This window comes from Paenibacillus sp. alder61 (genome assembly GCF_020179875.1).
GTDB classification, from domain to species: Bacteria; Bacillota; Bacilli; order Paenibacillales; family Paenibacillaceae; genus Fontibacillus; species Fontibacillus faecis.
This window is the reverse complement of the sequence record NZ_JAIUDG010000025.1, coordinates 1-57,671: the sequence shown is the minus strand read 5'-3', so window position 1 is coordinate 57,671 and position 57,671 is coordinate 1. Positions and strand designations below refer to the sequence as shown.

Genomic DNA, 57,671 nt, shown 5'->3' with positions numbered 1-57,671 from the left:
TTGGCATAGCCGTATCCGGGAAAATCGACAAAATACAGCTCGTTATTGATCCGGTAATAGTTCAAATGCTGGGTTTTCCCGGGAGTCGAGCTCGTCCGGGCCAGGTTCTTACGGTTGATCATTCGGTTGATCAGCGAGGACTTGCCCACGTTGGAACGCCCTGCCAGAGCGATCTCCGGCAAGGCGTCTTCAGGGTATTGCGCGGGTCCTACAGCGCTGATCACAAACTCTGCACTGGTTATTTTCATCGTTTCAATCCTCTCTAATGCACTTCCGGCTGCTCCACAAGCGCATGTTCCAGCACCTGGTCCATATGGGATACGGGTACGAATACCATGTCTTCCTTTACGCTGTCCGGGATGTCGCGCAAATCGCGCTCATTGTCCTTCGGCAGCAGGACCTTCTTGTACCCGGCGCGATGGGCGGCCAGCGATTTCTCCTTCAAACCGCCGATCGGCAATACGCGTCCGCGCAGCGTAATTTCTCCGGTCATCGCGATATCCTTCGATACATGCCGTCCCGTCAACGCAGAAATCAGCGCGGTTGCGATCGTAATGCCCGCGGACGGACCGTCTTTCGGGATCGCCCCTTCGGGAATGTGAATATGGATATCGTTCTTCTCATGGAAGTCGGGTGCGATCCCCAGCTCCGAAGCTTTGGAGCGCGTATAGCTGAAAGCCGCCTGGGCGGACTCTTTCATCACGTCGCCGAGCTTCCCGGTCAGCGTCAGTTTGCCGCTTCCGGGCACGACGGTCACCTCGATAACCAGCGTCTCGCCGCCAACTTCCGTCCAAGCGAGCCCAGTGACCGTACCGATTTGGTCTTCCAGCTCCGCTACGCCGTATCGGTATTTGGGCACGCCAAGATAGTCTTTAATCTCCTCGGGGCTGATCCGGATCTCCTGAAGCCCTTCGGATACGACTTTTTTCGCGGCTTTCCGGCATAATGCGGCAACCTGCTGCTCCAGATTCCGCACCCCCGATTCCCGGGTGTATTCCCGGATCGTGCGGAGAAGCGCCTCTTCCCCTATCTCCAGCTGTTCCTGCTCCAGACCATGCTCCCGTTTCTGCTTGGGCAGCAGGTAGCGGGTGGCGATCTGCAGCTTCTCCAATTCCGTATAGCCCGGAATATAGAGCATTTCCATCCGGTCCAGAAGCGGGCGCGGGATGTTATGGACCGCATTCGCGGTCGTTACGAACATGACGTTCGACAAATCGAAAGGAACCTCGATGAAATGATCGCTGAACGTGTTGTTCTGTTCGGGATCAAGCACCTCCAGCAGCGCCGACGAGGGATCTCCGCGGAAATCCGAGGCCATCTTGTCGATTTCGTCCAGCAAGAACACCGGATTCAACGTCCCGGCCGTCTTCATCCCCTGGATGATCCGTCCCGGCATCGCGCCCACGTAGGTCCGGCGGTGTCCGCGGATCTCCGCTTCATCGCGCACCCCGCCTAAAGAAATCCGCACGAATTCGCGTCCGAGCGATTTGGCGATCGAGCGGGCGAGCGAAGTCTTGCCCACCCCGGGCGGCCCCACGAGACAAAGGATCGGTCCCTTGAGCTTCTTCACCAGTTTCTGTACCGCCAAATACTCCAGAACGCGTTCTTTCGGTTTATCGAGCCCGTAATGATCTTCGTTCAGCACTTGCTCCGCCTTGGTCAAGTCCAGATCGTCCTCGGTCTTCTCGTTCCAAGGCAAACTCAGCAGCCAGTCCACATAATTGCGGATGACCCCGCCTTCAGCGGAACTGGCCGGCATTTTCTCGAGCCGGTCAATCTCCTTCTGCGTCTTCTCGCGGACTTTCTCCGGCAGGTTCTTCTCTTCGAGCAAAGCCCGCAATTCTTCGACTTCGCCGGCCCGTCCTTCCTTTTCGCCAAGTTCTTTCTGGATCGCCTTCATCTGTTCGCGCAGATAGTATTCCTTTTGGGTTTTCTCCATCTGCTTCTTGACGCGCTGGCTGATTTTGCGCTCCAGCTCCAATACTTCACGCTCGTTATTCAAAATGTCGAGCAATTTCTCCAGACGCTTTCGGACGTCGATCGTCTCCAAAATTTCCTGCTTATCTTTGATTTTGAGGGACAAGTGACTCGTAATGACGTCGGCCAGGCGGCCGGCTTCTTCAATGTCCGAAACCGCCGCAAGCGTCTCGGGGGTAACCTTCTTCGATAAATTGATATAATGTTCGAATTGGGTGAGTACCGTACGCATCAGCGCATCGACTTCCGGATCGGCCGTATCCTCTTCCGGCCGTTCCTTGGCCATCACCTCGTAATACTCTTCGTTATCCAAATATTCCACAATCTCGGCCCGTTCCATGCCTTCGACGAGCACCCGGATGGTGCCGTTCGGCAGTTTCAACATTTGCCGCACTTTCGCGACCGTGCCGATACGAAAAATGTCTTCCTGGGTCGGTTCTTCAATGTTCACTTCGGATTGAGAACAGAGGAGAATCAAATTGTCGTCGACCATCGCCTTCTCCAGCGCCTTCACCGACTTTTCCCGGCCTACGTCCAAATGAAGCACCATACTCGGGTAGACGAGAAGGCCGCGCAAAGGCAGCAAAGGAAAACGACGACCTCTGGATTTATGGGGTCCCATCGTTTTCGCACCTCCAAACGTTCTCGTTAAGATATCATTCCTATTTTAACAAATGTTACATGAAAACACCAATGAAGAGCGGCTGCCGTTTGGGCAGCCGCCAGGGAAACAACCTAGACCACACCGTTGGATGGCGGTGACTCGGCATGCAGAAACGGGGCCGGCGCCGGCAACGGCGCAAAAAGCTCTCCGCCCGACATAAAACCGAAATCCTTCTCCGCTTCGGGGCCGAAGACATGCCGGAACACTTCACCGACCGACTCGACGGGAATGACCCGCAACCCGTCCAGGCCTTCGAACAGAGTTTGCCAGTTATCTTTCGGAATAAGCACCGTGGTCGCCCCGGCCTGAAAAGCGGCCTCCACCTTGGCGACCACGCCGCCGACCGGCTTCACCTTGCCGTGGATGCCGATCTCCCCCGTCATGGCCACCCGGTGATCCACCGGGATCCGCTTGATCGCCGAAGCGATGGCCGTCGCGATCGCAAGCCCGGCGGAAGGCCCGTCAATCGGTGTCCCTCCGGGAAAGTTAATGTGCAAATCAAAGCCGGAAGGATCGATGCCGATCCGCTTCAGCACGGTCAGCACATTTTCGACCGAGCCTTTGGCCATGCTTTTGCGCCGAAGCGTGCGGCTGCCCCCGCCGATTTCTTCTTCGTCCACCACACCGGTGATGTTATAGGTACCTTTGCCGGGTTCAACCGGAACCGCCGTCGCTTCGATTTCCAGCAGCGTTCCCATATTGGCGCCGTAGACGGCAAGTCCGTTGACCACCCCGATTTCCGGCTGGGCCGGAATTTTCCGATCCGGACGCGGCACAAGCTGGCTGCTTGTAGCCACCCATTCCAGATCCGCGGCCAACAGATGATCCCTCTTCTCCGTCAAGGCCAGGCCAGCCGCCAATTGGACCATGTTCACCGCCTCACGGCCGTTGGTGGCGTATTTCTTGATCACCTCCACCGCTTCCGGACAAGGCTGAAACCCGATACGTTTGACGGCGTCGTCGGCGATCTGCGCGATCTCCTCCGGCAGCAGCGGCCGGAAATAGATCTCCATACATCGGGAACGCAGGGCGGGCGGAATCTCCTGAGGCGAACGCGTTGTCGCGCCCACGAGCCTGAAATCGGCCGGCAGGCCGTTTTGAAAAATATCATGAATATACGCGGGCGTCCCGGTATCCTCTGAGTTGTAATAGGCGCTCTCCAGGTAGACCTTACGGTCCTCCAGCACCTTCAGCAGCTTATTCATCTGAATCGAATGGAGTTCACCGATCTCATCGATGAACAGAATCCCTCCATGGGCTTTGGTGACGGCCCCGGGTTTCGGCTGGGGGATCCCGGCAACGCCCATCGCCCCGGCCCCTTGATAGATCGGATCATGCACCGATCCGATCAGCGGATCGGCAATCCCCCGTTCATCGAAGCGAGCAATCGTGGCGTCGATCTCCATAAATTTCGCGTCGGTTTTGAAAGGGGAAACCGGATTCTTCTTCGCCTCCTCCATGACGACGCGCGCCGCCGCGGTCTTGCCTACACCCGGTGGCCCGTAAATGATAACGTGCTGCGGATTAGCGCTGCACAGCGCCGCCTTCAAGGCGCGAAGACCATCCTTCTGGCCGACGATATCGTTCAGCGAGGCCGGACGCGTCCGCTCCGCCAGCGGCTTCGTCAACGAAATCGCCCGCAGCTTGCGCAGCTTTTCCATTTCCTTGCGCGATTCGCGGTCCACCGCCGTCCGGTTTCCCTTTTGACTGCGCAACTGGTTCCAGAAGTACAAGCCGATTACTACAGCAAAAAACATTTGAACGGACATCAGAATGACACTCAAATCCATGTCACAGAGCCTCCCCACTTTAACTGATACTTGGTAGTATAGCCCTTTCGCTCCATCATAAAACGACCATCACGGAAGAATCGTGTCTTTTTCGAAAAAAAAGCCGCGGGCTGTCGGTATGACAGCCCGCGGCTTCATGAAATCCAGACTTATTTCGCGCTAAGCGATCGATGTTCCTTGCGCCCCGGAATTTCACCGGTCGCCTCGTAAACCTCCACGATGTGGTCTATCTCTTTTTTCAGCTCGGACAGCAGATCGGCTTCAGGTACTTTGCGGATCATTTCTCCGTAACGGAACAACAATCCTTCCCCACGCGCGCCGGCGATGCCGATATCCGCCTCCCTGGCTTCGCCGGGACCATTCACCGCACACCCCAGTACCGAGACTTTGATCGGTACTTTCAGGTTCGCAATGTAGTCTTCCACCTCATTTGCGATCGAGAACAGATCGATGTCCAGCCGACCGCAGGTCGGGCAGGATACGAGCGTGGCCGCGTTGGTGATCAAGCCGAATGTTTTCAGCAATTCACGCGCCACCTTGACCTCTTCCACCGGGTCGGCGCTAAGCGAAATCCGCACGGTCGAGCCGATCCCCATCGAGAGCAGCGCCCCGATCCCAGCCGCACTCTTCACGGTACCGGAGAAGAGCGTGCCAGCTTCGGTAATGCCCAGATGGAGCGGATAAGGAATGACTTCCGCCGCCTTGGTATAAGCCGCGATCGCCATCGGCACGTCCGATGCCTTCAGCGAGACGATGATATCGTGAAAGTCCAGCTCTTCGAGAATTCCGATATGGAACAGGGCGCTTTCCACCATCGCTTCCGGCGTCGGGTACCCGTACTTCTCCAGAAGATGGTTCTCCAGAGAGCCTGCGTTTACGCCGATCCGAATCGGAATCCCCTTCTCCTTGCAGGCCTTAACGACGGCTTCGACCTTCTCTCGCCGGCCGATGTTCCCGGGATTGATCCGTACCTTGTCAATCCCGTTCTCGATCGCCAGCAAGGCCAGCTTGTAATTAAAATGGATATCGGCCACAAGCGGGATGTGAATCTGTTTCTTGATTTCCTTGATGGCCGCGGCCGCTTCTTCGTTATTCACCGTCACGCGAACCAGTTGGCAGCCGGCTTCCTCCAAACGGTGGATTTCGGCAACCGTCGCGGCGACGTCCGCCGTTTTGGTCGTACACATACTCTGAATAATGACTTCATTACTTCCGCCGATCGTCAGATTACCCACCTTCACCGGTCGCGTATCTTGTCTTAAGAACATATTCTGGCCTCCCCTCATAAAGCAAATCTCACTGTGCTTTGAATTCGATCACAGCTTTCGAAAAAAGTCCGTTAAAGGCAAAGAAGGCCCCAAAGGGCCATTCCTGCAGTTGTCGAACTACTTATCTATAACGGGCGCGATTTCGGCTAACGCCTTATGCGCTCTCTTCCTGTTTCTTGTTCTTGCTGCCTTCCAGTTCCGGCGAAGTTTTCTCGAGTACGACTTTCTCGGTGATGACGCAGTCGGTAATGTCGTCGCGGGACGGCACTTCATACATCACGTCCAGCATAATGCCTTCGATGATCGCGCGGAGTCCGCGAGCTCCCGTATTCCGCTTGATCGCTTCGCGCGCAATGGCTTCCAGCGCCTTCGGTTCAAACTGAAGGTTGACATTGTCAAGCTCAAGCAGTTTCTGGTATTGCTTCACGAGCGCATTCTTCGGCTCGGCCAGAATGCGGACCAATGTCTTCTCATCCAGCGGCTCTAAGGTCGAAATAACCGGCAAACGTCCTACGAATTCCGGAATCAAACCGAATTTCAAGAGATCCTCCGGCAAGACCATCGAAAGATATTCGCCCGGTTTCAGATCCTTTTGCCCGTCGTTGGCCGTGTTAAAGCCAATGACCTTCTTGCCGATCCGGCGTTTGATCATTTGCTCGAGACCGTCAAAGGCACCGCCGCAAATGAACAAAATGTTCGTCGTATCGATTTGAATGAACTCCTGATGCGGATGTTTACGGCCGCCTTGCGGCGGTACAGAAGCAACGGTGCCCTCAAGAATTTTCAAGAGCGCCTGCTGTACGCCTTCCCCGGAAACGTCGCGCGTAATGGACGGGTTCTCGGATTTGCGCGCCACTTTATCGATTTCGTCGATATAAATAATGCCGCGTTCCGCCTTCTCCACATCATAATCCGCCGCCTGGATCAGTTTAAGCAGAATGTTCTCCACATCCTCGCCCACGTACCCGGCTTCCGTAAGCGAAGTGGCATCGGCAATCGCAAACGGAACGTTAAGGATTTTCGCCATGGTTTGCGCGAGGAGCGTTTTGCCCGAACCGGTCGGCCCCAAGAGAAGGATATTACTCTTCTGCAGCTCGACATCATCGTTCTTGCTCTGCGAATTCACCCGCTTGTAATGGTTGTAAACCGCCACGGAGAGCGACTTCTTCGCCTGCTCTTGACCGATAACGTACTGATCCAAAATATCGCGGATTTCCATCGGTTTCGGAATTTCCTTCAGATCGAGCTCTTCCTCATGTCCGAGCTCTTCCTCCACAATCTCCGTGCACAATTCAATACATTCGTCACATATATAAACGCCCGGTCCGGCAACCAGCTTGCGGACCTGTTCCTGCGATTTGCCGCAGAACGAGCATTTTAGTTGGCCTTTTTCATCGTTGAATTTAAACATGTAAACACCCCTTTATGGTTTAATGGGCTTGTTGATGACCTGGTCGATGATCCCATAGGCCTTAGCCTCTTCCGCGCTCATAAAGAAATCACGGTCCGTGTCGCGCTGGATTTTCTCAAGGGGTTGACCCGTCCGATCCACATAGATTTGGTTCAGCTTCTCCCGTGTCTTGATAATCCATTCGGCATGGATTTTGATATCCGCCGCTTGCCCTTGAACTCCTCCGAGCGGTTGATGAATCATCACTTCGCTGTTCGGAAGCGCAAAGCGCTTGCCCGGAGCGCCTGCCGTCAGCAAAAGCGAGCCCATGCTGGCCGCCATGCCCACGCAGATCGTTGACACATCGGGTTTAATGTACTGCATCGTATCATATATACCCATCCCCGCAGTGACAGAACCACCCGGAGAGTTGATGTACAGATGGATGTCTTTATCGGGATCCTCGGCTGCCAAGAACAACAGTTGGGCTATCACGAGATTGGCTACGTCATCGTCAATCGCGTTGCTTAAGAAAATAATGCGATCCTTGAGCAGTCTAGAGTAAATATCGTAAGACCGTTCTCCCCGGTTTGTTTGTTCCACGACCATAGGTACCAGACTCATGTGACCAACCTCTTTTCTTTATCAAATTTCCTTCGCCCCAGACTATTTTATCACGTTCAAAGGCGCATGTCATTTTTCACCCAATACAGTTTATGTGCTTGAATTTACAATATATAACCGAAAGGGATTTCCTATTCCCCGGGTGGAAATAATTGTCTGGCTAAAAGATGAAAAATTAAGGCACGCATTAAGTTATACGTGCCTTAGCATTTGCCTTGTGGTGTATGATCATGTAGTTCCTTGCGGGCAAGGACTTATTATTCTTCGTTTTGTTCTTCCGCCGCGGAATCATCCGCCTTGGCCGCTTTCTTCGTTGACTTCTTAGCCGGCTTTTCGGCTTCCTCGGATTTCTCCGTTTTTTTCGCAAATTGCTCGGCAGGAACTTCCTTCGCGTTCTCGGTCAGGAACTCGATCGTCTTGCGAAGAAGAACTTCTTCTTTCAAGCCGCCCAGCGAACCGTTCGCAGCAAGGATGTTGCGGATTTCTTCAGGCGTGCGTTTGTAAGCGTCGGCCATATCCTGAAGTTCCTTATTGATTTCCTCTTCCGTCGCTTCGATCTTCTCGGCTTTAGCGATTTGCTCAAGAACCAGGTTGTTGCGAACGCGCTTCTCGGCATCGTTCTTCATTTGTTCTCTCAGATCTTCAACCGTTTGGCCGGAGAAACCGAGGAACATGTCCAAGTTCATGCCTTGCGCGCGAAGACGGTTGTCGAAATCGCGTACCATGTTCTCAACTTCGCTGTCGATCATAGCTTGCGGGATTTCCACTTCAGCATTCTCGCCGACTTGATCAACGAGAATTCTTTCGCGCTCGGCGGAGCCTTCTTTTTCCTTGCGGGATTCCAATTGTTTCTTCAGATCCGCTTTATACTCGTCCAAAGTATCGAATTCACTTACGTCTTTGGCAAACTCGTCGTCCAATTCAGGAAGCTGTTTGCGTTTGATTTCGTGAACTTTCACTTTAAATACCGCTTCTTTACCCGCCAATTCTTCGGCATGGTAAGTTTCAGGGAAGGTAACGGTTACGTCCTTAAAGTCGCCTGTAGCCAGCCCCACAACCTGATCTTCGAAGCCAGGGATGAAGGTATTGCTGCCCAGTTCAAGGGAATAGCGCTCGGCTTTGCCGCCTTCGAACGGAACGCCGTCCACGGAGCCGTCAAAGTCGATGACAACGGTATCACCGTTTTGTGCGGCTTCTTCGTCGATCACGACGAGCTCGGCATGGCGTTCTTGCATGCGGGTAAGCTCTTCATTCAACTCTTCTTCGCTAACTTCGATGTTCGCAGCAGGAACTTCGATACCTTTATATTCGCCAAGCTTCACTTCAGGCTTCACGGTTACTTTAGCTTTAAACTTGAAAGGTTGTCCCTTAGCAAATTGCTCAACGTCCACTTCCGGGCGGTCTACCGGGAAAATCTCCGTTTGATCAACCGCTTCAGTATAAACTTCAGGAAGCAAAATATCGATGGCGTCTTGGTACAAGCTTTCCACACCGAAACGGGCCTCAAAAATCGACCGAGGCACTTTACCTTTACGGAATCCAGGTACGTTTATTTTTTTGACTACTTTTTGAAAAGCTTTATCCAGTGCAGCGGCAACGCGTTCCGCTTCCACTTCGACCTCGAGAACGCCGAGGTTCTTCTCTATTTTTTCCCAAGTTGCTTTCATTTTATGCTTTCCCCTCCAAATTTCACTTATACTGAATACTGAAACCGAATCGCGCGATAAAGCAGCTATCTTGGTTCCAGTATAGCTGTCTTAGTCCACGTTCGAGAATAACCACTATATTATAAACAACAATACAGCTTTTTACAAGAGCCGTTAGTAGTTTCCCCTCACGTTCCCAGGTTTACCGGTATTTAGGCACTGCCTTGTATACATAACTTTTCAAAATAACTTCTTATTTTTGTCCCGCGTTTGCGAACTGTCGCATGGATCGGCAGGCTTGCTCGAAACGCAGCCGCAAACTATCGGTGATGCCGTACAAACTTCGAATTTCCTCTTCATGAATTCCGCCGGGCAAACTGTCCGCGACCATTTGATGGAGGGCGGCGGCCCAAATATCGATCATGCTGTCCTCATCGCTTAATAGCGACCTGTAATCCATCGTCCCGTAGATCGCCATAATAAACTGCGTCCAAAGCTCCTGGGCAAAATAAAACAGCGTCGGATCATGAACCTGGGTCTGATCGCCGACGCGTTCCAGAACCTGCTGAACCGGGGATGGAAATTCCTCCGGTTTGATCGGGACGGCTTCGATTTCGATCTCCACCTTCTCCCCAAAGCGAAAAAACGAAACGACCCCGTGAGTACCGCGGCGTTTTAAGATCTGCATTACCCGGTATTGAAGCAGCGGATGCAGTTCATTCCGGGTCAGCCAGTCGATCAGCGCCTCGTCCACTTCCGGCCGGTCCAGGTAAGCCAGCTGTTCCAGAGCAAGAAACGTCTGCTCCGACATCGGCTTTTCGGTAACGGCCCGCAGCAGCTTGTCGGCATATTCGTGATCCTCGGCCAACTTGGCCTCGACATGCCGTCGGGCAATAATATCCTCGCCCTCCTCCTCATCCTCCGGTAGCCCCGTATGATCCATCGCTTCGTTCTGCAGCATGGGAAACGCGTCCGTGAGCCAATTCAGCAGGTTGCTCCATTCCGCGTATTGCCTGTCGTCCTGGCCCTGGCACTGCAACAAAAAACGCAATAGCTCCGCCGCCTCGCCGTATCGCTCGGTCTCCAGCATTCTAGTCAGTTCAATCTGATAAAAATCCAGGGTTTTGGGAAACAAGACCACGTTGTCCTTCTTGTTGTTCGTGTTGCTGATATGGGCACCTCCTTTCATCCGGTCTAATTTATTGAGATTATAGCATAGAGATGAAAGAAGGCAAAAATCACCCTCCCTTTCGGCAATTTCAAATCACCCTATTGCGCAAACTAAGTCGCCATGATATAATCTTTTTTGCTTCTGTTTTTTATATTACCATGTCCCAGTAGCTCAGCTGGATAGAGCAACGGCCTTCTAAGCCGTCGGTCGGGGGTTCGAATCCCTCCTGGGACGTATAGGAAACCAGTCCATGACATGGACTGGTTTTTTTCGTCCTAAGGGGATGAGAACCCCCATTGGGGTTCGTCGGAGCGAGACGCCACGCGGTTTAGCGGGGATGGGCGAGCGGAGTCTCGCGCCGGAGCGCGAGTACCCCTCCTGGGACGAAAAAAACCAGCCCATATCGGCTGGTTTTTTTCGTCCCAAGGGGATGAGACCCCTTGGTGGGGGTTCGTCGGAGCAAGAACTTCTGCGGTTAGCGGGGATGGGCAGTAAGCCCATTTGGAAGAAATCGACGGCAGGGAATTGAGTAAAATTCATGCTCGTGAGCTTTCCGATCGTTTGGCAAACTGGGTCCGGCAATCGCGGCTTCTCTGACCGCCGGCCAACATAACGGTCATTTGGACCGCTATTTCGGCCTGATTTGGCTCCACGGGCAAAATAAAGGTCAAAAAGGAGCTTATTTACCTTTGCAGCCCCCCAAATCAGGGTTTAAGCTACTGGCGTTGCATTAAACCTAACATGGTGCTGCCGATCCGCAATCTTTCTTGCCGCCTGTTATGATAGCGGCGTTTTGGGCCGTTATTTTGACCCAATTTGCGTTTTCGGGAAAAATAGCGGCCAAAAAGGACCTTATTTCACTGATGCAGGTCCAAAAATCAGGTTTTGGTCCGCTTTTCCATAAAATAGGGCCCCAAATGACCGCTATTTCTCACCGAAGAGACAAATTCGACAAAATAACGCCGAAAATGACCGTTATCCTCTCGCCCGGCTTCAAAGGGAGGCGACTACAGCCATTAGACCCTTCGGGTTAATGCAACGCCAGTGGTGTAAAAGACGCTTATCAACCTCCCCTGTGCCAGGGCGACACGGAAAACACCGTCTTAATCACGCTCCTCGATCACATTCAGCAACTGACCGAGCGAGTTAAGGTTCTGTAACGGCAACTCGGTCAAAACAGCAGCGGAGCCGCCTTCGAGTGACGGGTTCCGCAAACCAACCAATCCTCGTCAACCCGGCTGGACGCATCGCGCCCCCCAAGGGACATCAAGGGCATACCTTGAAAATGAACTGAACATTCGGACGCAGTTCTAGTCCACACTCTTGAGACATGTTCAAACTGTAACGCCTCGCGGAGTAAGGTAGTAGCTCACGGTTACGTTCGCCGCGAGGTGTTCGATTTACCGTTACTCCAATAGGATTGTGACGGAATATCGGACCGAACAATAATATTGTCCGCATTGCCAAACACAAGGGCATGCCGGGCTCCCTGAACATGTCAGTGACCGGTACAGTACGGCTTAGTCGGCCCCCCCTTATCCGATCCCGTGAGTTCCCGTAACCGTTTCTCCGTTACCCGCTAAGGATTGCGGATGCCGATATCGCGAATCAACACGGTCCCCCGGGACGATTGATCGAAAACGAAGGAGATTTTGTTCAGACGTTCCGGTTGAAAATTCGGATTGGCCGCCCTCAAATCCGCCATCCCTATTGAAAAATTTTGAAAAACCGGTTCTTTGGTCGGCACAGCTTTCGCAAACGGCCGTTTAACGATGTTGCTCTCAAACATCGGCAGCAGGGTTCCGCCGCTGCTTAACGGGACGGATGCAACGTTCCCGTACCCGTCTTCAATCTGAACGCTCAGATCGGTTAATCCTGCGGAATCGGAGTCCTTTTTACCATCGTCCGCGTCAGCCATGGAAAAAACAAAGGCGCTGTCGCCATCCGCCGCCGGCCCGTGCTCCGGCAGCACGATCGTATAGGTCGGGACGCCGGATACCTCTGCGCTATCCCACTCAAGACGCAAGGCGCTATTATACAGGTCGGGGGCAAACTTCATTTTCACTTTTTCTTCTCTCCATGTTTTCAGATAAGCTCCGATCGCTTGCCCGCCGGGAAACGTCGTGGAACCGAGATCGAAATCTTCGCCGAAACCGGCAATGATCGTCGTATCGGCGTCCAGATAGTTGGCGATATACATCGTGTCCGGCAGCCAATTCAGGGCATAGCCGAGATCCTGGAATACAGCCCGGTACTCGCTTTTACCGTTCAATGTCGCTTCGAGGAATGCGGAGATCAGCGTTTTTCCGGCCTGAAGCTGTTCTTCTTGCGGCATTAGCTGGGCCGTATTGTACAGTTTGTTGCCGAGTCCCGGAGCGTCCTTTCTTCCCCAAACGGTGTTGAATTGCCCGTGATTGGCCCCGTATATATAAACCGATGCCTTGAAGTAGTCGCCGCTGCCCGTAAAACCGGTCCGGCTGTACTGACTCGCTCCGTCAAATGAGGAGACATCCATGTCGTGGGCTCCCTGCAGTGCCAGATAGTTCGTATCATGCAGACGTGTCGGATGTCCGGCCGGTTTGTACTGTCCATCCGTACCGGCGATTGAAATAACGGACCGGATGCCGAAACGATAGTTGAATTTCATATTTCCGTCTTCCGGATATGCCGGAAGTTTGTTCAACGCCGCAGCGAGGGCGACCGCTTCGCCTCCCCGGGAGTGACCGATCAGGGCGATTCGGCTCATATCCGCCTTGCCGTAAAACGGATTTCCCTTCGTCTTGGTCCACTTGTCCCACACCTTCAGATGCTCCAGCAGCAGCAAGGCTCTGGCCGGATTCTCCTTCTCCGGCGTGCTGAACGCGAACCAATCGTCAAACAGCGAGGTATTCAAAAAATTTTCGTCGACGGAAACGAAAATATAGCCGCGGCTCGCCAGCAATTCGCCCAGATAAGCGTAGCCGGGATCCGAATATTCGGTCGCCGTGTGATTACCGTGGACGGCGATCACGAGCGGAAAAGGCCCTTCCCCCCGCGGATACCATATCGTACCGTTCAGGGGCATCCGCTCGGGCCCGAAGCCGAACGTCTTTGTCCGGGTGGACGACCATTTGTCCACGAAAGCCGAGCCGTCTACCTGTTCGGTTACTAGCGAATCGGGCCGGTTGAACTCCTCGCGGTAGCTATTCTTACTGCCGTAGGTAAGCGTAAGTACAGGGTACGCCCCCTGTTCGGCCGGGTTTTCCATCGTAACAGGGTAGCGGTCCGCCGGCTTTACAACCGACAATCGGTACGGCTTGGCCGCATCCCCGCTCTCTCTCCCGTCATCCAGAAGCCAATACCCGCCGATGCCGACAAAAATCAGCAGCGCAGCCCCCAACCCTGCGACACCCGTTTTGACCGCGAGTCCCGCTTCCCGGTACGCCCCCGCCCTCCACCGAAAAACAAGCGCCCCCACCGCGGAACTAGCGATAGTAATCGTGAGCGCCACGAGTACCATCAATGGCACCGGGCCGATGAACGTCAGGAATATGAGGACGAATGAAACGGAGGCCAGCCAGAAATAGCGCGAAGGCATCCGCTTTGCCAAGTGAAAGACCGCGGCCAGTACGCCGGTCGCGAGCACGACCGCAATAAGAAACAGCAGCGTCCCCAGCAAAAAATCGCCGGGGCCTCGCGAACCCAGCAGAAGATATCCCTGGGTGAAGTATGCGATAACTGCGACTGCCCCTAACAAGAGGGAGGCTCCCTTCCACCCCGGAGAAAGCGGCGCGGCTTTTAACTTTTTCACCGCCCGCCGACGCACCTCTACCTCAGCATCCCGTAATTTTTGTTCCATCTGATAATCCCTTCTCCCTGTTTCATGGTTAAACGCTTTATATATCCACAGGTTAAATTATAAAACCCTTCGCTTTCCCCCCACTTTCCCATTTCTTACATTATCCTTACAACACGGCGGGAGACGAAGGAAATCGGTAAAATGAGACCGAACTACAACAGCTATAGAAGATTCCAGGGAAGGACGGAGGGTCAAAAATGCGTAAAACGATTCTGTTGGTCGATGATGACGAGGATATCGCCGGGTTGCTCCGATTGTTTTTGGAACAGGAGTACGAGATTCTGGAGGCGCATGACGGTCAGGCGGCCACAGAGTTATTCTCCCGGACCGATGTGGACCTGGCCGTTATCGATATCATGATGCCGCGGCTCGACGGCTTTCAGTTGCTGCAGTGGCTTCGCGAACGATCGAAGCTGCCGGTCATCATCCTGTCGGCGAAGAACGAGGATTTCGACAAGATCGCCGGGCTGGGACTTGGGGCCGACGATTTTATCGCCAAACCGTTTAATCCCTTGGAGGTGGTGGCGCGTATCCGCGCTCAGCTGCGCCGAACCTATGAGTTTAACGAAATCCCGGTGACCCCCGAAGAAGTAACGGAAACGCGGGTCGGTGATCTGTCGCTGCATCACGATTCCTGTATGCTCTACAAACGCGGAAAGCCCATCGCGCTCAGTGCGCTCGAATACCGCCTCCTGAAGTTGTTTATGGCAAGCCCGGGCCGCATTTATACGAAAAAGCAAATCTTTGAACGAGCGTGGGCCGATGAGTACATCGCCGACGATAATGCCATTATGGTGCAGATCAGCCGCTTACGGGATAAAATTGAGGATTCTCCGCGCGAACCGGTTTATTTGAAAACGGTGCGGGGGCTCGGCTATCGTTTCGCCAAAAAGGAGGAGCTACATGCGAAGTAAACCGACGATATTCCGTACCCTTGTCCGGAATTATATTTTCTTTTCGCTAACGGTCGGGGCAAGCGTCGCATCCCTGCTGATTTATTTTGTGGAAAGGACGGACCGGTTGGCGGAATCCGGTAGCGGGACGAGCGCGGAAACGCTGGCTCTGTTCTGGAAGACGCTCGCGGAGACGGGATTGCTGTTCCTGGTGCTGTTTGGGATCAACGTTTTTCTTTACAGCCGCCTGACTGCTGTCAAGCTGACGAACCCGCTCGGCGACATCGTCGCGGGGATCCGCAGCATAGCGGGCGGGCATTATCATGAGCGGCTGCGTTTCGAAGCTGAATACGAGTTGGCGCAGATCCAGGAAAGCTTTAATGCGATGGCGGAAAAGCTCGAGAAGGCGGAGAAAGAAAAACGTCTGCTGGAGGAGAGCCGACGGCAGATGCTCGTCGACATATCCCATGATTTGCGGACGCCGATTACGACGATCCAAGGGTATGCCAAAGCGCTTCAGCTCGGCATCATTGCAGATGAGGAGAAGAAGCAACGCACGATCAAGCTGATCTGTGACAAGACGTACTTGGTTGCCAAGCTGATTGAAGACGTGTTCGAGTTATCGAAGCTGGAAGCTCCCGACTATCCGGTAGCGAAGGAGCCGACCGACACCGCCGAATTTCTCCGGGAAATCGCCGTCACCTTTTACGATGCGTTTGAAGAAAAAGGATTTGTGTTTGACACGGAAATTCCCTCCGGCGAAGTCATTGCGGAGTTCAACACCACGCTGCTGTACCGGGCCGTATCCAACCTGCTGGGGAATGCGCTGAAATACAATCCGCCGGGAACCCGTGTCCTCATCGGACTGGAAGATCACGGCGAGACTGTCCATATCGAGGTCGCCGACGACGGCATAGGCATTCCCGGGCCGTTGAGGGACAAGGTGTTCAACACCTTTGTTCGCGGAAACGCGGCCAGAACCAGCGACGGCGGCACGGGCCTGGGTCTGGCCATCGCAAGACAAATCGCGGAAAAGCACGGAGGTTCCATCTCGCTGGACGGAGATCAGGACGCTACACGCTTTGTGCTGGTGATTCCGAAAAAGTAATGGTCAAGGGATCAAGCATGTTCAGCAGCGTTAAACTCCTTGGGGATAGACTCGTCTCTACCCCTTCCCCCGCTTCATATATATGCGCTCGTTAAATCCCGCCAGTTTGGGGAACAGCCGCTGTTTTTTCCGTTTGATCTCGGTGTACCCCAGTTTTTCATACAGTCGATAGGCGCTGGTGTTCGTATCCACCACTTCTAGGATAAACTCGTCATAATCGAGCTCGGCGATCAGGTGGTTGTTGAGCAACGTGGCGATCCCGCGTCCTCTGGCCTCCCGGGCGGTGGCCACCGACTCGAAGTAGCACTGGTGGTCGTTGAAATCGAGCGGTTTGCCCAACTCCCCATGCAGCACCTTGTAGATTAAAGAACCTTTAATCCGGCCGAATTCTTTTTGAAATATTTGTTTATCGAACGAGAACGCCCGGGCCAGGTTCGTGGAATAAGCAAAAATGCCGAGAACCTTGCCGTTTTCCACCGCCGTATAAAACTGATCGCCGACGAAAGCATGCCTGAGCGCTCGGGTCAGCCTGGTCTGGTCTTTGGACATGAACTGTAGCGAACGTAAAAAAGCGTCCGTAAAAATTTCAACCGCCTGGTCCCGTCCGGATGCGTCGAGATCCGCCAACTTTTTAATAGAAAGGGATTCCATTCCTCTCTCTCCTTTTCGCGTGTTCGTCATATCTCCACTATATTTCAAGACATGACGGAGAAGAACAGGCTGGAGCAGGAAGTGCCCTCGTTCCCAAGGCTTAAGGCCGCGTCTTTACTTCCGGCCGGCCAGTCCTTGAATGGCGTTCTTGATGATCGAGCAGGATTCGTTGAATTTATGCTGTTCCTCCGCATTCAGGTTCAGCTCTACGACCTCTTGGATTCCGCCTTCGCCGATGATGGCCGGAACCCCGGCGCATACGCCGGTTTGGCCGTACTCTCCCTCCAAGATGGCGGAGATCGCGATGATTTTATGCTCGTCGTTTAAAATGGAGCGAACGATGTAAGCGAGCGCGTTGCCGATTCCGAACTGCGTGTTGCCTTTCCGGGTAAAAATCTCCCATCCCGCATCCTTCGTTTTTCGCGCGATCTCTTTCAGATCGACCCCTTGAAAACGTTCCTTATGCTGCTCCAAAATTTGCAGAATCGGCTTGCCCCCGATCGTAACATGCGACCAGGCCACGAATTGAGAGTCTCCGTGCTCGCCGAGCGCATAGCCCTGAACGCTGCGCGGGTCGATGGAGAAAACATCGGACAACAGCGTTTTTAACCGCGCGGAATCCAGGGAGGTTCCCGTGCCGATCACTTTATTCCGGGGCAGCCCGGACACTTCCCGTACGATGTGCGTCACCACATCCACCGGATTCGCGGCTACGACAAATATGCCGTCAAAGCCGCTGCCCATAATCCGATTGACGATCCCGGACGTAATTTGCTCCGCCGCCTCCAGAACATCCAGCCTGGATTGGCCCGGTTTCGGATTGGCCCCCGCCGTCAAGACGACGACATCGACATCGCGGCAGTCTTCCAAATCGCCTGCATAAACTTTCGTTCGGGTCGACGTGAAATCCATACAGTGCGATAAATCAAGCGCCTGGGCTACCGCACGGTCATACGTTCTGTCCACCATCATGATCTCATCGCATATCGACTGATTGATCATGGAATAAGCGCAGGCCGCGCCGACAAGCCCGGAACCCACGATGGTAACTTTTCTTGTTTTTCTGGCCATCTCTCCATCTCCATTCCCTGCCAGTTTTGATCTGCCTAAATTATAACCGTAACCTCCATTTGCAATCCAATGATTTACTTTCTGTTTTTTTGCACTTTTACGTCATTGTCGTGAGAATTTTGATTTGTGTCAAAATTGAGATTAGCCTGTGACATCGGTTACTATGGAAGGGACACTATTTCTAAGGGAGGAAACGCATATGAGCTTTACGTTAGCGATTGGTGAAAAAGCCCCGAACTTTCGGCTTCCGGCCACGGACGGCAAGGAATACGCATTGGAGAGCTTCGCAGCTTCCCCTTATTTGGTTGTTTTTTTCACGTGCAACCACTGTCCTTTTGTGATCGGATCCGACGAAGTTACGAGAAAAACCGCCGAAGCCTTCAGGGAAAAAGGGGTTATGTTTGTGGGGATCAATTCCAACAGCGAGCAGACGCATCCGAATGACTCTTTTGAGCATATGGTGCAGCGTATGAACGAGCACCGCTTCCCTTGGGTTTATTTGCGCGATAAGGAACAAACGGCCGCCAAAGCTTACGGGGCCCTCCGGACCCCTCATTTCTACGTATTCGACTCCGAACGCCGGCTCGTCTATACGGGACGGGGCGTGGACAATCCCCGGGAAACGGACAAAATGACCGTCAATGATTTGGAACGGGCCCTTACGGAATTAACGAATCATCAGCCGATTTCGGTACCGTTGACCAACCCGATCGGCTGCAATGTGAAATGGGAAGGACAGGATGCCCACTGGATGCCGGCGGACGCCTGTGATTTGGTGTAATGATGCGCTTATACGATTTCGAAGTAACGACGATCTACGGACGGAAAACCACGCTGGAACCCTATCAAGGACAGGTCCTGCTGATTGTGAACACCGCCAGCGCCTGCGGACTTACGCCCCACTACAAGGGACTTCAAGAGCTTTATTCAAAGTATAGAGATCAGGACTTCAGCGTACTCGGTTTTCCCTGCAATCAGTTTGCCGGACAGGAACCGGGGACCGAAGAGGAGATTAAGAGCTTCTGCGAACTGAACTACCAAGTGACTTTCCCGATGTTCGGCAAAATCGAGGTGAAGGGCGAAGGAGCCCATCCGCTGTACAAGTATCTTGTGCAGCATGTCCCCGAACCTTACCGCACCGGGGAGATCGAATGGAATTTCGTCAAATTCCTGATCGACCGCAGCGGAAATATCGTTAGACAGTACAGCGCCCGAACGGAACCCGCGGAAATGGAGCCGGATATCCGGGGACTGCTCGCCGCTCCGTCGGCAAGCGTTGAACCTTAAGCCATTACTCCGCGGCAGGGTTGATTTCCCCGAAAAAAAGCCGCCGAAGCGATTCGCTTCGGCGGCTTTTGTTTTGTTGCTTCACGCAGCGGGGATTATTTTTTCAGCTTTCTGTTATTGATCCACAGCGGCACGCGGAAAACCAGATTGATTAGGAGCACGACGAACACAAGCACGGCGGCCGACTTATCGGCAATCTGCCGGGCATCCTCCACGATCGCTTCCGATTGGACGTACCATAAGTGAACGGCCAATGTTTCGCCGGGGGAGAACAAATTAAAGTCCCACATCTCCCCCGAGGTGCTCAGCCCCGCCGTCAAAATGATGACGGCCGACTCCCCGAAAGCGCGCCCGGCCACCAGGCAAATACCGGTGATGATCGCCTGCATCGCCACGGGGATGACGACGGTGCGGATCGCCTGGAAATGCGTCGTTCCTAGGGCGTACGCCGCGTTCCGAAGGTCGTTCGGCACCGCCCGGACCGCCTCTTCCGTGACGCGGGCCAGCATCGGCAAATTGAGGAAGGCCAAACTGACAGCGCCGCCGAGAATCGTCAGGCCGACATCGAAATACTCGGCGAAAATCGCCAGGCCGAGCAGGCCGAATACGATCGACGGCACGGAGGACAACGATTCTACGCAAATGCGGAGCACCTCCGTAAACCGGTTGTTCGGCGCGTATTCCGCCATATAGATGCCCGCGCCGACGCCGATCGGAATCGAGATCAGCAATGACAGGGCCAATATGTAAAACGAGTTGAACAGCATGGGGCCGATGCCCCCACCGGCATCGATTTCCTCCGGCAGCTTGATCAGGAAGTCCCAGGATAATTGCGGCAGCCCCTTGCTCAGGATGGTGAACAACAACCAAAAAATCAGCAGCATGATCACCGCGCCCAATCCGTAAAAACAACCGGTTGCGATACGATCCCATATCAGAGAACGGGTGTTTTGACGGGAGATTTTAAATCCGTTCATGACCTAGGCCTCTCCCTTCCTACCGATAAAACGGATAATCAAAATCAGTACGAAGGAGATGAGCAGCAGTAAAAACGCCATCATGTGCAGACTGTAGTTCCACGTTGATTCAAACTCGACATTGGAGATTTGCATCACGATGTTGCTTGTCAGCACCGAAGCGGAAGCAAACAGCGATTTGGCAAGCTGCGGCGTATTTCCGATCACCATGACCACAGCCATGGTCTCGCCGATGGCCCGGGTCATGCCCAATATAACGGCCGCGACGATGCCGCGGCTGGCCGACGGCAATACAACCTTGAAGATGGTTTGCAGCCGGGTGGAACCCAGCGCGTATGATCCGTCACGGTACTTTTTCGGGACGGACGTGATGGCGTCGTCGCTGATGCGGCTTATCGTCGGCAAAATCATGACCGTCAGTACCAGCGCCGCGGCCAACAAGCCATCTCCCAATCCTTCACCGCTCCATTCCCGCAGCAGCGGAAGCAGTACCGTCAGACCGAGATACCCGTAAACGATAGACGGAATTCCGACCAGCAGGTCCAGCAGCGGGCGAATGATTTTTTTCAGCCAAGCAGACGCAATTTCCGCGATCAAGATGGCCATGCCCACGGAAATAGGGACCGCTATGATCATCGTCAAGGCGGTTAAGGACAACGTGTTGACAATGAATAACGCGGCGCCGAAACGTTCTTCCTCCGGCGTCCAGTCGAAGGAGAAGAAAAACTCGGCCGGCGACACATCCCGAAAGGTTAAAATCGCTGTTTTGCCGATAAAGAAGATAACCATCGCCAAGACCAGACACAGCGCCAAAATACTGAACAGAAAGTAGTTTTTAAACAGCCGGTCCACCAGCTTTGCCCGGAAATTTCTGGACCTCTGTCTCCGCTGCCCCTGCGGGTCCGCGGCCGAACCGGAGCGCGGAACGGTGTTTTGAGCAGGTAGATTCACCCTGATTCCTCCCATACATAAAACCAGCCCCGTAACTCAGGGGCTGGCCCAATTGATGCTGCCTGACTTATTTCATTGCCGAGATCGGAATGAACTTTAGCTTTTTCAGGGAACCTTCCTGGAACTTTTTGCTTTGTACGTATTCGATGAATGCTTTCGTTGCTCCGGTAGGCTCTCCTTTCGTCATGTAGTACCCGTAAGACCAAATTTTATATTTGCCGTTGATGACGTTTTCCACCGTTGCTTCAACCCCGTCGTGCTTCACGGCTTTGATGTCAGTTCCACTGATATAGGTCAGGTCGATGTAGCCGATGGAGTTCGGCGTCGTGGCTACTGCTGTTTTCATGTCGCCGCTGGAACCCACTTCCTTGTAGTTCTTCGCCTTCTTCACAATATCCCCGCCGTCAAGCGCCTTGGCTTGATAATTGACGCGCGTGCCCGAACCGAACGAACGGGTAATTACCACGATATCTTCGTCGCTTCCGCCAACCTCTTTCCAGTTGGTGATTTTACCGGCATAAATCCCCTTCAACTGTTCCGTCGTAAGATTGTCCACATTCACGCTTTTATTGACGATTGTGGCAAACGGAATCACCGCCACTTTATTGGCGACTTGCCCTTCGAACGCTTTAAAACCCGGTACGTCCATACTGGCGTCCCAGTCACAGGCACCGATGTCCGCGATGCCCTTCTTCACAGCCTGCGGGCCGGTAACGGAGCCTTTCCCCGACGCGGCGATCTTTACTTTCGGATGCAGCTTTTGAAACTCTTTAGCAGCCTGCAACGTAAGCGGCAAAAGAGCCGTCGAGCCGTTGACCGTAATTTTCCCCTTCAAATCGTCCTTGGCCCAAGCCGAGCCGGAAATCGTCGTTGACAGCAGCACCGCTGAGGCTACAGCAACCAAAGATAATTTTTTAAACCAATTCATTCAAAAAAACTCCTCTCGCATTATATTATTTAGTTAATTCCGTCGTTTTGCCGTCCTTCACCAAGATCACTTTGCCGTCCGCGATGACCGCGATCGTTCCGTCCGCCGCCACGGCCCATTCCGAAACGGCTGCTTTCGTGCCGAACAATTCCGTCTTCGCGCCCGCAGGGGTTACTTCAAACAGATGGCTGCCATTCGCGTCCTCGGCAAGAATCATCAATTTGCCGCCGATCACTTCGCTCGAAACAACATCGACGTCGGCAACCAGATTGCTGATCTTTGTGCCGTCCGGGGAAATAAGCTTCAGGACACTGTTCTGAACCTGCCCTTCCGGATCCGCGCTGATGTAGCTCGCGCTTCCGTCCGGCAATATGGACAGATATAACTTGTTATCCTGATCTTTGGTCAATTGCACCGGTTTTGCTTCTTTATTGCCAAGTTCCAGCGAGAAAGCTTGCGTTCCGGCTTTGGAATAGTCGATGGTCAGCGACCCTTCCGTGCCTTCCTTGTCCGTTTCGGCTTTGCCGGTCATGGTCACAAAATACACGAGTTTCTTGCCGTCCGGGGATACTTGGACCTCCGATTTGTTCTCGACTTTGTCAGCCAGCACTTCCGTCACCTTGGCCTCATCCAGACTTATGTATGCAATCTTCTCCTGTTTGTCGCCCTGGATAAAGTAAATCTTCTTTCCGTCTGCCGACCACGTCAAATCCGTTTTGACCGATGTATCGGTGCCAAGCCGTTTCACCGTTCCGTTCCCCATGTTTAGCAGAAACAGGGCGCCGTTCTCATCCGTAAAGGCAGCGGCGGTACGGTCGGGAGAAAGTGCGGCCCCCACGATGTTGCCGTTGTCGGAAAATACGTCGTATTGTCCATTTTTCCCAAGTTTGATCAGTTGCGGAATTTCCGCGTCTTCTTGGGTGACGAGTACATTCCCGGCGGCATCAAACAACGGCGCGGAAAATTGGCCGCTCAAGCGAGCCATGCTGTGGATTTCCCCCGTATCCGGAAGCGCTTCCCCTCCCAAGGCGTTGACAAGCGCAATCGGCTCTACGTAAAGTGAACCTTGTACCGATTGCGGAGCCACCGCAAACTGGGCGTCTGAGCCGTCAACTCGATAGCTTTTGGAGCCGGCCTTCAAAATTACCGTGTGCAATCCCATGCTGTCCGTAACGGTCAATTCGACGCCCGATTGCTTAATGGACGCTCCCAAGCCGCCCGCCAAATCGCGAAGCGAGTATAAAGCTACTTGGTTAACCGTCACGCTTTTCAGTGAAATACTGGCGCCGTCGATCACCACGCTTTGGTTAACCACTTTCAGTTGGCTTGCGCCGGATTGCGTCGCGACTGGCTTTTGGCCGGCAGCCGCTGCAGACGTTAACGTCGCCGCCGATGTCACAACCGCGGATGCTAAAATCATGCCCAGAACTCTACTCATCTTCATTCGTTTTCACCCTTTTATATTGGCATCGTAACTATGAATTGATTGTCGTATACATTTGTTAAAGCAATTCCGCTGGATTGTAATACTTTGTAAATTCGCAAAAAAACAAAACTTTTGTGGAGAGGGACTCTTTTTTCTTTTTTAAAATAAAAATTATTTCCTTATTAGGAAGGTATAGGGGGGGATATAGGGAATTTCGTCGAAAAATAGGCCCCTGGATCGATGTCTTTCGTCACGATCTTCCGCTATAATCGTAACTACTTTGCCGTGCAGGAGGTATTTATGATTAATCGAAGGACTGAACCGTTTCGCTATTCCTTTAATCCGCCGCTCGATGCTTGGATCGAAATTGTTGAAATCAACGGAAGCCCGTTACCGACCAAACCCGCACCCATCGAATTGGTCGACATCAGCAAATCGGGTTGTCGAATCCGGACCGCGCTAAACCTTCGCGCTTTTTCGCACAACATAAGACTTCTCCTGCATGTACGTCTCAATGAAAACTCTTATGCCTTTACAGGGGAAATTCGTTGGCAAAAGGAGCTTGAACCGCAGATCATCCACTATGGAATATGCCTGCATCTTAGTGATGAAGAGAAAGAGAAGCTGAACGTCGAGTTAAGAGGAATGGCGGCCGCCCGCAGAATCGTCGTCAAGTGAATGAAAAACCACGAGCCAACAAGTCGATGACTTGATCTTTGTCCGGGTTCGCGTTATAATATTCCTTGCTTAGCTTTTGCGGGTGTAGTTCAATGGTAGAACGCCAGCTTCCCAAGCTTGAGGCGAGGGTTCGATTCCCTTCACCCGCTCCATAAAGACTTTGAATATTTTTATAATTGAATACCAGCATATAAACACACTGACTATTTGAGCCAAGAAACTCAAGCGGGAAGTGTTTTTTTGTAGTTTACATCATACCGGATGGGGGTATATTGTAAACGAAGCACTTCGTTAAACGAGGTGCTTCGTTCATTGTCCAACCTTTATGGTTTGAAATTGACCTTATGTCATAAACTATTCGGATATTTTTACCGGTGTCTTTCCGCATCGCAGTTTCCCTTGGCACATTCCTTGAAACTCGTCCCCTTGCTGCAATCCTTATGAATGTTCCGAACCGTCTTCTCATGGACCCCAATCAAATTCGCAATTCCCACATAAGTATAATCGGCGATTAGCAAGTCTCCGATCATCTTAACGAGCCGTTTGGTCATCCTCCTTTTGCGGTCCACTTCGGAAAGTTCCTCCCAAAATACAGCGGCGCAATTTCTGCACTTGTACCGTCTCCTCAAAATTAGCAAACTAGCATGTTTTTGCTTTACAGGCAGGTCCAACACCACTTGCTCCCTACACCCGTGTTTATGTAAAGGCTCCCCGCTCCCGCAATAGGGGCAATTTGTGGGAAAAGACGCTCGCTCTACCGGGATCATCAGATCCTCCGGATATTCCACGACAGGTCCACGGACTTTTAAATCCGGCAGACTATGCCAGTTCTGATGATTGGCCAACATGTCAGGCCTTTAGCTTACGGAGAGGGAGCAAATAAATTAAAAACAAGACACTCAATGTCATATACGCCGCCGTAAGCCCGAAACGATCCGTCAATGCACTCGCCAGGAGGGGACCGAGCATCATGCCAAGCGAGTAGGCCGTGTTATATGCCGCAAATGTAGCGCCTTGGGAAGAGACCCCCATTTCCTGCGAGATGTCGGCAAGCTTCGGAAGCGCGGGTGTCAACACCAATCCCAGACTGATTCCCAAACCGATCAACCCGATAATTTGCACCCAAATTTGCTTGGGAAGAGCATTTAACGGCAATGCGACCGCAGCCATTACAATTCCCAGCCGAATCGTTGCAAGATGCCCCAGCCGGGTAGACAGTGAACCGATCCATGGGGCAGCCACACCGTAAATCAAGGTGACTACCACAAACATCAGACCGATCATGGAGGGGGACAAGTGCAGGTCCTCATTAAAATGAATCGGCAGCGTCGGCTCTATACTTGCAAACAAAGCGGCTCCCACCGTAGCCACGCCAGCGATCACTATTACTCGCTTACTCCGCAGCAAACGGAAAGGGGAAATAAATTTGTCCGCTTTGGTATCGTTCAAATGACGCAGAAGCACAACGCTGATGGTCGCAGCCAAAAGAGCGATCCCCGCCGCGATCAGAAACGGCAGACGGTAGCCGCCCCATTCATACAGCCAGCCCCCGGCTGGCGGACCGAGCAGAATTCCCCCCGCCTGGCCCGACATAGCGATGCCCATCGCTCGGCCTCGCTCATTAGCGGGGAAAACCTCGGCGAGCAAGGAAAGTCCCGCCGTCCACGGCGCCGCCGCCGCTACTCCCTGCATGGCCCGCGCCAGGACCAGAACCAAAAAGCTCGAAGAAAACGCATAAACCAAAGTTGTCGCCGACAGCACAATCAGCCCGGCCACCAGCATCTTTTTTCGGCCTAACCGGTCTGCCAGAGCCCCGACGAATGGCGTCGCTATAAATAAAGCGATGGCATAACTGGCAAAAAGCAAGCCGATTTCCGATTGCGAGGCACCCAGCGATTCGGCATGGAGCGGCAGAAACGGAACGATGATACCGTACATTAACATATCCGCAAATATAGCCACGATCACAACCGACAGAACGGATTTTTTAAGGGGGGTGGAATCCATGAAGCTCACACCCCTCTCCCTAAAATCCCCAGTATTTCATCGATGCATTTAAGCTGAAGCTCGCATTGGTCATAAATATTATGAAAAATAACATCGATTTTCGGAGTTATTTCTCCCGGTACATTCCGCTTTTTCTCGTATCCCGATTTCATGCTGGCGTATACCTTTAAAATTTGCGTTTTCTGCTCTTCCAGAGCTTCCACGATTTGGTCCTCTTCCAGGTTCTCCATAAATGTCAAAGCCGTGTACAGGGATGCGGGGAACATAACGGATGAGTTGGAAAAAGAAGTCTTCAATAAGCGGCTCAATTCGAAAACCCCATCCTCGGTAATTTTAAAAATGGATTTGGTCCTCATCCCGGTTTTTTCGACCTTTTCCAACACCACTTTCCCTTCCTCCTGCAGTCTCTTTAGAGCATGGTAAATGGATGCCGGCTTCACGTAAGCCCACAAATCGGTCTGGGAAGATTCCATCATCTGCTGAATTTCATACCCCGACATCGGACCGTTGGCTTTTAAAAGTCCCAATACCATGGTACGGGTCATGATTGTTACCTCCTCTAATAACTTTTATAGTAATCGTTTAATACTAAACGTTTAGTATATGGGAAATACTATCACAATTCCCTACGATAAAAAACGGATTTAGGGCATTTCACCACATAATCCGATTTCTCTATAAGTTTGAACTATAGAAAGTTAGTCGGAGTAACTAAATTGATCTCATTGATTCGGATGAGGTAGTAGAGGATGGCGATATACGCGCTGAGGGGGATGGAGAGGGGACGGGGATCAAATTAACGGGAATTCCTCCCGTTAATTGGGTGCCTATAAGGCTGCAGAGGTGGATTAACAGGAAAAACTCCCGCTAATTCGGCTGAAATCGCATATATCGGCGGTTAGGTCGCAAAATAGCGGGAATTTTTCCAGCTAAATCGGATCTAAGGGACAATAGTGGAAAATTAACGGGAGGTTTTCCCGTTAATTTGTGGAGTGTGTAGACTGGTTGCAGACAGTGCCGCTTTATATCTACTTTGGGTGGAATTCTACACAGTCGCGCTCCCGCGCGAGACTCCGCTCGCCCCTCCCCCGCTAATCCGCGGGTGGTCTCGCTCCGACGAACTCCTACTGGGGTTCTCATCCCTTGGGACGAAAGAAACCAGTCCATATCATGGACTGGTTTCCTATACGTCCCAGGAGGGATTCGAACCCCCGACCGACGGCTTAGAAGGCCGTTGCTCTATCCAGCTGAGCTACTGGGACACAAAGTTATGTAAAAAGGATGCGTTATTTATTATAACGCATCCTTTCTATTTTTCAAAGGGGTTATTTGGCCTTATGACAATTTTGGGCCGTCACTCCCCCGAAATGGACGGCGATAGTCCGTCGTCAAGCCGTTCCTTGATCGCGCGGTCCGCCAGCAGGCGCTGCAGAAACTCGGCCCGCTGCCGCTCGGGAGACGGCCAGCCCTCGCGGCAAAAATCCTGCTCGGCCACCTCCTCAAACGCCTGGTGCATATTGTTGTCGTACCAGTCTGTTTCGAGGTCGGCATCGCTCTGGATCATGCGCACGATTTCGTACTCCCCGCCCTGTCCGCCGGACGAACGAGCCACGTACACAAAAAGATCGGGGTCGTCCACCGCCCCCGGGCGGACCAGGATTTCCCCGCAAGGCGTTCCTTCAACTTCGGTGATCCGCCGGAATACGGCATCCTTGATGTAGTACATCCCTAAACCTCCTCGCTCTCCACCATCCCGGGAGAAATCCGGAGGGAGCGGTGTAACTGTTCACGCGTTTCCTCGGTACCCAGCTTGTAAATCTGCCGATAAAGTTCATCCACTTGGCTTTGGTAGCTGGCGTTCACGTCCTCCTCGGGACTATCCGGCCAAGGATACGTGTAGGCAAAAAAGGTGCTCACTTCTTTTTCATCAATTTGCTCCAACATATGACGTATCGTGTCAGCTTCTTCCGGGGTCGCGCGGATCTCCCACTCATAACCCGTCGCGCCCTGATCCTCCAGCAAGGACCGGCCTTGCAGGGATACATAGTATGTTTTTTTCTCCATCGCCTACCTCCTGGCCCCGGGGAAATCCCCCGTTTGCTCATAGTTTTCCTTTAAGGACAGACATTTTATGCCCCGGGTAGGCATAATTTGTTAGTACTTTTCAGCCGGCCCAAAATGGGAACGTAAGCGATCATAGAGAGGAGAAACCACCATGTGCGGAATCACGGGTTTTATCGAATGGAATCGAGATTTGACGGCAGAGCTGGACCTGGTGCTGTCGATGACATCCTGTTTGGAAAAAAGAGGGCCGGACGCCCAAGGGACCTGGATATCCGGGCCCTGCGCTTTCGGGCATCGGCGGCTGAGCGTCATGGATCCCGAAAACGGCGCTCAGCCGATGGTGATTCAGGAGGAAGATGCCGTTTACAGCATCGTATATAACGGGGAGATCTACAACGCCCCCGAACTAAAAGACGAACTTCGCCGCAGGGGTCGTTCATTCCGGACAAACTGCGATACGGAGGTACTGCTCCAATCCTACATCGAGTGGGGGCCGGATTGCGTTTACCGGCTGAACGGCATCTTCGCTTTCGCGGTCTGGGATAGCGTAAGACAGCACGTTTGTTTCGCCCGCGACCGGCTCGGCGTCAAACCGCTGTTTTACAGCGAGCTTGACGGGACGTTGATCTTTGCCTCCGAGCCCAAGTCGATCCTCAAGCATCCGAAGATGGAAGCCGTCGTCGGGCCGGAAGGACTGGCGGAAATCTTCGTCATCGGGCCGGCTCGAACGCCGGGGCATGGGGTCTATCGCGACATGAACGAGCTGCGGCCCGGCCAGGTCATGATCTACAACCGGTCCGGGCTCCGTACGTACGCTTACTGGAAGCTGGAGGCCGAGCCGCACACGGATTCCGTGGAAGCGACCGCAGGCGAGATCCGCAGCCTGCTGCAGGATACGATGGAACGTCAGCTCATCTCGGACGTTCCGGTCTGCACCCTGCTCTCCGGCGGTCTCGATTCCAGCGCCCTGACCGCGCTGGCCGTCGATTATTACCGGCGGACCGGGCAGGGTCAGGTGCATACGTATTCGGTGGACTACACCGATAACGACAAGTATTTTCAGGCCCACAGCTTTCAGCCGGGGGCCGACACCCCCTGGATCAAACGGATGGTCGAGGAGCTCGGCACGGAGCATCACTGGATCTCGTTTGATACCCCCGAGCTTGTCGGCGCGCTGCCGGACTCCACCCAGGCCCGGGACCTGCCAGGGATGGCCGATGTGGACGCCTCCCTCCTCCTGTTCTGCCGGGAGATCAAAAAGGGCGCCACCGTCGCCATTTCCGGGGAGGCCGCCGATGAAGTGTTCGGCGGATATCCGTGGTTCCACCGGGAGGAATTGCTCGGCTCCGGCACGTTTCCGTGGTCGATCGCCACCGGGCTGCGCGCCGGCCTCCTCTCGCCGGAAATCCGCGATTGGATCGCCCCGGAGCGGTACGTCGCGGACCGGTACAGCGAGGCCTTGGAAGAGGTGCCTCAACTGAACGGGGAAACCCCGGAACAGGCCCGCATGCGCACGATGTCGTATCTGAATATCACCCGGTTCATGCCGACCCTGTTGGACCGCAAGGACCGAATGAGCATGGCGGCCGGATTGGAAGTGCGCGTGCCTTATTGCGATCACCGTCTCGTTCAGTACGTTTGGAATATCCCCTGGGAGATGAAAACGACGGGCGGCCGGGAGAAAGGGATTTTGCGCAAGGCGCTGGAAGGAGTTCTTCCGGACGATGTCCTCTACCGCAAAAAAAGCCCCTACCCCAAAACGCATCATCCGGCCTATCTGGAGGCGGTGCGGGGACAGATGCTCGAAATTCTGGATAACCCCGCCTCGCCCATCCTGCCGCTGATCGATGCGGACCGGATCCGCGAAATCGCCGCTTCTCCGGAGTCTTCGTCCCACCTGCCCTGGTTCGGCCAGTTGATGTCCGGGCCGCAGCTCTTTGCCTACCTGGCTCAGGTCAACCACTGGCTGACCACCTACAAGGTGGCCATCCGCTAGGCCGCCATGCAACTTCAACCAAAGAAGCCGCATTCCCTGCGAACAAGCGCGGAATGCGGCTTTCTAATTTTTCTATAGCTTGTGCACGGTTTGCTCCAGCTTCTCCGCCAGTTCTCGCAGCGCCGCTCCCCGGTGGCTGACCGCCTGCTTCTCTTCCAGGGTCAGCTCGGCGAGCGTCTTCTCGTACGACGGCAGGTAAAACAGCGGATCATAACCGAAGCCGCCGCCCCCCGCCGGCTCCGAGGTGATCCAGCCTTCCACGGTGCCGGAGGCTTCGGTAAATTCCCCCGTCGCCGGGTCATACAGCGCCAAATGGCAGACGAACCGGGCGGTGCTCAGCAGCGGCTGCTCCGTATCTTCGCCCTGCTGCAGCTTCTCGAGTTCCGCGAGCAGCTTGCGGTTGTTTTCTTCATCCGCAGCGCCCTCCCCCGCGTATCTGGCGGAATAGACGCCGGGCTCCCCGTTCAGTTTATCGACGCAGAGACCGGAATCGTCCGCAAGGACGGGGTGCCCGAGCAAATCCCCGGCGGTCTTGGCCTTCTTCCTGGCATTCTCCGCAAAAGTCTCGCCGTCCTCAACGATTTCCGGGACCTGCGGGTAGTCGTACATGCTGTGTACCGGCTTGCCCAAAAACTTCAGCGCATGCGCGAACTCGCGCACCTTCCCCTGATTGCGGGTAGCGACGATAATCACGGAATCCTCTCGGTTGCTCATGCATTTGCCCCCGTTTCGCCGCCGGATATTTTTAAGCCGATCGGTCCCAAAGCTTCGCGCTGCTGCTCGATCATCTCCCGGATTCCTTTCTCCGCAAGCTGCAGCAACCCGTCCAGCTCCTGTCTCGAGAAAGGCTTCTCCTCGCCCGTTCCCTGGACCTCGACGAACTGTCCTTGCCCCGTCATGACGACGTTCATATCGACCTTGGCTTTCGAATCCTCTTCATAGTTCAGATCAAGCAGCATCTGTTCGCCCACGACGCCGACGCTCACGGACGCCAAATAATCCGTTATCGGAAATACGGGCAGGGAGTGCTTGACCGCAAGCTTGTTTACCGCGTAAGCGAGTGCGATAAAAGCGCCGGTGATGGACGTCGTCCGCGTTCCTCCATCCGCCTGGATCACGTCGCAGTCGACCGTGATGGACCGTTCGCCAAGCGCCTGCAGATCGACGACCGACCGCAGCGCCCGGCCGATGAGACGCTGGATTTCCATCGTTCGGCCGCTGAGCTTGCCCCGGGCCGATTCGCGCTGGTTCCGCGTATTCGTCGCCCTCGGAAGCATGGCGTACTCGGCGGTCACCCAGCCTTTGCCCTGTCCCTTCATAAACATCGGCACCTTCTCCTCGACCGTGGCCGTGCACATGACTTTCGTGTCGCCGACCTCGATATAGACGGAGCCTTCCGCATATTTGTTGATGTCCACGGTCAATTTCATCGGCCGCCGCTCATCCGCTCCACGCCCGTTTATTCTCATTCTGATTGCCTCCTACGTTTCATGCTGTCTTTATAATGACTTTCCCTATTCTACCAAAGTGTGGGCATAAAAGCATCATTCCATTCCTCCCGCCGCCCAAATCCCGATGTCGCCGAGCAGGCGGAAAAAGACCCGCTTTCCGCGGGTCCCCTTACTCCCCAAACCCGCTTTTACAACGGGATTTCATTGATGCGTTCGGGGCGCAGGACCGGCTCCCCGTATTTCTGGTTGTCCATGCCGACGACGTCCTTTTGCCCGTTCAGCCAGATTCGCACCTTTTTGTCCGGCGCGTTCTCCGTCACCGTCAGCACCACCGATTGCAGCATCTGGGCGGGCAGCTTCTCGCCCGGCTCGAACATATCGTCCTCGAGGGAGACGGTAATCACCCCATCCTCAGACAGCTCCACGGCTTTCAGGACCGAATTGTCCGTAAGAACGCGCTCCAGGCCGTCCCCGCGGGCCGGACCCTTGATCAGTTCGCCCAGCGCCCCCGTCACCGGATTGCTGTCCGCATCGACAAACCGGGTCACCGGAACGAAATACGGCTCCCCGTCGGGGTTCGACGCCGAGAAAAAGACCGTGACCGGTCGCTTTTGCGAAAGGCTCGTTCCCTCACCCAACTGCAGGTTGATCCCGACGCTGCGGGTCAGCGGCCGATCCAGCGGAAAACCGTTGACGGGCATTTCGTTGAGTTTGGCTCCATCCATCCAAAGCTGGACCTTGTCGATGTCGGGATCGTCCACAAGCGTCCGGGTGACCGCCTCCACGATTTTGCGTTCGTCCTCGGCGGCATAGTTCCCGAACGATTTGTTAAATTCCACGACCGCCAGCTTCTCGTCTTTTTTCAACGTGACGGCCTGGACCTGGGTTCCCTGCGGAAGCACTCCTTTAAATCCGGCCGGCAGCATGCCCTCATAAGCTCCGTCGGTTACGAGCATCTCCAGCATCCGGTTCAGCTTATCGGCAGCATCGCCTTTGCCTTTGGGCAAATGGAGAGAGACGGGCGCCAGCAACCCCTGCTCGTTCTGCAAATAAACGGTGGACAACGATTCCTCGGTTTCCGCAGCGGACCGATTCGCGGTTTCCAGTGACTTCAACATCTGCATTTCCATCTCGCTCGGGGGCGGATCGATTTGCGCCGAAGAGCCTGTCCCGAACAAACTGCAGCCCCCAAGCACCAGCGGAATGGCCAACACGCCGGCCACGGCGGTTTTTCGTAAATGGCGGTTTGAGATCATAACCGGGTTTCCTCCTCAACTGACCTGTTCTGGGATTGCCCGAAAAGATGACTTTTTGAACAACCTCTATTACTATGTATACGAGCCCTCTTTCGGAAAATAACTAATTTTTCGGGAAGGTGGACAGACTGCATCATAGCTATGTGTCTTTGACGGGAATCCTAAGGCAGGCACTTTGAAAATTGCGAGGAGTAGGTGAAGGATATGGACATCGAACCAAGAAAAGCAAAAGCGCCTTACAGTCTGAACAGTAAAAAGGTGGCCGACGCCACGAAAATGTGGCTGGAGAAAAGGGGCGTCAAAATCGAGGAAATCGCCGAATTGGTGATGCTGCTTCAAAAAAAGTATTATCCGAATCTGACCATGGAAGAATGCATTCATAATGTCGAGCAAGTGCTTAAAAAACGGGAGGTCCAAAACGCGGTGCTCACGGGAATCCAACTGGACATTCTCAGCGAGCAAGGTCTGCTGATCCCCGAGCTTCAGGATATGATCGCCAACGATGAGGGCTTGTACGGCGTGGACGAAATCCTCGCCTTTTCCATCGTGAATGTTTATGGAAGCATCGGCTTTACGAACTACGGCTATGTGGACAAGTTAAAGCCGGGGGTTTTGGAGCGCCTGAACGACAAAACGCTCGGCCCTTGCAACACGTTCCTGGACGATATCGTCGGCGCGGTAGCGGCCTCCGCCAGCAGCCGGATCGCCCACCGCAAGCAGACGGAACGGGAGATGGAGCAAGGCGAAGAGACGCTCGGCCAGGACATCGTCCGTTAAACATGCGTAAAAGGCTGTCCCGCCCCTCTCGTTCAAGATGAAGGGCGGGACAGCCTTTTTTTCGCCAATTAACGGGATATTCTCCCTTTAAAATGTTACGCGAGCCGGTATGCCACGGTTCCGTCCAGGTCGGCGGCTTCTTCGACCGCCCGGCCCCGACGGACCAGCTCCACCAGATGCGCCAGCGCCTCCGACATGGCGAAGCGCATCTGGTGAATGCCGAGGTCCGTCCCAAACAGGGCGGCGCAGACTTCAAAGCCGCTCATCTCCCCGCGGGCCAGCAGCGCTTCGATCATGGCGAGTCGCTCCTCGTGATGGGCGATCAGCGCGGCACACCGTTCCGCGAAATGGGGGAACGGATTCCGGTGGCCGGGGAACGCCTTGGCCACCTCCACCGCCCGTAGTTTGGCCAGGGAAGCCATGAAGGTCTGCAGCGGCTGCGGATCACTGCCCGGCAGCAGGCTTACATTGGGCGAAATTTGCGGCAGCACGGCATCCCCGCACAGGATCAGCCTGCGTTCTTCTTCGTAAAGCGACAGATGCCCCGGGGCATGCCCTCCGGTCTCGATCGCCATCCAGCGCCGTCCGCCCATGACCAGCCGATCGCCTTCCTTCAGAAAACGGACGGAAGGCGGCGGCGTCACCTGCGCAAAAAAGCTCCGCAGATGGGCCGGGAGCTGCCCGCTCCATTCCTCCGGCATCCCGTGCCGCCGGTAAAGGCTCGGCAGCGCTTCGTTCATCGTGCTGCCCGATCCCCACATCCGCCCCGTCTCCTCATAGGCCCGCTCGGACATATAGACTTCGGCTCCGGTGAGCGATTGCAGGTACCCGGCCAAACCGTAGTGATCCGGATGGTGGTGGGTCAGTACGATGGACACGACTTCATCGGGGGACACCCCGAGGGTGTCCCATGCCGCCTCCCATACGGCTTCCGATGCCTCCGACCGGGGACCGGGATCCACGATCGCCACGCCTTCCGGTCCGCGAAGAAGGTAACTGTTGACCCAACGGAGCGGCGGAGCCATCGGAATTCGGAGCCGGACCAGGTCCTCTTCGTCAAATCTTTCAAAATCGACCGCTTGAATCATGGACGCCTCCCCACCATGATCATGCGGGGCGACCGCTCGGGATCGTAGCGCTCCTCGTCGTAGCCGCCGTGCACTTGCTCCAGCACAAGCCCCGCCTCGACCAGCATCGCCTCGAAAGTCTCCCGCGAATACAGCTTGATCCGCTCCACATAACGCCGGGGCGCTTCCCCGGGATTCGCTTCATTCGTAATGGTAATCCATTTTTTTACATAGCCCTGCTCAATCGCCCGCTGTTCGTCAATGCGCTGACCGTCATCGACCCGCTGCGAAACGGGTACCAAATGAGCCGCCGTATATGCCGGGTTCAAAAAGTCGATGATAAACCGTCCCTGCGGCTTCAGCATCCTGTGGATTTCCCGAAGCACCTTGACGTGCTCCTCGTCCCGTTCAAAATATCCGAACGAGCTGAACAGGTTGACGACCGCGTCATATCCGCCGTCCAGCGGCAATTTCCTCATATCCGCCCGCAGCCAGGCCACTCTGCCTTCCGGATCGTTCCTGCGCGCTTCCCGGAGCAGCACCTCGGACAAATCGACCCCCGTCACCTCGAAGCCCGATTCGGCGAGAGCCAGCGAATGCCGCCCCATTCCGCAGCACAGATCCAGCACCTTGGCCCCTTTGGGCAGTCCCAGCCAGGACGTCATTTTATGTACTTCCCGCTTAGCGCCTTGCACATCCCGGTGTTTGTAAACGAGCAAATAGTCTTCGCCAAAACTTTCCTCAAACCATTCCGCCATCCTCTTCTCCTCCCCGTTCCTTAGCCCCTGCTTACTCTATCTATGGGTTCATAGCTTTAATTGTACCTCCTGGCTCCTTCCGAAACAAAGGAGAAAAATCGACAAAGACCGCCCCAAACAAAGTCTGTTCGGAACGGTCCCCGCTTAACCCGGCGAAGCCCGGGATAGGGATATGGGTGAATGAATCGATCTTTTATTTCACGGAGCCTGTCATTCCCGCGACAAATTGCTTCTGCATGACGAAGAAGACGATGGCCGTAGGCAGCGTTGTAATGACGATCGCGGACATGATCAGCCCGTAGTCGGGCGCGTAACCGGAGCCCAGGTTGGAGATCAGCAGCGGTACGGTCATATTCTCCGGCGATTGCAGGACGATGAGCGGCCACAGGTAATTGTTCCAACTGCTCAAAAAGGTGATGATCGCCGCGGCCGCGTAAGTCGATTTCATCGTCGGCATATAGATGCGGAGAAACAGGCCGAGTTCGGACAGACCGTCGATTCGCCCGGCCTCCATCATATCCTTGGGAAACATCTTCGTGCTCTGCCGGAAAAAGAAAATCAGAAACGCGGTCGTAAACGTCGGCAGGATGACGGACGCCGCCGTATCGATCCCCAGAAAAGGCACGACCGAAGACAGCTTGGCGAACATCCGGAACAGCGGCACCATAATCGCGGCAAACGGAATCATCATGGAAGCCAGCAGAATATTAAATACGATGTCCTTGCTGCGGCTGCGGTACATTTCAAACCCGTAGCCGGCCGCCGAAGCGACCAGCAGGGACAGCACGGTCGTTACAATGGAAATTTTCGCGGAATTCCACAGGGCCCCCCACATATCCACGGTGCTGAACAGATTTTTCAAGTTCTCCAGCAAATGCGAGCCGGGGATCAACGTACCTTTCGTCACTTCAACGGAAGGGTTCGTGGCGCTGACCACCATCCAGATAAACGGAAAAACGGAAATCAGAGCGGCGATTCCCAGAAAGAGGTACGTAAATCCACGTTTGGTTCGGTTCATCGTTTATCGCCTCCAATTTTGTTCTGCAGCATCGTCAAAATCACCACCATCAAGACGATCGAATAGGAGACGGTTGCCGCATAGCCGAAATCCGGCGTGTATTCGAAGGACAGATTGTAAATATACTGGGAAATCGACATGGTCGCGTTGCCGGGACCGCCCTTCGTGATGTTGACCACCTCGTCAAAGAGCTGCAGCGTTCCGATTGTCGATGTGATTGTCGTAAACAAAATGATCGGCTTCAAGAGAGGAATCGTGATTTTGAAAAATTGAGTAATGGCCCCCGCTCCATCGATCCTCGCCGCTTCATACACGGATTTATCGATATTTTGCAAAGAAGACAGGTAAAAGATCATATTATAGCCGGTAAAACGCCAGGTAATCGCAATAATGATGGTAACTTTGGCCCAGAACGGGTCGGTGATCCATTGGATCGGATCCTGAATCAGATGCAGGTTCAGCAAAAATTTGTTGACGATGCCGTCGGGGCCGAACATGTATTTAAACACGACCGAGTAAGCGACCAGCGACGTCACGGTGGGCAGAAAGATCGCCGTACGGAAAAAACCTTTGAATTTCAGTCGGTCGTCGTTGAGCAGGACGGCGATAAAAATCGCCAGTACCAGCATGATCGGAACCTGGACGATCAAATAAATGAACGTGTTTTTTACGGCCGTAATGAAATTCGCGTCACTGAACAGCCGGATATAATTGTCGGCGCCCACGAAGCTCAAATTACTGCCTCTCCCGGATTTTAAGGACAGGATAAAGGCTTGAACCATCGGATAAAAGTAAAAAATGCTGATCATAAGAACCGGGATCAGGACGAACAACCATCCCGTCAGACTCGTCCGCCTCCGGGCGTTGTAGCCGCCGCGGGGCCGCGGGTTTATTTCGGTACCGACCGTTTTCACATCGCTCCACACCCTTCTATGTTTAACCTTTTCCTTCGTTTCCCCGGAGGATGTTCCCCCGCCCTTTTCCAAGAAGCCTCGGCTTTATTCGGAGAAGGGCGGCTGGGAGTTTTTTGAAACAGGTTGTTATTGGATCTGGGTATCCGCCTGGGCTTGAGCATCCTTCAGTACCGTATCCAAGTCCTTGCCGCCCAGGTAGTTCTGCATGGCCACGACCAGGATATCTTCAATCGCGTACGTGTTCATCCCGTAATTGACATTCGGAATTTGCTCGGTCCATGCCGCAAAATCGGAAACCACTTTTTGCCCCTGGAAAAATTCGTCCGCGGCCGCGTAGGCTTCGCCGCTTGCCGCCGCTTTCAGCGTACCGATGACCCCGATTTTCGAGTTCAGCGTTTGATACATTTCCACATTGGAGGCGAAGGTCTTCGCCAGGAATTCGGCCGCCGCCTCTTTACCGTCCATATTCAGCACGTACCAGGAACTGCCGCCCAGGTTGGACGCATGTACGGAACCCTGCGTCTCGCCAAGCTTCGGAATCGGAGCGACCGCCCATTTGCCGGATTGGGAAGCTTCGGCTTTGATGGACGGCGTGATCCAGTTCCCCGTCGGAACCGTCGCAACCTCGCCGCTGTTTATAAAACCTACAAACTGGCTCCAGTCGGAGTTCACTTTTACAATACCGGCGTCCATCATTTCTTTATACAGAGCAAAGGCTTCCTTCAGCGCCGCGTTATCCGCGATCGTCGGTTTCTGTCCGTCCTCGGCCGTATACCAGGAACCCGCGGACTGAATCATCATGCGGATTAGCCCCAGGTCGTTCGGATCGAGCGTGATCATGCTTTTGCCGGTCTTCTCCTTCACGGCTTTGCCGATTTCAATATACTTCTTCCAATCGATATCCTTCAGGTCCTCCAGCTTGTATCCGGCTTGCTCCAGATAATCCGTCCGCACGTACATCCCGGTGACCCCGGAGTCGAACGGAACGCCGTATTGTTTGCCGTCGACACTGGTCGGTCCGATTTTATAATCCGCGAAATCCGCGGCCTTCACGACATCCGTCAGGTCATGGAAAGCGTCGGGATACGCTTGCAAGAAGCTTTGCGCCCGATAATCCTCAATCAGCACAATGTTGGGAAGCCCTTTGGTCGATCCGGAATTGAGGCCCGTGTTGAGCTTTTGGACGATATCCGCCTGAGCGTTCTCTACGATGTTGATTTTTACGTCAGGATTGATGTTCGCGTAGGTTTCTTTGGCTACGTTCATCGCGGCGATATTAAATGCCGGGTCCCAGGCCCATACGGTGATTTCCTTGGTGTTCGCGGCGGCGCCTTCGCCTCCCGAGCCCGAATCTTTGGCTCCCGTGGAGCAGGCGGACAATACAACGGCACTGGCCAGCAGAATGGAGAGTAACTTTTTCAATGCGTAAACCCCCTTCAAGTTCGTGAATAAAAACAAAATGGAAGCGCTTCCTTTCACGCTTCCATCTTATCACTTTTGTATTCGCTGTCTTTTGCACTATCTTTGTGAGCTTTTGTGCTTTTCTTGGGTTTTGGCTTTGTGGCGGCAGCCTCCAATGGCACTATCTTTGTATTTTTGTAATTTATTTAGCTTTTAATGAACGGCAGCGCGATAGTGACCGTGGTTCCCTCCCCCGGCTTGCTGACTATATCTACACCGTAGTCTTCTCCGTAAAGATATTTAATGCGTTCGTCCACATTCCGGATACCGATGCCGGAAAAGAGCTGCCGCTTTCGCTTGGGCGCGGGCAGCGGCTCGTCCGCCGCGTCCGCGTCCTGACGCTCCAGATCCATCCCGTCCCCGTTATCGGCCACCTCGCAAACCAGACGGTCCTCCTTCGCGGCGATCATGATAATGATGCTGCCCTCTCCTTTTTGATTAAATGCGTGGAAGAATGAATTTTCGATGAACGGCTGAATCACCAGCTTGGGCATCTGAACATCAAGGCACTCCGGCTCCACATAGTAATGAACCCGAATTTTTTCTCCGTAACGCACATGGTTGATGAACACATAATGCTTCAGCGTGTCGAGCTCCTGCCGGACCGGGATGGTCGAGTCGACATTGCTGATCGTATTTTGCAGCAGCGAGATTAACGCATTGATCGTCTCGGCCGCTTTTTCCTTGTTGCCTTGCTGTACCAAAAATTTGACCGAAGCCAGCGTGTTGTAAAGAAAATGCGGGTTAATCTGCATCTGCAGCGCCGCCAGCTCCGCGTTTCTTTGCTGTCTTTGGGTTTCCACCAGCCGGCCGACATAGGCGTTCAGTTCATCGAGCATAAAATTAAACGCGTTCCCGAGCTCTCTGACCTCATAGCTGCTGGCGGTCACGTCGATATGCCGGTCGAAGCCCCGCGTCGGTACGCCCGACATTTCTTCCACGAGCATACGCAGCGACCGGGTCATCTTCCGGGTGATGAGAAAGACGACCACCAGGGAAATAGCGACGATCACCAGGGTCGTCAACAGCACGGCTTTGGCGTTCACCATCTGCCCGATCGCCGCCTGCTTGTCGATCAGATTCACCAGATAAAAGCGGAATTCCGGCAGATATTCCGACAGCACGATCACTTCATTCCCGTTGACCAAGGCCGTCTCTCCGTATTCGGTCCCGGCGGCCGCTTCCTGCTCTGACGCTTTGTCCAGCAGCCCCCGATCCTTCAGACCGATCAGGTCCCCCCGGCTGCTTGATACGATCTCCCCTTCTTCATTTAACAGAACGACGTCATTGCCCTCACTCGTGAAATTGGCGTAAAAAGGCTGGAAGCTCCGATCGTGGATCGCGACGTACATCACACCGTAAATGTAGCCGTTCGACGGTTCGTACAGCGCCTTGGACGCCACAAGGACCGGGTCGCCTTTAAGACCTTTTCCCGTCTCATCCTTATATAACTGATATATGATTTGTTTGGGATGCTCCTTTGTTTTAGTTGTGATGGAATGCTCTTTCAGATCCTCGGCGGTAACGGGCCAGTACCAGGGATTCGTGGTGTGGCTTCGTCCGTTGACTCCTACGATCATGATGCCGACATCATAGGCGCTGAAGTTGGAACGTATCGCTTTCATCCCCTGCGTCATGTTGTACGTCTTCATGGCCAAAGCGACGGCGTCCGATTCCCCGCCGGACAAATAACTGCGAATCGCCGCATTTTGCGCCATCATCGTGGCGCTGGTCGCGACGGCATTATGGTAGGCCTCCAGATTGGATTTCATCTGATTCAGCAGCTTCCCGTTCGTAATGCTGAACGTTCGGATAAACAGCCTTTCCGACATGTTGATCGTAATCGCCAAGGTGAGAAGCGATACCGTTACGATGCTGACAAGCGTCACCAGAAAAAGCTTGGGGAACATCCCCTGCTTTTGGAGTTTATGCATCCAGCGGTTCTTCATAGCTTTCGCATCTCCGCCGCATGCTGACGGCGGTACCGGCTGGGCGAAACCCCCGTCATCTTTTTAAATACTTTCGTGAAATAGCTTTGGTCCGAATAGCCGACGCTCTCGCTGATGTCGGAAATAGCGTCATCCGTCGTCAACAATCGCTCTTTGGCTTTCTCCAGGCGGATGCGGTTCAGATATTCATTGAAACCTTCCCGGTTATGCGACGCGAAGTAACTGGATAAATAGGAAGCGTTAAAATGAAATTTCCTGGCGACTTCCGCCAAAGTGATCGGTTCGGCGTAGTGTTCGTGAATGTATTCCAGCAGATTGGCCATATTCGGGTTCACCTGCTGCTGCGGCCCCTCCACGATCGCCCCCGCCTCCGCCAAGAAACGATCGACTACGTAAATCGCTTCGGATGCGTAAGCCGCCTCATCGATCGCCCGAAAAAAATCATATTTGGTTTTTTCCAGGGGGCCGATCTCGAATTTCATTTTTCCCAGCGTTGTCGTTACATTAAAGATAAAATTCCCGAGGAGCGACTTGAATTCAAATATATCGGCGGTATAGTCCTTCGCCCGTCGGGACATATTCGCCTGAAAGTCGGCGAACGCCTTGGCGAACTGTTTGCGTTTCAACAGCTCCGTCAATTCCCCTAGATCAAATCCCGGGGACGGGTCCGGACGGTTCGGAAGATGGCTATGTTCTAAAATGAGACGGTCCGGCAAATAAAAGCAATACCGGGCCAGTTTCGTGTAGTGCTCCCGGTAAACTTTACCGAGCTGATAAAAATCGGCAAAGCCATGACCGATCAGGAAGTGAATACCCCGTCCCCGTTCCGTCACGAGATCCTGCGCGATGCGCCGTAGGGCCAGCAGCAGTTCACCTTCATATTTCGGATCAAAATTCAGGAGGAACAGCGCTCCATCCGCAACCTGTTTGAGCCGCAAATGGACGGTTCTCCCTATATCGAGCCGATCCATCTTTTTTTCCAGTTCCGCGGCAAACCGTTTCTTGGCTTCCGTATCTTTAGCTTTCTTCATCTCGGCGCCAAAAAGCAGAAACCGTGGCGACGGAAATTTGGCCCGAACCAGCTCCGGATCGATATCCGCCTCGTAACCGGTCAACAATTTCTCGACCGCCAGCTCCAGCGACCGATCGGCGCTGCGCTCCTCCGGTCCCGCCGCATGCAAAGCCGCCATCTTGGCCGTCGTCCGGTTCAGTACCGACAGAAGATAGTCCGCTTCCAGTTTCGGTTTGAGGATATAATCGGCCACGCCGCTTTGAAAGGTGGAACGGACATAATCAAACTCGCTAAAGCTGCTGAGCACGATGATCTCGATCTCCGGATACCGCTCTTTCACGATTCTGACAAACTCCTCGCCGCCCATGACCGGCATGACGATGTCCGTCAGAATGAGGTGAGGCTTAAGCTCCCGGACCAAATCAAGCGCTTCCATTCCGTTGGACGCTTCGCCTGCGATCCGGTAGCCCTCCCGCTCCCAGTTCAAAAGATGCTTGATTCCCTGCCTGACCAGGAGCTCATCGTCAACAACGATCACTTTCCATAACGATTTCATGGTTATGCCCCCTTTGAACCCACGTTCGTTTCTCCTCAAATGATAGCATTGACCCTTCAAGCACACCACTTCGAACTTTTAGGAAAAATCGAGGAGGTGGAGGTGGGCGCTCGCCAGCACCCGTTCGGGACGCTCCCCCTAGAGATGACGCCCTTGCTGGGCGTACATTGAAAAGACCGCGGCATACGCCCCGGTCTCGTGCTACGCATATTTATTCTTAATACAGCTTGTCCGAAATGGCCTTGGCTGTCACTTCCCTGAATTTCAGCGCCTCTTCCTTAATCTTGAGGGTGACGCCGACATTTAAAATATCGACGATGACCAGCTGGGATATTTTAGCCGAGAATGAACTTCCCTGGAGCGGATTCTCCCTCGCGACCATCAGCAGCACAATATCGGCCAGCTTGGTGATTGGAGATCTCGCATTGCTCGTAATCACTATGATTTTGGCCCCGGCCCTTTTAGCCAGACTCAAGGTTTCGATCGTATCTTTCGTGCTTCCGGAGATCGAGATCCCGACCGCCACGTCACCGGGACGCATAAGCGATGCGGCCATCGCCTGAAAATGCGTATCCGTCTTGGCCTGGCTGCGCTTGCCGATCCGGGAAAAACTGTGGGCGGCTTGAAGCGCCGTCAATCCCGAAGATCCCACGCCGAAAAAATTAATGTTATCCGCCTGATGCAGCAAAGCGATCGCTTGCTCCAGCTGTTCCGAATTGACCAGTTCCGAGGTTTGCTCAAGAGCCCCGATATGCATGGAGATCACCTTGCGGTTCAAGGTCGACGCATCGTCTTCTTCAGTAACTTCATTATATAAACGGTCGGAAGGCTTAACCAAATCCTGGGCGAGCGAGAGCTTGAAATCCTGAAACCCTTGAAATTTCAATTTCCGGCAAAACCGCAGCACCGTGGTTTCCCCCACATCCGCTCTTTCCGCCAATTCCGTGACCGAGTGGTAAATCACATCCTGGGCATGATCCAGGATAAAATGGGCCACCTTTTGTTCGGTTTTGGTCAATCCGTTCAAATGGCTGCGGATTGAAAGCAGCGTCTTACCCATTCCTTGTTCGCTTGACAAAAAAATTCCCCTTTCAGGCATCTTAACTTACTTTAACAGTCGTAGCCCGATGTTCCAGTACATGTGATGTCTTACATATAAGTCTACATCATCTCCGGAAAATGGCAATCGCATTTGTACAAGCACCCGGCGGCCTCCTATGGTTCGTAATACTGTCAGATAAAATACTCCGCAACAGCCCCGACGACTCCGCCGTCGTTGCCCAGTTCCGCGGGAACAATCGGGATGGGTTCGGCGGCTTCCCCATAAACAGGGAGCAGACCTCTTGCAACCATCTGCCTAATCCGGCTAAAGAGAAAGTCCCCTTGTTCCGTCACCGCGCCGCCGATTACGATCCCCTGCGGATTAAAGGTATGGATCAAATTGGCCAGACCAATGGCTACGTAGCGTGCGTAGTCGTCCACGAGGTCAAGCGCCGGTCCATATCCTTCCCTGGCGCTGTTAAATACGTCCTTCGGCGTGGCGAGCAGACCGGGGGTCCCTCTTTCACGGACCATGCGAATCAATGCCGTTACGGATGCATACTGTTCCCAGCAGCCGATTCTGCCGCAGTTGCATGAAATCCCGCTGGCTTCGATGACATGATGGCCGAACTCGCCTGCGAAACCATCCCTGCCGCGATAGGGACGGCGGCCGAGAATCAGACAACCCCCGACGCCGGTCCCCAGGGTGACGCAAACAAAATCGCGCCAATTCCGTCCGGCGCCTACCCAGGCTTCGCCGAAGGCCATCGCATTCGCGTCGTTATCGATGGCGACGGGTAACCCGGACCTGGACTGCAGCAGTTGTGACAGTCTCATGCCGGCCCATCCCGGCAAATTGGCCGTCGCTCCCATGACGACGTCCTTCTCACTGTTGATCTGCCCCGCGGAGCCGATGCCGACGCCGCGGATTTTCAAGGCCAGGCCTCCGGCATAGGCCTGCAACGCCGAGATGATTTCGGTCAGGCGGTCCATCAACGCCTCGGGACCTTTTTGAGCCTCCGTAGGCAAGCTAAGGCGATGGATAATGGATCCATCGCCGTTGACCAGGCCAGCCTTGATATTCGTTCCTCCGAGATCAATGCCAATCGCGATTTCGTTTCTCATGCCCATTAGTGGACACCTCCCGTTTCGATAGCAAAGGCTACCTCAAACATCCGTCTCCACGGCAGAGACACGGATTGAACCTTCAGGCGATCCGCAACCTGCCCGGACAGATACTCTTCCGCGAAACGGTTCAGCTCTGCCTCGATTCGGGCGCATACTTCCTCTATTGCATGGGAAAGCGCAAAATAGCTGGCTCCAAGACCCGGCAAGGATTCCTCGCATACTTTTTGCCGAACCAACGCCTGGTATCCCCAATCCTCGATCAACCGGGAAATATAAAAACGTCTGCTGCCTAGACGGCGCTCATCCTCGCTTTCGGCGGGCAGTCTCCGGTAATAGGATTCGATTACCGCGTGGGCGATAACGGTCCCCAGGGAATTTCCCGAAGTATTCCAGGCGGCGTAACCCTCCAACCGTCCCAGTAGGCCGCGCTGATGAATCAGCTTCATCAACAGGTGATCAGCGCCGTTGCATAAAGCCACATCGGCAAGCATCACCAGCCCCCCGGCATCCAGGTAATACTTCATGGCCTGCACGAATTCCCTCGTATTGATTTCCGAGAAATAGGATCGATGCCTGTCGGGCAGGGCAGTCCCCGTCTCAGCCATCTCGCTCTGCCCGACGGCCGGGGAATGCACCATCAGTATGGCGTCCGCTTCTGCCGAAGTGTCGGCTATCACCGCCCCCGCCGAGGTCAAATGCGCCTTGATGCTTTCATTCAGGCTCCGATCCTCGTATTTTGGAATGCAAAGCGGCCCTTTCGTGGATGAATATCTTACAAACAAGGCCGGAGTAAATCCTTTGGCCGCGCAAAATACACGGGCAAACAACGTGCAGCCGATCTCGTCCGCTCCAGGATATATCGCTACTCGATCACTCAGCCCGGCCAATTCGGCTCGGACGGTCAACGCTCTCTGCTCCATCGCGCTGAAGCCGTATTGCGAATTATCATCGAGCGGAATGACCAGATAGTCAACCACGCCCGCTTCGACTAGATCCAAAGCCATGCCGTTCACGGCCGAGTTCACGCTCCGGCGGGTGCGGTAATCCTCAAGCACCTGGCCGGGAATCGCGGCCAGCACCTCATTCAGACGGAGCTGTTCCTCTTCCGTCAGGCCGACGCTTCCGCTTTTGTCCGTCAACCAGCCGAGTTCGTAAATCTCTCTTCCCACCGCGTCGTAATATTCCGGCTCCTCTTCGCTGCTGGAATAGGCGGGCACCCGGGTTATGAGATTAAACCCGTAAATCGCAAGCCGTGGATTCATCGACTTCAATGTCCGGAGCAAATCCAGCCGCCGCTGACAAGACTCCACGGTCTCATGATGCAGGCGGGAAGGAACGATGCCTCCGTGAACCAGCATATCCAGGGAGACGATCAGCACATCGGCATCCCGGCATTGTTCCTTTAACCAAACGCCGACACCTTCCAAGTCGGCCCGCTCTTTTTTGCGGCCGAGCAATTCCGGCGGCGGAGCCACCATCGTCAAATCGGTCATCGCCGCTAGCTGCTGCGGATACAAATAGTTGCACGGCCTTTCATCCAAGGGCAAATAGATCACTTTTGTCGTCATTGAATAACACCAGCCTTAACCTAAAGTTTACCGGGGAACAGCTCCTATTCTTTGACCGCACCCGCCGTAATTCCGCGAATAAACTGTTTTTGCATAAGCAGGAACAGAACGATCATCGGAATCAGCGACATGACCGATCCCGCCATGATGGCTGTCCAGTCGATATCCCTGGACGATTTGAACAGCGCCATCCCTACCGGAAGCGTCCGCATCTTGTCGCTGTTCGTTACCAGAAGCGGCCACAACAGATTGTTCCAGGCCGTATTGAACGTGAATATAGCCAGGGTCGCCATGGCCCCGCGGTTCATCGGCACAACGATCTTCCAGAACGTCCGCAACTGCGTGCTTCCGTCAATCGTTGCCGCCTCCAGCACCGCATCCGGCATGGACAGCATGAACTGGCGAATCAGAAAGATTCCGAAAGCGGTGGAAATCTGCGGCAAAATCAGCCCCTGGTACGTATCGATCCAGCCGAAGCTGGACACCATGCGGAACAGCGGAATCATCGTCGCTTGAAACGGAATCATAAGCGTAACCAGAAACAGCATAAACAGGAGGTTTCTGCCCGGAAACTTCAATTTGGCGAAAGCATATCCCGCCATCGTGCACAGCAGCACGGTTACGGCCGTAATCAGGAGCGCGACAGCAATGCTGTTAATATAATATTTTTCAAAAGGAATCAGGGAAAACACTTTGCGGTAATTGGCAAAGTCCAGCGAATCGGGAATCCATTTGGGCGGAAAGCGGAACACTTCACTGCCCGGTTTGAACGACGTCGACAGCATCCAGGCGAGCGGAGCCAGATTCAGCACTAGTCCCGCGCACAGAAGCAGGTATATGAACGAAAGCTGAATTTTCTTTTTTCGGAATTCTCCCATATCGGTTACCTCATTCTTCCTTCTTATAGATCAACTTGAACTGAATCAGGGAAATGATCAACAGCATGAATAAAAAGATATAGGATAAGGCTGAAGTGTACCCCAATTTCAAATATCTGAAGTTGGTGAAGATCTGGAAGACGATCGTTTCCGTCGATTTGACCGGTCCTCCGCCGGTCATAACATAGATTTGGTCAAATACGTTGAAGGAGCCGATTACCCCGTAAATCAGCAGGAAGGCCAACGTGTCCTTTAATCCGGGAAGCGTCACGTTAAGGAAGGATTTAAAACCGCCCGCTCCGTCGATTTTAGCCGCCTCATACAAATGCTCCGGAATTTTCTGCAGCGCCGCCAAAAACACGATCATGGAAAATCCCATACCCTGCCATATGCTGGTAACGATGATGGAGTACATGGCGATTTTTTTGTCGGTAAGCCATCCCACCGCATCGAAGCCGAAACTGCCGATCAAGTAATTGAGCAATCCCTTCTCGTTGTAGATCAACGTCCAAACCAGGGATACGACGACCATCGGCGTGATGACCGGAATAAAATAGGTCACCTTGAAAAAGCTCTGGAGCCGGGATAGCTTATCGATCGCCAATGCGAGAATCAGTGCAACGAACATCCCGCCCGCTAAGCTCACAACGGCAAATTTCACCGTATTACGCAATGCTTTGTGAAATTCTTGGCTCTGCATGATGCGGGTGTAGTTTTCGATCCCGATGAACTTGGCGGGCTGCAACCCGTTCCAGTTCGTAAAGCTCATCAGGAAACCGTACAGCATCGGAATCAGGCTGAACAGGATCAGCAGGATGACGGGGATTAGCACAAACGCATAAGCTTCCTTGCTCTTTCTTATCTCTTTAAGGATATTGCGCCGCCGCGGGAGCAGCTTGGGCTCCTGTCCGGCCGTGAGGTGTCCACTCATCTTCTTCATCCTTTCAATAAAGAGCGGGCATGTGAGTCCTACCCGCCCCGAACATTCCGCGATTGCATGCGTGTGCGTCACTTACTCTTGCGCAAGAATCTCGTTGACTTGCTCCGCAGCTTCATCCAGCGCTTCCTGCGGCGTCGCTTCATTCATAACCGCTTTGGCGACCGCATCGGAAATCGCCTGGCTGATTTCCTGCCAGGAACTGACGACCGGGTTAGGCGTGCCTTTTTCAACCGCTGCCTTAAACACGTTCATCGGAACTTCGTTGCCGAAGAAAGGATCCGGAGAATTGACTTCCGGCGATTCCAGGGCCGGCAAATATCCGGGTGCCGCGCCGGAGGTCTTGTAGATTTGAATCGCATTTTCTTCACGGCTCAGAAATTCGATGAATTTCCAGGCTTCTTCTTTGTGCTTCGATTTTTCAAAGATACTGAGATATGTTCCGCCGATATGCGTCCCGTATTGTTTGTTGCTCATCGCATCAGTAATTTTCCATTTACCTTCCTGTTCCGGGTTGCTGTTCTTGATCAAGCCCATGACGTACGGTCCGTCCTGGAACATGGCGATCGTGCCGTCCTTCAGTCCGGCCACATAGCTGCCGCGATCCGGCGTCCAGTTCACCCCGATTTTATGTTTGTTGACGAGATCGGCGTAAAATTGCAGGGCTTCAACGCCTTCCGGACTGTTGAATGCCGCCTGTTTGAAGTCGTCGCTCAGCACCTTGCCGCCGTTTGCATAAAGGAATGGCTCATAGTGGTACCAGTCCGGCATGACGAGGAAAGCATATTGGTCCGTTTTCCCGTCTCCATCCACGTCTTTGGTCAGCTTTTTGCCGACTTCGACAAGTTCGTCCCAGTTCGCGGGCGGAGCCGTTACCCCTGCTTCTTCCAACAAATCGCTCCGGTAGTATAGCGAGTAGGAGTCGAAGTCGTAAGGAATCCCGAACAAGCCCTGATCGGTCGTTGCGGCCTTGATCATTCCTTCACTGTACACCGAATTAATATCCTCGCCGTTGATCTTGCCGCCGGATAGCGCATTGAGATCGGCAAACAGTCCGAAGACGGTATATTTCGGATTCCACATCAGGCCGGTGGTAGCGATATCCGGCGTTTCCCCTCCGGATGCGGCCGCGGCCATTTTGTCCCAGAAGTTATCCCATGGCTGCTCCTGAAAATCCACTTTGATGTTAGGGAATTCTTCTTCAAATTTGGGAATCAAGGGTTTGATCGGCGTAGTCGCTCCATAGTTATCCCAAATCGTAATCGTAACCTGCTTCCCGCTGTCTTCCTGCCCTTCCTTGGCGGGCTGATTTCCATTCGCTTCCGAACCCGAGCCGGAACAACCGGATAAAACGACGATAGATAGTAATAATGAGGACAGCATAGCCGACATTTTTCTTTTGTGTTTCATACATAACCCTCCTTTAGTGGTGTTCAGGTATTACATGCCAAACATGATTCCGTAAAAAATGAAGACGCCATCACCCCTCTCCAAATTGGTCTCCTGAGCCAAAAGGGATTAGCCATGCACAAAGTGTGCCATCGCTTCGGTATATTTTCTGGTGATCGTATCGGGTCTGGTGATCGCCCCCCCGATCACTACGGAGTACGCTCCTTCCAGCAAACAGCGGACCGCTTGTTCGGGGCTATGAATCCGCCCCTCTCCCAGCACGGGAAGCGAGACGCTGCGGCTAAGTTTGGCGATCAACTGAAAATCGGGTTCCTTCGATTGCGGACTGTACGGCGTATACCCGGATAAAGTGGTTGAAATGAGATCAAAACCGAGTTTCTCGGCCGCTACGCCTTCCTCCACCGTCGATACGTCGGCCATGAGCAGCACTTCGGGATAGGCCTGCTTGGCCTTCTCGACCACAGTCTTGAGCGGCATTCCGTCCGGACGGTCGCGCGAGGTCGCATCCATGGCAACGATGTCGGCCCCCGCGGCTATAACTCCCTCCACTTCCTCCAAGGTAGGCGTTATATATACGTCATATCCGGCATATTCCCTTTTCCACAAACCGATCACCGGCAACTTCGTCACGCGTTTGATCGCCCGGATATCGGACGGTGTATTTGCCCGAATGCCCACCGCATGGCCCATTTCGGCGGATATCGCAAACCTGGCCATATATTCGCTCCCGTAGAACGGTTCCCCTTCGAGCGCTTGGCAGGAAACGATCAGTCCGCCTTGAAAGGATTCAATTATGGGGTGTGTCATAGATAAGACCTCCGATATACTGGTTTATTTCTCCTGAAATAATAAGTATGGGAGAATATTTTCTCCAGATTTGTTTTAAAAAAATATCCGTTCAAGCTCACAGGGGTTGATTGGATATTATCTTCTTTTTATAAATAAAAAGTGGTTATTTCCTTCATTATAGAGTGAGCAGTTTCCTTTGTAAACCCATTTTTGGCATTCGTCATAAATAAATTGTTAGACGTCCTACCACCTGCTGTTCTAACCATGAAAACAAAAAAAGGAGAAGCCGTTCAGCTCCCCCTTCTATTAGACAAATATTTTATTTTGTAGCCTTATTACTTTCGGCAGCCGAATTCTCTGCACCATCCGTCAACATGTTCTTGATGTTCGCTTTGTTGCGAACCTCATTCAGCCACGATCCGCTCAATTGGGATACCTGCTGCGATACGAGCGTCTTGCGGATTTCCTCCTTCTTCTCCTCCAGCGTTGCGGAATGGGCTTCCTTCCGGTCCGTTAATTTAATGACCTGATAACCTTCGCTCGTCTTCACCGCACCGCTGATTTCGTCTTTGGCCAGCTTGAATGCCGCATTCTCAACGGCTTCTTCCCGTTCGCCGCGCGCGAAAAAGTCGGTGTCTCCGCCGTTCGCCTTCGTCGCTTCATCCAACGACTTGCTCTTCGCCAGCTCCGCGAAATCTTTGCCCGCTTTCAGTTCCTTAATGATCTCATTGGCTTCCGCCTCCGTTTTGACCAGTATAACGGAAGCGCGCACCTGCTCCGGCGTATCGAAGCTCGCTTTGTTTTCTTCAAACGTCTGCTTAACCTGCTCGTCCGTTACTTTTACCTCAGGTTCAAGTATTTTGGTCAGCAGCTGGTTCATTTCGAGATTCTCGCGCAAAAGCTCCATCGTCATACCGCTTTGAGTCAAGGCCAGATTCAGATTCTCCTCCGAGCCAAAGTTTTTCTTGTACGTTTCGATTTCCTTGTCGATATCGGCCGCCGTAACGGTGATATTCTTCTTGGCGGCCTCCTGACGAACCAGTTCCTTCATAATAAGCTCATCAAGCGCCGCTTCGCCGCCTCCGGCTTTCGACAGCTCGTCGTACAGCTGATCCTTGGTAATCTCTTTGCCGTTAACGGTTGCCACGGCCTCGGCTTTATTCGGAACGAATGGAGGCTTGACCAGCACAACAACTAGGAGTGCCGCCAGCACAAGGGAAATGATCGGCCACACCTTTCCGGATTTTCCCGCGGCTCCGGCTGTTCCGCCTGAGGCAGGTGCGTCTTCCTCAGATCCCTCTCCGCTCACCGCGCTCATCATCGCTATCGTTTCCGATTGTGCCAGATTTACTTCGGGGATCACTTCTTTTTCATCCTTTGGAGATTCAGGGGATTCAGCGGTTTCCGCCCCCGTAGTCTCCTCTGTATTCTGAACGGAGGCTTGTCCTTCCGCTGCCGGTTCCCGGCCCTCTTCCGGCTGCTCCGGGTTTACTTCCCATTCTTTTTTCTCTTTTTCATCCATTCGTCGATTGACTCCCTTCATTTATTGACGCTGCTCTTGCTAATGCATCTCTTATGACTTTATCAGAATTATGCCCGGAATACCTTAAGGATTCCTAAAAATAAGGCGGATTTTTTTAAGTTTATTTTAATGTCCCTCCGCAAAAGCTATACTCGCATTCGTGTTATGGAAAGAAAAGGTGTAAAATAAGGAAGAATACACTGGTCGGGAGGAAGCTGACTTCATGGAATATCAAGCTTATTTTCAACAAAACAGGGAAGAACATTTAAAAGAGCTCGGAGAATTGCTCGCCATTCCGAGCATTTCCGCCTTGTCCGAGCATAAGGGCGACGTGCTGAAAGCGGCGGAATGGATCGCCGACTCGCTGCGGCGCGCCGGCATGGAAAACGTCGAAATTCATCCGACGGACGGCCACCCCGTGGTCTACGCGGAGCATTTGCACGCTCCCGGTAAACCGACGGTCCTCGTTTACGGGCATTATGACGTTCAACCGGTCGATCCCCTGCATTTATGGGAGACGCCTCCCTTCGAACCGTCGATTCGCGACGGAAAGCTGTATGCGCGGGGCGCTACGGACGACAAAGGGCAAGTCTTCATGCACATCAAGGCGGCTGAAGCGATCTTGAAGCAGGAGAAGGAACTGCCCGTCAATCTCAAATTCTGCATCGAAGGCGAGGAAGAAGTGACGAGCCCGAACCTGCCCGGCTTCTTGGAATCGCACCAGGACAAGCTGGCGGCCGATGTCATTCTGATCTCGGACACCGCGCTCCTGGCCCCGGGAAAACCGGCGATCTGCGTCGGTCTCCGCGGGCTTTGTGCCTTGGAGGTATCCGTGTTCACCGCCAATACCGACCTCCATTCGGGGACGTTCGGGGGCGGGGTGCCGAACGCCCTGCACGCGCTCGTGTCCTTGCTGGATTCGCTGCATGACGAGAAGGGCCGCGTCGCCGTGGAGGGCTTCTACAAAGGCGTTCCCGAACTAACCGCGATGGAGCGGGAAGAATTCGCCAAACTGCAATTTGATGAAGACAAATTGAAAAAGGACCTGGGCCTGAGCTCCCTGTACGGGGAAGAAGGGTACTCGTTTGTGGAGCGGACGGGCGCCCGCCCGACCCTGGAAATCAACGGGATGTACGGCGGTTTCCAAGGTGAAGGAACGAAAACGGTGCTTCCGAAGGAGGCTCACGCCAAAATCACTTGCCGCTTGGTCGGCGATCAGGATCCGCAGGATGTGATCGATAAGATCGAAGCGCATTTGCACGCCCACCTGCAGCCGGGCGCAACCCTCGAGGTGAAGGCGACCGAGAAGGCCCGCGCCTTTACGATCGATCCGGCCGATCCGATGCTGCAAAAAGCGGCCGACGCTTACGAGCGCATCTACGGAACCCGCGCCCTTTTCACGAAAGACGGCGGCTCCATTCCGATCGTCGAGACGCTGTCCCGCGTCCTGTCCGCCCCGTCCGTAATGATGGGCTTCGGCCTTCCGGACGAGAATCTGCACGCGCCGAACGAGCACTTCAATCTCGAAAACTTCGATAAAGGCCTCCTGACGATCGTCGAGTATTTGAAGTCGCTTTAAAACTATATTCCAAAACTAAACCGTCCAAACGCAAATGCGCTTGGACGGTTTTTTGTTGCCAATTCGACTTAGTTATAATAATATAGAACTTAAATTAAGTTCTATATTTATAGAACATTTATTTTAGCCCTAAAAGAAAGGAACATGTACCTGTCATGTCATATAAAGTCGAAGTGGATTTTGCTCCGGTTTATGAATGCGTAACAAGTCTGAGTACTTTTTTTAACAAACAAAACCATGGTGCGATTGAAGCCGGAAAGACCTGGGTCCGTGAGGTTCAGGATCTGTTTGCCCCCGTAAGTTTGCACAAGATGCGGGATGCAGTCAAACTCTTGAATGACTTCAGTCTATCTCCTTTTATTTGGAGATGTCCCGGCCCCCGTACAGTAACTGGCTTTTTGGATTGGTTTGAAGGTCTTTCCACCGGCCAATTATTCGACATCTCGGCGGCGTGCGGACAGACGGTCCCCTCCAATCTCACAGAGCTACGAAATTCAGCTTCCGAAATTTTGCGGGAATGGGATTTGAATTATTTCAGCCGGATTGATTCACGGATTCTGGAAGGGCTTCAGCAGGAAGCTTTGTCGCTGCAGTCCCGGCTAAACAAAACAAAAAGTATGGACATATATGAAGAAGCAACAGGGGGAATGCGCCTGTACCCGCACGAGGAGCTTAAACAAGTCGTCTTAATTCCTCAGTACCATTCCCGGCCGCTTGTCACCTCCAGCTTCTTTGAGTCGATGATATTCACTAATTATTCCTGCGATCTCTTTCCTGAGGCGCCCGGTTACCCTTCTCCAAGCCTCCTCAGGCTAACCAGAGCATTATCGGATGAAACCCGGTTACGCATTCTCCATTTATTGTCACGCAAGCAGATGACTTTTACAGAAATCGTGCGCGAGATTGCTTTATCCAAAAGTACGATTCATTACCACTTAATCGCGTTACGGGCCGCGGGTCTGGTTATCGTGCACTACTATCCCAAGAATATGGAGTTCAAATCCGTAGAATACAGCCTGCGCAGCGAGGCCGTGAACTCTCTTCCCCTCCAAATCGGCGCCTATCTCAACTATGATGCCCCTGTAAAAACGAATACAGAGGCATAGAGGGGATGATTTTGGTGAAAGGGCAAAAACATGCTTATTATGGGCTGCTATCCACCGTCACCCTGAGCGGTTTTGGAGATGCCTTCGGCTTACTCTCCATGGAATGGCTCGTATACGAGATCACCGGCTCGAAACTGGCCATGGGGGCACTCGCGTTATCCTCCGGAATCCCTGAACTGATCCTCCGCCTTCTCGGTTCTCCACTCTCCGACCGATGGCCTCGCAGCCGCCTTATGGCCGCTCTGGCCGCCTTACGGCTAACTGCCGTTGTTCTGCCGCTGATCGCCGGACTGATCGGTCAACTCCAACTTTGGCATTTGTTCCTGGCCGCAGGACTTAGCGGTTCATGTTCTGCCTTATATTTGCCGACCGCGATGGCGCTCGTGCCAGATGCCGCGGACTCACGTAAGCTAACCCGGGCTTTTGCGGTCATCGATGGCTGCAGGAACGCGGTGACCTTGATCGGTCCGGCGATGGCCGGCGCCGTGGTTGCCGGCGTGGGATCGCTTCCGGCGTTGGGCGTGAATGCCCTATGTTATATAGCGGCCATTATCATGTTGCTGTTCCTGCCGAAAACTTTTCGGCCCGGCAAAACTTCGTCCAGCCCTTCTATTGCGGCCTATCTCCGGGAAATCGGAGAGGGGTTCATCTTCTACAGGAAATTTCCGGCAATGCTGGCCATTATGGGGATGGTCTCGATCAGCAATATGTGCTCCGTAGCCATCTGGACGATGATGGTTCCTTATGTCAGTGAAGTGTTGCACCGGGATGCCGAGGCCATGGGGACACTGACGGCCGCTACGGCCTTGGGCACGTTAACAGGGCTCGGACTCATTTCAATATTAGGAGAGATCAAACAACGGAGAACGGTGATGATCTCAAGTTTGGCCGCCATGGGTTTCTTCAACATGATTCTGGGACTTGTGTACAGCTACACGATTGCGTTAGCCGCACTGTTCGCGGTCGGTGTATCCGGTCCATTCTTTGGCGCTCTGAGTTCTTCGTTGCATGGCAAACTCGTTCCCGGTCATCTCCAGGGACGCGTCAATGCGATCCGCTTTCTGATCGGAGGAAGCCTGCAGCCTGTAGGGGCCTTTGTCGGCAGCGCGGTAGCTGATCGCTATGGCGTGCAAATGTTGTTTCTGGTTGCAGGGATCATTCCGATACTTAGCTCTTTCGCCGGCTTGTTCTTTTCCAATCTCAAAACACTCAATGGGGACTTGTCCGAAATAGAGGCCCGAAGCCAGAAAAAATATGCCTTGGGGGATGGAAAGGGCCAGGTACCCTTTGACAAATAACTAAAGAAAACCTTATTAGAACGGCAAAAGACCTCCGATCCGCTTGTTCAGCGGCTGGAGGTCTTTCCTCTGAATCAACTTTTCAACAATGTCTTCGCCTAATTCTATCTCTCTTTAGCTTTTCCGGCTTTAGTTCCGAATATTAGTCTATAAATTTCAACAACCTCAACAATCTCTTTATGACTGAAGCTGCCTCTGCTCGAGTAGCGGTTTCCTTCGGGTCAAGAGTATCCTGGGATTTTCCTTGGATCAACCCCTGACTTATAGCTTGGTTCATTGCCTTCTTCGCCCAAAGGGATACCGTACCCTCATCTTTGTATGCAGGCAAGTTAGGAGTATTGGAACTTTCCCTTTCCCCGTTTCCTTTAACATACTCCAGCGCTCTTTCAGCGATTAGAGCGATTTCCTCCCGGGTTATAGGATCATTGGGAAGGAATTTGTTATTCTCGTTCCCCTGCACCAATCCTGCTTCTATCGCCGCTCCAATACTTCCGGCATGCCAATCGTTGGCGGTTACATCTGAAAACCGATCCGACTCCGCGTCTTCTTGTAATCCCAACCCTCTTGCGATTAAGGCGACAAATTCGCTACGGGTTATGGGTCTGTTCGGATCGAATTTTTCAGGGGTTACGCCCTGTAAAATAAGCTTATTTGCCATTAGTTCCACATCATCGTATGCCCAATGGCCATTCATATCCGAGAATTTTTTATCTGCCGAGATTACGGTATAAATACTGTTGTGAGCTGTCTTTATAGTAACCTCCGTAGACCCGTCCTCATTTTCAAAGAGTGAAGGAACAAAATGCAAACGATTCGTTTCAGGATTCATCCATACCGCAGTTGAATTTTTTGCGGAAACCGTTTCGCTCAAAAGGAGTTTTCGCTCAACATATTTATTTGAAAAATCGGAAATCTCCCGCTGACCGGCACGAACCAAAAATTCAGTTGGTCCGGGTTCGGCTTGCACTGCTTTTTCATTAACAACCATGCCTTGAATCAATGATTTCGTCTCATTATCCAATTTGGTGATTTGGATGGACAATGTTTCTTCGTTATAAGTCTCCGCCCATTTCTGGATTAGTTCTGCAGGTAGGAAATATTGAGCCTCAGAAGAACCAAATCCAATACGCAGATTGCCGAATGCCTCTGAAATGCGGAAAGAGTTCATAGGCAGATTAACTATAATATTTGACCCAAATTGGGCTGCATCTATCATTAAGGTGTGGGATCCATTTTTGCGTAACTCCTTGGTCAGATCGTCCTCATTAATATCTAACGTCGTCCGCTCACCTGCTTCAGTCAGCGTGGTTGTTTTTTTTGCATTAACCAGTATCCCACTTTGCGAGTTAACCAAAGGAACCGAATTTGATACACCGGTAACGGTCCCCCCATTATTCTTCGAACCTTTGTTAAGTGATACAGGCAAGCTGCCAAATTTCCACCCGTTCGACCCCAAGATACCCGCGAACGGGTTGCCGCTGCGGTCCGTGAGCGTTCCCGGTGTCACTTCCACGTAGTACGACGTTCCCTCTTCCAGTCCGCCGTCCAGATACAGATCCGCTCTGCTTCCATTCAACGTTCCATAGCCGGTTGTAAACCTACCGCCCGACACGTGAACTTGTTTTGCTATACGGCCATCCAAGGCTTCATGTACTATGACGTCGCCCGTTCCCCACTGCACCGGTTCGTTAAACGTCATGCTCAGCCCTGAAACTAACACCGCTCCGCTGCCTTCCGGACTCTTGCTCACCATCTGCGGGGCTGTTTGGTCCACCGTCCGGAAGCTCCACG

At 53.3% G+C, this 57,671-nt stretch carries 49 protein-coding genes and 3 tRNA genes (1 of these 52 running past the window's edge); 12 read left to right on the top strand and 40 right to left on the bottom strand.

Going from position 1 to position 57,671, the window contains the following annotated elements:
- From yihA to LBW89_RS22700, 8 genes are all read right to left on the bottom strand, one after another.
- Positions 1-248: the beginning of a ribosome biogenesis GTP-binding protein YihA/YsxC gene (yihA, locus tag LBW89_RS22735; protein ID WP_148457261.1), read on the bottom strand. The gene continues 364 nt to the left of window position 1, outside the view; only the first 248 of its 612 coding nucleotides appear in the window; its start codon is at positions 246-248; the stop codon falls past the left edge of the window.
- A gap of 14 nt (positions 249-262) precedes the next feature.
- Complete coding sequence (lon, locus tag LBW89_RS22730; RefSeq protein ID WP_148457260.1) at positions 263-2,599, bottom strand: endopeptidase La; 2,337 nt, start codon at positions 2,597-2,599, stop codon at positions 263-265.
- Between the two features lie 113 nt (positions 2,600-2,712).
- Positions 2,713-4,431 carry an ATP-dependent protease LonB gene (gene lonB, locus LBW89_RS22725; RefSeq protein ID WP_148457258.1) on the bottom strand — a complete coding sequence of 573 codons (1,719 nt, stop codon included), beginning with the start codon at positions 4,429-4,431 and terminating at the stop codon, positions 2,713-2,715.
- A gap of 149 nt (positions 4,432-4,580) precedes the next feature.
- The gene (gene ispG, locus LBW89_RS22720) at positions 4,581-5,699 is read right to left on the bottom strand and encodes a flavodoxin-dependent (E)-4-hydroxy-3-methylbut-2-enyl-diphosphate synthase (RefSeq protein WP_148457256.1); all 1,119 of its coding nucleotides are present in this window, start codon (positions 5,697-5,699) and stop codon (positions 4,581-4,583) included.
- Positions 5,700-5,853: 154 nt separating this feature from the next.
- On the bottom strand, positions 5,854-7,110 hold the full coding sequence (gene clpX / locus LBW89_RS22715; RefSeq protein WP_148457254.1) for an ATP-dependent protease ATP-binding subunit ClpX: 1,257 nt from the start codon (positions 7,108-7,110) through the stop codon (positions 5,854-5,856).
- 12 nt (positions 7,111-7,122) lie between these two features.
- Entirely contained in the window at positions 7,123-7,713 is a 591-nt protein-coding gene (gene clpP, locus LBW89_RS22710; protein WP_148457252.1) for an ATP-dependent Clp endopeptidase proteolytic subunit ClpP, read from the bottom strand.
- 257 nt (positions 7,714-7,970) lie between these two features.
- Positions 7,971-9,380, bottom strand: a complete 1,410-nt coding sequence (tig, locus tag LBW89_RS22705; protein WP_148457250.1) for a trigger factor — start codon at positions 9,378-9,380, stop codon at positions 7,971-7,973.
- Between the two features lie 232 nt (positions 9,381-9,612).
- Complete coding sequence (locus LBW89_RS22700; RefSeq protein ID WP_148457248.1) at positions 9,613-10,548, bottom strand: hypothetical protein; 936 nt, start codon at positions 10,546-10,548, stop codon at positions 9,613-9,615.
- Between the two features lie 142 nt (positions 10,549-10,690).
- Here LBW89_RS22700 and LBW89_RS22695 point away from each other — a divergent pair.
- Positions 10,691-10,764: transfer RNA gene (locus tag LBW89_RS22695), tRNA-Arg, on the top strand.
- 1,345 nt (positions 10,765-12,109) lie between these two features.
- On the opposite strand, the gene LBW89_RS22690 is transcribed toward LBW89_RS22695, so the two are convergent.
- Positions 12,110-14,368, bottom strand: coding sequence for an MFS transporter (locus tag LBW89_RS22690; protein WP_225040477.1), 2,259 nt, complete (start codon positions 14,366-14,368; stop codon positions 12,110-12,112).
- Between the two features lie 197 nt (positions 14,369-14,565).
- Here LBW89_RS22690 and LBW89_RS22685 point away from each other — a divergent pair, with 197 nt between their 5' ends.
- Both LBW89_RS22685 and LBW89_RS22680 read left to right on the top strand, forming a co-directional pair.
- On the top strand, positions 14,566-15,282 hold the full coding sequence (locus tag LBW89_RS22685) for a response regulator transcription factor (protein WP_225040476.1): 717 nt from the start codon (positions 14,566-14,568) through the stop codon (positions 15,280-15,282).
- Entirely contained in the window at positions 15,272-16,369 is a 1,098-nt protein-coding gene (locus LBW89_RS22680; protein WP_225040474.1) for a sensor histidine kinase, read from the top strand. The genes LBW89_RS22685 and LBW89_RS22680 overlap by 11 nt, the downstream gene beginning before the upstream one ends.
- 57 nt (positions 16,370-16,426) lie before the next feature.
- Here the strand turns inward: LBW89_RS22680 and LBW89_RS22675 are convergent, their stop codons facing one another.
- On the bottom strand, positions 16,427-17,020 hold the full coding sequence (locus LBW89_RS22675) for a GNAT family N-acetyltransferase (protein WP_225040472.1): 594 nt from the start codon (positions 17,018-17,020) through the stop codon (positions 16,427-16,429).
- 114 nt (positions 17,021-17,134) lie between these two features.
- A complete protein-coding gene (locus LBW89_RS22670; protein WP_225040470.1) occupies positions 17,135-18,091 on the bottom strand; it encodes an L-lactate dehydrogenase in 957 nt (318 codons plus the stop codon).
- Between the two features lie 199 nt (positions 18,092-18,290).
- On the opposite strand from LBW89_RS22670, the gene LBW89_RS22665 reads away from it, so the two are divergent.
- Entirely contained in the window at positions 18,291-18,872 is a 582-nt protein-coding gene (locus tag LBW89_RS22665) for a thioredoxin family protein (RefSeq protein WP_225040468.1), read from the top strand.
- A gap of 2 nt (positions 18,873-18,874) precedes the next feature.
- The gene (locus LBW89_RS22660) at positions 18,875-19,378 is read left to right on the top strand and encodes a glutathione peroxidase (protein ID WP_225040502.1); all 504 of its coding nucleotides are present in this window, start codon (positions 18,875-18,877) and stop codon (positions 19,376-19,378) included.
- 95 nt (positions 19,379-19,473) lie between these two features.
- On the opposite strand, the gene pstA is transcribed toward LBW89_RS22660, so the two are convergent.
- The 4 genes from pstA to LBW89_RS22640 form a co-directional block, all read right to left on the bottom strand.
- On the bottom strand, positions 19,474-20,355 hold the full coding sequence (gene pstA, locus LBW89_RS22655; RefSeq protein ID WP_225040466.1) for a phosphate ABC transporter permease PstA: 882 nt from the start codon (positions 20,353-20,355) through the stop codon (positions 19,474-19,476).
- Between the two features lie 3 nt (positions 20,356-20,358).
- Positions 20,359-21,306 (bottom strand): phosphate ABC transporter permease subunit PstC, encoded by a 948-nt coding sequence (pstC, locus tag LBW89_RS22650; RefSeq protein WP_225040464.1) that lies wholly within the window; start codon positions 21,304-21,306, stop codon positions 20,359-20,361.
- A gap of 67 nt (positions 21,307-21,373) precedes the next feature.
- Positions 21,374-22,234 carry a phosphate ABC transporter substrate-binding protein gene (locus LBW89_RS22645; protein WP_225040463.1) on the bottom strand — a complete coding sequence of 287 codons (861 nt, stop codon included), beginning with the start codon at positions 22,232-22,234 and terminating at the stop codon, positions 21,374-21,376.
- 25 nt (positions 22,235-22,259) lie between these two features.
- The gene (locus tag LBW89_RS22640; protein WP_225040461.1) at positions 22,260-23,678 is read right to left on the bottom strand and encodes a stalk domain-containing protein; all 1,419 of its coding nucleotides are present in this window, start codon (positions 23,676-23,678) and stop codon (positions 22,260-22,262) included.
- A 282-nt stretch (positions 23,679-23,960) separates the two neighbouring features.
- On the opposite strand from LBW89_RS22640, the gene LBW89_RS22635 reads away from it, so the two are divergent.
- Together LBW89_RS22635 and LBW89_RS22630 are read left to right on the top strand one after the other, a co-directional pair.
- Complete coding sequence (locus LBW89_RS22635; RefSeq protein ID WP_170287182.1) at positions 23,961-24,338, top strand: PilZ domain-containing protein; 378 nt, start codon at positions 23,961-23,963, stop codon at positions 24,336-24,338.
- Between the two features lie 78 nt (positions 24,339-24,416).
- A tRNA-Gly gene (locus tag LBW89_RS22630) sits at positions 24,417-24,490 on the top strand.
- A gap of 216 nt (positions 24,491-24,706) precedes the next feature.
- On the opposite strand, the gene LBW89_RS22625 is transcribed toward LBW89_RS22630, so the two are convergent.
- From LBW89_RS22625 to LBW89_RS22600, 6 genes are all read right to left on the bottom strand, one after another.
- Positions 24,707-25,105, bottom strand: a complete 399-nt coding sequence (locus LBW89_RS22625) for a transposase family protein (protein WP_225040500.1) — start codon at positions 25,103-25,105, stop codon at positions 24,707-24,709.
- A gap of 82 nt (positions 25,106-25,187) precedes the next feature.
- Complete coding sequence (locus LBW89_RS22620; protein ID WP_225040459.1) at positions 25,188-26,345, bottom strand: MFS transporter; 1,158 nt, start codon at positions 26,343-26,345, stop codon at positions 25,188-25,190.
- Between the two features lie 5 nt (positions 26,346-26,350).
- Positions 26,351-26,890 carry a PadR family transcriptional regulator gene (locus tag LBW89_RS22615; protein WP_225040457.1) on the bottom strand — a complete coding sequence of 180 codons (540 nt, stop codon included), beginning with the start codon at positions 26,888-26,890 and terminating at the stop codon, positions 26,351-26,353.
- Positions 26,891-27,533: 643 nt separating this feature from the next.
- Positions 27,534-27,607: transfer RNA gene (locus LBW89_RS22610), tRNA-Arg, on the bottom strand.
- A 92-nt stretch (positions 27,608-27,699) separates the two neighbouring features.
- Positions 27,700-28,071 carry a hypothetical protein gene (locus LBW89_RS22605; RefSeq protein ID WP_148457216.1) on the bottom strand — a complete coding sequence of 124 codons (372 nt, stop codon included), beginning with the start codon at positions 28,069-28,071 and terminating at the stop codon, positions 27,700-27,702.
- 2 nt (positions 28,072-28,073) lie between these two features.
- A complete protein-coding gene (locus tag LBW89_RS22600; protein WP_148457214.1) occupies positions 28,074-28,409 on the bottom strand; it encodes a hypothetical protein in 336 nt (111 codons plus the stop codon).
- Between the two features lie 151 nt (positions 28,410-28,560).
- Between LBW89_RS22600 and asnB the strand changes: the two genes are divergently transcribed.
- Positions 28,561-30,405 carry an asparagine synthase (glutamine-hydrolyzing) gene (gene asnB / locus LBW89_RS22595; RefSeq protein ID WP_148457212.1) on the top strand — a complete coding sequence of 615 codons (1,845 nt, stop codon included), beginning with the start codon at positions 28,561-28,563 and terminating at the stop codon, positions 30,403-30,405.
- Positions 30,406-30,477: 72 nt separating this feature from the next.
- Here the strand turns inward: asnB and LBW89_RS22590 are convergent, their stop codons facing one another.
- The 3 genes from LBW89_RS22590 to LBW89_RS22580 all read right to left on the bottom strand — a co-directional run bounded on the left by LBW89_RS22590 (position 30,478) and on the right by LBW89_RS22580 (position 33,112).
- Positions 30,478-31,119 (bottom strand): XTP/dITP diphosphatase, encoded by a 642-nt coding sequence (locus LBW89_RS22590; protein WP_148457210.1) that lies wholly within the window; start codon positions 31,117-31,119, stop codon positions 30,478-30,480.
- A complete protein-coding gene (gene rph / locus LBW89_RS22585) occupies positions 31,116-31,874 on the bottom strand; it encodes a ribonuclease PH (RefSeq protein WP_148457208.1) in 759 nt (252 codons plus the stop codon). Before rph ends, LBW89_RS22590 begins: the two co-directional genes overlap by 4 nt.
- A gap of 170 nt (positions 31,875-32,044) precedes the next feature.
- Positions 32,045-33,112, bottom strand: a complete 1,068-nt coding sequence (locus tag LBW89_RS22580) for a GerMN domain-containing protein (RefSeq protein WP_148457206.1) — start codon at positions 33,110-33,112, stop codon at positions 32,045-32,047.
- Between the two features lie 204 nt (positions 33,113-33,316).
- On the opposite strand from LBW89_RS22580, the gene LBW89_RS22575 reads away from it, so the two are divergent.
- The gene (locus LBW89_RS22575; RefSeq protein ID WP_148457204.1) at positions 33,317-33,889 is read left to right on the top strand and encodes a phosphatidylglycerophosphatase A; all 573 of its coding nucleotides are present in this window, start codon (positions 33,317-33,319) and stop codon (positions 33,887-33,889) included.
- Between the two features lie 95 nt (positions 33,890-33,984).
- On the opposite strand, the gene LBW89_RS22570 is transcribed toward LBW89_RS22575, so the two are convergent.
- The 15 genes from LBW89_RS22570 to LBW89_RS22500 form a co-directional block, all read right to left on the bottom strand.
- Positions 33,985-34,977, bottom strand: a complete 993-nt coding sequence (locus LBW89_RS22570; protein ID WP_148457201.1) for an MBL fold metallo-hydrolase — start codon at positions 34,975-34,977, stop codon at positions 33,985-33,987.
- On the bottom strand, positions 34,974-35,714 hold the full coding sequence (locus tag LBW89_RS22565) for a class I SAM-dependent methyltransferase (protein WP_148457199.1): 741 nt from the start codon (positions 35,712-35,714) through the stop codon (positions 34,974-34,976). The genes LBW89_RS22570 and LBW89_RS22565 overlap by 4 nt, the downstream gene beginning before the upstream one ends.
- 193 nt (positions 35,715-35,907) lie before the next feature.
- Positions 35,908-36,732, bottom strand: a complete 825-nt coding sequence (locus tag LBW89_RS22560; RefSeq protein WP_148457197.1) for a carbohydrate ABC transporter permease — start codon at positions 36,730-36,732, stop codon at positions 35,908-35,910.
- Positions 36,729-37,541, bottom strand: a complete 813-nt coding sequence (locus LBW89_RS22555) for a carbohydrate ABC transporter permease (protein ID WP_225040498.1) — start codon at positions 37,539-37,541, stop codon at positions 36,729-36,731. The genes LBW89_RS22560 and LBW89_RS22555 overlap by 4 nt, the downstream gene beginning before the upstream one ends.
- Positions 37,542-37,772: 231 nt before the next feature.
- Complete coding sequence (locus tag LBW89_RS22550) at positions 37,773-39,068, bottom strand: ABC transporter substrate-binding protein (RefSeq protein WP_148457195.1); 1,296 nt, start codon at positions 39,066-39,068, stop codon at positions 37,773-37,775.
- A 185-nt stretch (positions 39,069-39,253) separates the two neighbouring features.
- Complete coding sequence (locus tag LBW89_RS22545; RefSeq protein WP_225040455.1) at positions 39,254-41,056, bottom strand: sensor histidine kinase; 1,803 nt, start codon at positions 41,054-41,056, stop codon at positions 39,254-39,256.
- Entirely contained in the window at positions 41,053-42,624 is a 1,572-nt protein-coding gene (locus LBW89_RS22540; RefSeq protein ID WP_225040454.1) for a response regulator transcription factor, read from the bottom strand. Before LBW89_RS22540 ends, LBW89_RS22545 begins: the two co-directional genes overlap by 4 nt.
- A gap of 217 nt (positions 42,625-42,841) precedes the next feature.
- A complete protein-coding gene (locus LBW89_RS22535) occupies positions 42,842-43,702 on the bottom strand; it encodes a MurR/RpiR family transcriptional regulator (protein WP_318249441.1) in 861 nt (286 codons plus the stop codon).
- Positions 43,703-43,857: 155 nt separating this feature from the next.
- Positions 43,858-44,796: an ROK family protein gene (locus LBW89_RS22530; RefSeq protein ID WP_225040453.1), complete on the bottom strand. Its 939-nt coding sequence runs from the start codon at positions 44,794-44,796 to the stop codon at positions 43,858-43,860.
- Positions 44,796-46,361, bottom strand: coding sequence for a DUF4127 family protein (locus tag LBW89_RS22525; protein ID WP_225040452.1), 1,566 nt, complete (start codon positions 46,359-46,361; stop codon positions 44,796-44,798). Before LBW89_RS22525 ends, LBW89_RS22530 begins: the two co-directional genes overlap by 1 nt.
- A 44-nt stretch (positions 46,362-46,405) precedes the next feature.
- Positions 46,406-47,239 carry a carbohydrate ABC transporter permease gene (locus LBW89_RS22520; RefSeq protein ID WP_148457185.1) on the bottom strand — a complete coding sequence of 278 codons (834 nt, stop codon included), beginning with the start codon at positions 47,237-47,239 and terminating at the stop codon, positions 46,406-46,408.
- Positions 47,240-47,249: 10 nt separating this feature from the next.
- Positions 47,250-48,170: a carbohydrate ABC transporter permease gene (locus LBW89_RS22515; protein WP_170287181.1), complete on the bottom strand. Its 921-nt coding sequence runs from the start codon at positions 48,168-48,170 to the stop codon at positions 47,250-47,252.
- Positions 48,171-48,251: 81 nt separating this feature from the next.
- The gene (locus LBW89_RS22510; RefSeq protein WP_148457181.1) at positions 48,252-49,586 is read right to left on the bottom strand and encodes an ABC transporter substrate-binding protein; all 1,335 of its coding nucleotides are present in this window, start codon (positions 49,584-49,586) and stop codon (positions 48,252-48,254) included.
- Positions 49,587-49,694: 108 nt separating this feature from the next.
- Positions 49,695-50,393 (bottom strand): N-acetylmannosamine-6-phosphate 2-epimerase, encoded by a 699-nt coding sequence (locus tag LBW89_RS22505; RefSeq protein ID WP_148457179.1) that lies wholly within the window; start codon positions 50,391-50,393, stop codon positions 49,695-49,697.
- A 301-nt stretch (positions 50,394-50,694) separates the two neighbouring features.
- A complete protein-coding gene (locus tag LBW89_RS22500; RefSeq protein WP_225040451.1) occupies positions 50,695-51,897 on the bottom strand; it encodes a peptidylprolyl isomerase in 1,203 nt (400 codons plus the stop codon).
- A 223-nt stretch (positions 51,898-52,120) separates the two neighbouring features.
- Here LBW89_RS22500 and LBW89_RS22495 point away from each other — a divergent pair, with 223 nt between their 5' ends.
- The 3 genes from LBW89_RS22495 to LBW89_RS22485 all read left to right on the top strand — a co-directional run bounded on the left by LBW89_RS22495 (position 52,121) and on the right by LBW89_RS22485 (position 55,880).
- Positions 52,121-53,476 carry a dipeptidase gene (locus LBW89_RS22495; protein WP_148457175.1) on the top strand — a complete coding sequence of 452 codons (1,356 nt, stop codon included), beginning with the start codon at positions 52,121-52,123 and terminating at the stop codon, positions 53,474-53,476.
- A 155-nt stretch (positions 53,477-53,631) separates the two neighbouring features.
- Positions 53,632-54,582: an ArsR/SmtB family transcription factor gene (locus LBW89_RS22490; RefSeq protein ID WP_148457173.1), complete on the top strand. Its 951-nt coding sequence runs from the start codon at positions 53,632-53,634 to the stop codon at positions 54,580-54,582.
- 14 nt (positions 54,583-54,596) lie between these two features.
- The gene (locus LBW89_RS22485) at positions 54,597-55,880 is read left to right on the top strand and encodes an MFS transporter (RefSeq protein ID WP_170287180.1); all 1,284 of its coding nucleotides are present in this window, start codon (positions 54,597-54,599) and stop codon (positions 55,878-55,880) included.
- 142 nt (positions 55,881-56,022) lie between these two features.
- Here LBW89_RS22485 and LBW89_RS22480 read toward each other — a convergent pair.
- The coding region (locus tag LBW89_RS22480) for an S-layer homology domain-containing protein (protein WP_225040450.1) at positions 56,023-57,671 on the bottom strand (1,649 nt) is incomplete at its 5' end.

Excerpts from the sequence above, each read along its gene's own strand:
- LBW89_RS22635 (WP_170287182.1), top strand. The coding sequence starts at position 23,961 with ATGATTAATCGAAGGACTGAACCGTTTCGCTATTCCTTTAATCCGCCG.
- LBW89_RS22700 (WP_148457248.1), bottom strand. The coding sequence starts at position 10,548 with ATGAAAGGAGGTGCCCATATCAGCAACACGAACAACAAGAAGGACAAC.
- LBW89_RS22570 (WP_148457201.1), bottom strand. The coding sequence starts at position 34,977 with ATGATTCAAGCGGTCGATTTTGAAAGATTTGACGAAGAGGACCTGGTC.
- LBW89_RS22530 (WP_225040453.1), bottom strand. The coding sequence starts at position 44,796 with ATGGGCATGAGAAACGAAATCGCGATTGGCATTGATCTCGGAGGAACG.
- LBW89_RS22540 (WP_225040454.1), bottom strand. The coding sequence starts at position 42,624 with ATGAAATCGTTATGGAAAGTGATCGTTGTTGACGATGAGCTCCTGGTC.
- LBW89_RS22520 (WP_148457185.1), bottom strand. The coding sequence starts at position 47,239 with ATGGGAGAATTCCGAAAAAAGAAAATTCAGCTTTCGTTCATATACCTG.
- LBW89_RS22505 (WP_148457179.1), bottom strand. The coding sequence starts at position 50,393 with ATGACACACCCCATAATTGAATCCTTTCAAGGCGGACTGATCGTTTCC.
- LBW89_RS22510 (WP_148457181.1), bottom strand. The coding sequence starts at position 49,586 with ATGAAACACAAAAGAAAAATGTCGGCTATGCTGTCCTCATTATTACTA.
- LBW89_RS22555 (WP_225040498.1), bottom strand. The coding sequence starts at position 37,541 with ATGATCAGCATTTTTTACTTTTATCCGATGGTTCAAGCCTTTATCCTG.
- LBW89_RS22680 (WP_225040474.1), top strand. The coding sequence starts at position 15,272 with ATGCGAAGTAAACCGACGATATTCCGTACCCTTGTCCGGAATTATATT.
- ispG (WP_148457256.1), bottom strand. The coding sequence starts at position 5,699 with ATGTTCTTAAGACAAGATACGCGACCGGTGAAGGTGGGTAATCTGACG.
- LBW89_RS22495 (WP_148457175.1), top strand. The coding sequence starts at position 52,121 with ATGGAATATCAAGCTTATTTTCAACAAAACAGGGAAGAACATTTAAAA.
- LBW89_RS22640 (WP_225040461.1), bottom strand. The coding sequence starts at position 23,678 with ATGAAGATGAGTAGAGTTCTGGGCATGATTTTAGCATCCGCGGTTGTG.
- LBW89_RS22545 (WP_225040455.1), bottom strand. The coding sequence starts at position 41,056 with ATGAAGAACCGCTGGATGCATAAACTCCAAAAGCAGGGGATGTTCCCC.
- LBW89_RS22580 (WP_148457206.1), bottom strand. The coding sequence starts at position 33,112 with ATGATCTCAAACCGCCATTTACGAAAAACCGCCGTGGCCGGCGTGTTG.
- tig (WP_148457250.1), bottom strand. The coding sequence starts at position 9,380 with ATGAAAGCAACTTGGGAAAAAATAGAGAAGAACCTCGGCGTTCTCGAG.
- LBW89_RS22575 (WP_148457204.1), top strand. The coding sequence starts at position 33,317 with ATGGACATCGAACCAAGAAAAGCAAAAGCGCCTTACAGTCTGAACAGT.
- LBW89_RS22515 (WP_170287181.1), bottom strand. The coding sequence starts at position 48,170 with ATGAGTGGACACCTCACGGCCGGACAGGAGCCCAAGCTGCTCCCGCGG.
- LBW89_RS22565 (WP_148457199.1), bottom strand. The coding sequence starts at position 35,714 with ATGGCGGAATGGTTTGAGGAAAGTTTTGGCGAAGACTATTTGCTCGTT.
- LBW89_RS22620 (WP_225040459.1), bottom strand. The coding sequence starts at position 26,345 with ATGGATTCCACCCCCCTTAAAAAATCCGTTCTGTCGGTTGTGATCGTG.
- clpP (WP_148457252.1), bottom strand. The coding sequence starts at position 7,713 with ATGAGTCTGGTACCTATGGTCGTGGAACAAACAAACCGGGGAGAACGG.
- LBW89_RS22525 (WP_225040452.1), bottom strand. The coding sequence starts at position 46,361 with ATGACGACAAAAGTGATCTATTTGCCCTTGGATGAAAGGCCGTGCAAC.
- LBW89_RS22615 (WP_225040457.1), bottom strand. The coding sequence starts at position 26,890 with ATGACCCGTACCATGGTATTGGGACTTTTAAAAGCCAACGGTCCGATG.
- lon (WP_148457260.1), bottom strand. The coding sequence starts at position 2,599 with ATGGGACCCCATAAATCCAGAGGTCGTCGTTTTCCTTTGCTGCCTTTG.
- LBW89_RS22625 (WP_225040500.1), bottom strand. The coding sequence starts at position 25,105 with ATGATCCCGGTAGAGCGAGCGTCTTTTCCCACAAATTGCCCCTATTGC.
- LBW89_RS22660 (WP_225040502.1), top strand. The coding sequence starts at position 18,875 with ATGCGCTTATACGATTTCGAAGTAACGACGATCTACGGACGGAAAACC.
- LBW89_RS22605 (WP_148457216.1), bottom strand. The coding sequence starts at position 28,071 with ATGTACTACATCAAGGATGCCGTATTCCGGCGGATCACCGAAGTTGAA.
- LBW89_RS22600 (WP_148457214.1), bottom strand. The coding sequence starts at position 28,409 with ATGGAGAAAAAAACATACTATGTATCCCTGCAAGGCCGGTCCTTGCTG.
- clpX (WP_148457254.1), bottom strand. The coding sequence starts at position 7,110 with ATGTTTAAATTCAACGATGAAAAAGGCCAACTAAAATGCTCGTTCTGC.
- LBW89_RS22500 (WP_225040451.1), bottom strand. The coding sequence starts at position 51,897 with ATGGATGAAAAAGAGAAAAAAGAATGGGAAGTAAACCCGGAGCAGCCG.
- LBW89_RS22590 (WP_148457210.1), bottom strand. The coding sequence starts at position 31,119 with ATGAGCAACCGAGAGGATTCCGTGATTATCGTCGCTACCCGCAATCAG.
- LBW89_RS22670 (WP_225040470.1), bottom strand. The coding sequence starts at position 18,091 with ATGGCCAGAAAAACAAGAAAAGTTACCATCGTGGGTTCCGGGCTTGTC.
- LBW89_RS22685 (WP_225040476.1), top strand. The coding sequence starts at position 14,566 with ATGCGTAAAACGATTCTGTTGGTCGATGATGACGAGGATATCGCCGGG.
- rph (WP_148457208.1), bottom strand. The coding sequence starts at position 31,874 with ATGAGAATAAACGGGCGTGGAGCGGATGAGCGGCGGCCGATGAAATTG.
- LBW89_RS22675 (WP_225040472.1), bottom strand. The coding sequence starts at position 17,020 with ATGGAATCCCTTTCTATTAAAAAGTTGGCGGATCTCGACGCATCCGGA.
- LBW89_RS22490 (WP_148457173.1), top strand. The coding sequence starts at position 53,632 with ATGTCATATAAAGTCGAAGTGGATTTTGCTCCGGTTTATGAATGCGTA.
- LBW89_RS22645 (WP_225040463.1), bottom strand. The coding sequence starts at position 22,234 with ATGAATTGGTTTAAAAAATTATCTTTGGTTGCTGTAGCCTCAGCGGTG.
- LBW89_RS22665 (WP_225040468.1), top strand. The coding sequence starts at position 18,291 with ATGAGCTTTACGTTAGCGATTGGTGAAAAAGCCCCGAACTTTCGGCTT.
- LBW89_RS22690 (WP_225040477.1), bottom strand. The coding sequence starts at position 14,368 with ATGGAACAAAAATTACGGGATGCTGAGGTAGAGGTGCGTCGGCGGGCG.
- asnB (WP_148457212.1), top strand. The coding sequence starts at position 28,561 with ATGTGCGGAATCACGGGTTTTATCGAATGGAATCGAGATTTGACGGCA.
- LBW89_RS22560 (WP_148457197.1), bottom strand. The coding sequence starts at position 36,732 with ATGAACCGAACCAAACGTGGATTTACGTACCTCTTTCTGGGAATCGCC.
- lonB (WP_148457258.1), bottom strand. The coding sequence starts at position 4,431 with ATGGATTTGAGTGTCATTCTGATGTCCGTTCAAATGTTTTTTGCTGTA.
- pstA (WP_225040466.1), bottom strand. The coding sequence starts at position 20,355 with ATGAACGGATTTAAAATCTCCCGTCAAAACACCCGTTCTCTGATATGG.